The following is a 51,974-nucleotide window of genomic DNA, read 5'->3' on the forward strand; positions in this document are numbered from 1 at the left end:
TTCCAGCGTACAGTGGCTGGACGGGGAGAATGCATGACAGTGCGTAACCATCGCAGGCGGTGGATGGCCGGGGGCCTGGGGCTGCTCGTCGTGGGGGGAAGCCTGGCCTACATGGCGTCCGGTCGGTGTCTGTCCGCCTGGATCTTCCAGGGCGTGGAGGTCCCCCGGTGTCCGGACGGCGTGTTCCGCCAGACGGCCGGGGTGTCCGCGCACGGGCTGGCGCGAGGCGCTTCCAGCCGCGTGTCGGTCTGGGCGGACGCGCACGCGGTGGACGAACGCGGCCACGCGCTCAAGGCCCGCGTGGGCCGGGGCTCCACCGAGCTGTTCCTGGTGGATGCGGCCGGCAAGGAGACGCCCCTGCCGGTGGATGCGAAGTCCAACTGGAAGCGCGAGGGCGACGGTCCGCTGAACGCGCCGGTGACGCTGCCGCAGGTGCCGGACGGGGACTACCGGCTGCGCGCGCGCATCACCACGCCGCTGGGCACCGACACGGTGGATGCGCCCCTGCCGCTGTACGCGCCGGCGCGGGTGCGGGTGCTGACCGACCGGCCCCTCTACGAGCCCGGGCACCGGGTGCGCTTTCGCGCGGTGGCGCTCAGGGCGAAGGATTTGTCGCCACTCGACGGGCGGCCGGGAACGTGGAGCGTGAAGGACCCCACCGGGGAGGTGGTGCTGGAGGAGCGCGCGCCCGCGGGCCCCTGGGGCGTGGTGGCCGGGGATCTGCCGCTGGACCGGGGCGCGCCCACGGGTGACTGGACGGTGGCGTGGACGAGCGGCGGCGCTTCCGGCGAAGCCCACTTCACGGTGGAGCCCTTCACGCTGCCGCGCATGCGGCTGGAGGCCCGGAGTCCGAAGCCCTTCTGGCGGGCCAACGAAACACCGGAGGTGACGGGCGAGGTGGCGTACGCGTCCGGGGCGCCGGTGGCGAACACGGACGTGGCGCTGGAGTGGAGCCATGCCGGCGCGTGGCCGCCGCCTACGGAGTGGCTCAAGGGTGAGCTGCCGAAGACGGCGCGCACGGACGCCGCGGGCCGCTTCCGCGTGACGCTGCCGCGCGTGCCCGCGGACCTGCGCGGACAGTCCACGCTGAGCGCGCGCGTGGAGGCGCGGGACGCCACGGGGGAGCCGGTGCGCGGCGCGGTGTCGCTCCTCCTGTCCGAGGACGCGCTGGCCGTGTCGGCGGTGACGGAGCTGGAGGACGGGCTGGTCGCGGGCTTCAACAACCGTGTCTACCTGCGCGCCACCACCGCCTCGGGCCGGGTGCTGCCGGGCGCGGAGGTGACGGTGACGCGCGCGTGGGATCCCAAGGACCCGGGCGTGAGCGCGGTGGCGGACGAGGACGGCGTGGCCGCCTTCCAACTGGACCCGGGCCCCGCGGTGAACGTGGTGGTGCCGCCCCTGCCGGTCCGGCCCAAGCCGCGCCCGCCGCCGGTGTCGCTGGCGGCGTCGAGCGACCTGCTGAACGACCGGGGAGGTCAGCAGTTGGCGCTCGCGGATCAGCTCGCGCTGGAGCGCCTGCTGCCCGCCTTCCACCCCTGCGCCCGTTTCGTCTCCCCCAACACCGGGGCGGGCGGCCGGGTGCTGCTGTCGGCGCGGGTGGGCCCGTCGGGACAGGTGCTGGACGTGGCGGGCGCGGAGGAGGGCACGGGGACCTGCATGGCGTCGGTGCTGCGCTCGCGCGGCCTGACGTCCGGCGCGGAGCGGATGCTGGTGCTCCAGTTCCACGTCTCGGATCCGGGCCTGCCCACGTTGCAGTTCCAGGTCCAGGAGGCCTCTGGGGACACGAGCGCGATGGAAGCAGCCCTGGCCGGTCCCGCGCTGGATGCGCGCGCGTGCCTGCCCGCGGACCTGTCGTCCTCCTCCCTGCTGCCCGCCGTGCTGACGTGGCGGCAGGTGCGCGGGAAGCGGGACGTGGCGCTGTCCTGGCTGCCGCTGTCCTCGGGGAACTCCGGGGTCGCCGCGTCGGTGCTGCCGTGCCTGAAGGAGCGCATCTCCCGGCTGCGTCTGGCGGCGGAATCGGAGGAGCCGGTGGCGGACGGTTCGCCAGTCGGAGGCTCCATGGGGGTGGTGCGCTTCACCGCTCAGCCCGGATGGAGTGAAGGGCGCACCTTCCAGGCCCGGGCCACCACGTTCCTGGGTTACGAGCTGAAGGTGAAGGCGAAGTGGGACGGCCAGGACGTGGGCGACACGAAGCTGGTGCTGCGTCCCGCCAGGCTGCCCTCGCTGCGCCTGCGCGCGACGCCGGTGCTGGCGAAGGCGGGCGAGGCCGTGAAGGTGGAGCTGCTGCGCGGCCCGGGCTTCGTGGGCGAACTGCCCCGGACGCTGGAGCTGGTGGCGGGGGGGACGCGGCTGAAGGAGAAGGTGGACGCGCCCTCGCGTTCGGCGCGCTTCACGCTGCCCGCGGACTTCGAGGGATGGGCCCACGTGGAGGGCGTGGAAGCGCAGGCGCGCGTGTACGTGGCGCCGCGCGCGCAGCTTGCGGTGGAGGTGTCTCCGGACAAGCCCGCGTACGCGCCCGGGGAGCTGGCCCACCTCCAGGTGCACACGGTGGTCGACGGCAAGGAGGGGCCCGCGGCGGTGGGCCTCTTCGGCGTGGATGAGACGCTCTCGCAGCTCGCGCCGCTGCCGGGCGCGGATGCGCTGGAGGGCCTGCGGCCCGCGCCCACGGTGTCGGCGCCGGCCTTCGGGGTGCTGGACGGACAGGCGCTGGCGATGGGCCGCATCCGGGGCGCGAACGCGGCGGCGGCGGCGCTGCTGCGCGTGACGGAGGTGCCGAAGCCGGAGGAGTTGGAGGCGCGCGTGACGGCGAACGCGACCAGTCCCTTCTCGCCGGACGCGGAGCTGACGGAGCCCTTCTACGCGGTGCTGACGGAGCTGCACGCCCGCACGCGCAAGTGGGAGGAGACGGCGCCCAAGGGCGAGACGTTGGATCCGGAGGGACTCGCCCGGCTGTGGAAGGAGTCGCTCGCCGCGTGCGAGCAGCGCGGCGAGAAAGTGACGGACGCGTTTGGACGCAGACTGCGGCTGTCGCGCCTGCCCGAGGACCTGCTGTCGTTGACGGATCCGCGCGCGGTGGTGGTGAGTGGAACCCGGTTGCCGGAAGACGTCGTGAACTGGGGCGCGTGGGTCGCCCAGGAGTCGCCATGATTTCGCGCGGGATGAAGGGCGGAGCCGTGGGCTTCGTGTTGGGCGTGGGGGCCGTGGTGGTGCTGGGCATCGTGGGTGACAGCATGAGGGGACTCTTCGGGGCGTCCGCCGCCGCGCTCTCGGGAGATGCGGAGCCACCGATGATGGAGGTGGCTGCGCAGAGCCTCGCCAAGAAGAGCATGAAGTCCTTCGGCTCGGCGTCCTTCGACGAGGGCGGCCTGGGCTCGCGCGGAGCGGGACCGGGCGGCGGCGGCATGGCGCCGGCCCCGTCGGCCGCGGCCCCCGTCATGGCCGAGATGGACGACGCGGACGCGTTCGCCGAGCAGGAGAAGTCCGAACCCCCGGAGCCGGGGGCTGCCGCGCCCACCCGCGCGTGGTTCCCGGAGACGTTCCTCTTCGAGCCCCTGGTGGTGACGGACGCAAGCGGCCAGGCGACGGTGCCCGTGCGCGTGCCGGATCGGCTGACGCAGTGGCGGGTGCTGGCGCTCGCGCACTCGCGCTCCGGTGCCCAGGCCGGCGCGGTGACGTCCTTCGCGGGCACGCTGCCCACCTACGTGGATCCGGTGCTGCCGCCCTTCCTGCGCGCGGGCGACACGGTGCGCCTGCCGGTGCAGGTGGTGAACACCACCGACAAGGAGGTGGTGGCGGCGCTGAAGGTGGACGTGCGGGGCGCGCAGGTGGAGGCCGGCTCGCGCACGGTGAAGGTGCCCGCGCGGGGCAGCGCTGTGGAGCTGGTGACGGTGCGCGCCCAGGGCGCGGGGCCGGTGACGGTGCGGGCCTCGCTGGGTGACGCCGACGCGGTGGTGCGCGACTTCGACGTGTGGGCCACCGGGCAGCCCGTGGTCCAGACGCGGGGCGGCTCGCTGGCGGCGCCGCGCACGCTGTCGCTGAGCATGCCGACGGACGCGCAGGCCGGCAGCGAACGGGTGCGGCTCCAGGTGTACCCGGGCGCGCTGGGCGTGGTGCGCGCGGAGCTGGCGGCGGTGGAGCGCAGGCCCGGGGATGTGACCGCGGATGCGTACGCGCTGCTGCTCGCGGGGCAGGCGCCCACGCTGCTCCAGGCGCTGGGCGAGACGCCGGACGCGGCTGTGCTGAAGGCCCTGGCCCAGGTGGCGGGGCAGCGGGTGCTGCGGGCAGCACGTGCTCCGTCGGTGGACGTGGCGACGCGGCTCGCGGAAGGGGCGCTGGCCCACCCGGACAACCCGGTGCTCGCGCGGCTGGGTGAGCGGCTCGTGGACCAGGTGGCGAAGGCGCAGCGGCCGGACGGCACCTGCCAGGGCGGTGAGGGCTGGCCGCTCCAGCGCCTGCTGGTGGCGACGGCGGACTGCGCGCGCACGGTGCGCGCGGCGGTGGGGACGGACGCGGGCAAGCAGCGGGCCTCGGCCTTCACCGCGCGCTCCGCCGGTGTCTTCGAGCGCTACCTGCCGCAGGTAAAGGATGGCTACACGGCGGCGGTGCTGCTGGCGGAGGGCGCGGTGACGGGCGGCGTGGCGGACGCGCTGCGCACCCGCGTGCGCGAAGCGGTGAAGCAGGGAGCTGACGGCACCGCGTCCCTGTCGGTGGAGCCGGGCACGGTGCGCGCGGACGGCCAGGAGCCCTCCGTCGTGGAGGCCACGGCGATGGCGGTGCTCGCCCTGCAGGGCGATGCGAAGGCGCCGCTGGCGGACCTGGGCGCCTTCCTGCTGGCGCGCTACTCGCCCGGCCAGGGCTGGGGGGATGGGCAGGCGAACCGCGTGGGCCTGCGCGCGGCGCTGGTGCTCTTCCGGGAGCCGCTGCCAGCCCAGGTGCGCGTGACGCTGGAGCGCGACGGGAAGACTGTCACCGAGGGCACCTACGACGCCAAGGCGCTGCGCGAGGTGCTGGCGCTGGAGGCCGCGGCCCCGGGTTCGGCGGGGACGCACGCGTGGACGGTGCGCGCGGAGCCCGCGGTGCCGGGGCTGGGCTTCTCGCTGGCGCTGGCCGCGACGGTGCCCTGGAAGAACGAGGCGAAGGGCGGCCTGGAGCTGACGGTGGATGGGCCGAAGGACGCCCGGGTGGGCCAGCTCGCGGAGGTGCGCGTGGTGCTGGGCGCGCCCTCGTTCATGCCGCTCGTGTTCCAGCAGGAGCTGCCGGCCGGCGTGCAGGTGGACACCGCCAGCCTGGACGCCCTGGTGTCGTCGGGCCGGATTGCTTCCTGGGAGGTGCAGGACGGGCTGCTGTCGCTGCGCATCGCCCCGCGGACGCAGGGCGCGGCGCCGGTGCAGGTGGCCTTCCGCGTGTTGCCCACGCTCGCCGGGACGTTGCAGGCGGGCGCCTCGCGGCTGGATGTGCCGGGGCAGCCGGGCGCCACCTCGTTGTTGCCGCCCACCACCTGGGCGGTGCGCTGAACCGGAGCGGGGTGCTCGCACCCCTCCCCGAAGTCCCTGGGGCATCGGACCTGGGTCCAGCTCAGGGTCATTCCCCACTCCCGACCTGGGGGCCGCGCCGTCCGTCCGGCCGCGGGCGACGCGGGGTGGAGGGCGGAGGTGGCGCGGGGGCCCGGCCCGGCGAGCGCTCCGGTCGCAGTGCAATCGCGGCCCGCATGCGTACACTGCAAGTCACACGGCAGGCGTGAGCTGAGCGGCCGCGAGAGGACACGGATGGAGCTTGAAGGCTCCGAGCGGGAGGAACTCACCCACGCCCTCCTGGGCGCATTCGCCTCGGTGGAGGAGCTCCACCGGATGGTCACGGTGAAGTGCGGTCGGGAGCTCGCGCCCCTCGTGGAGCGCGAGAGCGCGGCCCGGGCCCGGACGCTCGTGCACACCGCGGAAGCGGAAGGGTGGACGGACGTGCTCGTGCGCGGCGCGCAGGCGGCGGCGCCGGGCCATCCGCGCATCCGCCGCTTCCTCCAGTCGTATTTCTCCTCCGTGCAGCGCAGCGTGTCCGGCAGTGCGTTGGCGCGCATCGTCCAGGCGGCGAAGCAGCCCATGACGCCGGAGGCCTGGAGGGACCGGCTGGCCCTCCTGTCGCGGCGGGTGTGCCGGGTGGAACTGGACGGAGGCCGCGCGCTGGGCACGGGCTTCCTGGTGGCGCCGGACGTGGTGCTCACCAATTCGCACGTCATCGAGCACCGGTTGGTGGAGGCGCTGCGCGTGCGCTTCGACCTGAAGGTGCTGCCGGACCGCATCGCGGTGCACCCCGGCCGCGTGTACGCGGTGACGGCGTGCCTGGCGCAGAGTCCGCACAGCCCGGCGGACCTGATGCACCCGCGTCCCCGGGAAGCCACGCGCGACGAACTGGACTACGCCTTCTTGCAGATTGAGGACGCCCCCGGTGATGACCGGCTGGGCGACCGTCCGCGCGGCTTCATCCCGCTGCCCCCGTCGCCCACGCCCTTCACCACCGGCTCGCTGGCGCTCGTCATGCAGCACCCCAAGGGCCGGCCGATGCAGGTGGCGCTGGACACGTTCCAGGCGCTCAACCGTTCGCGGACGCGCATCACGTACTGCACCAACACGCACCCGGGTTCGTCCGGTTCGCCGTGCTTCACGCAGGACCTGGAGCTGGTCGCGCTGCACCACAGCGGAGACCCGCGCCCCGGCCACGAAGCCGCCGAGGACGACGAGGGCATCCCCCTGGAGACCATCCGCGCCAGCCTGCCGCCCGGCGTGTTGCGCCGCCTGGGCTGGGACTGACGACACGCGCTGTTGGGATGCGGGGCCAGGGGAGGGGACTGCTATCGTCCACGCATGGGCCTTCCCGCTCGAAGTCGCACGACCGTGACCGTCTTCCCGCGCGCAGCAGCGGGCCTGACGTGGGCGGTGCTCTGCCTGCTTCCGACGCTCGCGCTCGCGGCGCCGCGCTTCAGCGTCGCGGGGGTGAACGCCAACAACGAGGTGCGGCTGCGCACGTCCACCGGGCACGTGGAGACGGTGCTGCGCGTGGACCTGCTGACCGCGTCCGCGGAAGCAGGAGGCGAAGCACCGGCGGACACGCGGTTGACGGTGCTGGTGGATCCGCTGCTGTCCACGGACGGCACGCAGGTGCCGGTGACGGTGCGTGTGGGGACGGCGGCGGACGGCGCGATGGAGGCGCCCATCTCCGTGCGGCAGCCGGTGACGGTGGCGCTGACCGCGGAGCTGCCCTCGCCCGGTGAGTACAAAGGCCGCGTGGTGCTGTTGGGGGACGGCGTGCGGGAGGTGGCCACGCTCGTCATCCAGCGCGTGGCGGTGGCCCCGACGGTGCAGTTCTACCCGGTGTCGCCCGCGCGTGGCTGGACGCTGGGCCCCTTCTCCGGGAAGGCCACGGTGCGGCTGACCTTCAAGGAGACGGCGGGCGTGGGTGGCGAGGTGGGGCCCGCGGCGGTGGTGCAGTTGGACCGCAAGGAGGGCGGGGCGGGCAACGGCGCCGCGCCCGTGCAGGCGCAGGACGCGCACTGGTCCTTCCGGGGACAGGCCGCCTCGGGCGACGACGCCAGCGCGGAAGGCGGCGCGGGCAAGGGGGGCGTGTTCCAGGTGCCCGCGAACGGCACGGGCCTCTTGAGCCTGGATGTGGACGGCCTGCCGGAGTCCGGCGAGTACACCGGCACGGTGCGGCTGCTCGTGCCCCAGGGCGCGCCGGTGGAGCAGACCTTCACCGTCTGGGTGAAGACGCCGGCCCTGTGGGGCGCGTTCCTCATCTTCCTGGGCGTGGTGACGTCCGCGGCGGTGCGCTTCTACGTGCAGCGCGTGCGCCCGCGCGTGACGCTGCGCGGCCGGGCGGAGGCGGCGCGCCACAAGTTGCAGGAGCTGGTGCCCGCCCGTCCGCTGGAGCGCGAGGCGGCGGTGGCCGCGTCGCTGCGGCGGCAGGTGGACGCGCTGTTGGAGAACATCCAGCGGCCCCTGAGCGGGCTGGTGGTGCAGGACTCGGTGCTGTCGCTCTTCGAAGCGCGTCTCCAGTTGTTCTCGCTCTGGTCCGTCCTCCTGCGCCAGTTGGAAGCGCTCAAGGGCATGGCCCTGCTGGACGCGGAGAAGAAGCTCAAGGCGGTGGAGACGCTGCTCCAGAACGACCAGGCCACGTCCGCGGACTTCACGGAGCAGGCGCAGTACCTGCGCACGCTGGACCTGGAGGGCGTGGCCCGCGCGGTGCTGGCGTCGCGGCTGGAGGAGCTGGAGCAGCAATCCCAGACACTGGTCTCCCAGCGCGGAGACGACGCGGTGAGCCGCCGGCTCCAGGGGGAGCTTCCCCTGTACCTGTTGCGAGCGCGGCAGCAGCTTCCCGGCACCGACCTGGACACGTCGCGCCGGCTGGTGGACACCGCGCGCGAGGCGTTCCTCGAAATCCTCCTGTCGGACCTGGAGGGCTCACTCTCCGGCCGGGAGTTGCCCGGGGGCTTCACGCCGGAGGAGTGGGCGGAGCTGCGCACGCGCGTGGCGGAGCAGCTTGCCCGGGCGCGGGCGCGCAAGTCGGCCAGCGTGGACGAGGCCTTCCTGTACTACCAGTCCGCGCAGGCGCTGTACCTGCGCGCGCTGGTGGACAACCTGGAGGAGGCGCTGACGGCCGCCCATGCGGAGGTGGGAGGCGACATGGGGGCCCTGTCGGAGTGGGAGTCGGAGGTGGATGAGCGGCTCAAGTCGGCGCGCGCGCACCTGGACCAGGGCGAGGCGAACCTGGCCACGCCCGACTACCGCGCCGCCCGCGAGTCCTTCGAGCGCCACGCGACGCTGCGACAGAAGGCGGCGTCCATCGGCGGCCGGCAGTCGGTGATGGAGCCGTACCCGGACGTGACGCTGGACCCCTTCTCGCAGAAGCCCGCGGAGGCCCCGCCGCCGCTGCCCGGCGCGCCCGCGGGCGGCAGCATCACGCCCCTGCCTCCGCCGGGAACCACGAAGACGGGCACCGACGCGCTGGTGAACCTGGACTGGATTCCCCTTCCGCGCTCCAGCGACCTGTGGAAGGTGGAGCTCGCGGTGCTGGGGATGATGTCCATCATCGCGGTGCTGCTGGGGCTCCAGTTGCTGGATGTCTTCTCCCCCACGTGGGGCGGCTCCGGCGCGTGGATGTCCGCCTTCCTCTGGGGCTTCGGCCTGCACCAGGTGGGCAACGCCACCTTCGACGGCCTGTGGGGCATGGTGTCGAAGCTGGAGAAGTAGCCCGTCCTGCTCAGGCCTTCCTGCCCCGGATGGCGCGCGCGGCCAGCGTGTCGAGCAGCCCCGGGGCGACGAGCTTGAGCACCAGTCCCACGCGGGCGGTGAGCGTCATCACCACCTCGCGGTCGCGCCGCTCCATGGCGCGCAGGATGAGGCCCACGCAGGTGTCCACGTCCATGGTGGCGCCCTCCTCGTCGCGGGGGCTCTGTCCCAGGGGCCGGCCTTCGGCGCCCAGCGCGTTCGCGCGGATGCCCGTGGCCACGAAGCCCGGCGACACCACGAGCACGTCGGTGCCGGTGCCCAGCAGCTCGATGCGCAGCGAATCGAAGAAGCCCTGCATGGCGTGCTTGCTGGCGGCGTAGCCGGTGCGCGTGGGCACGCCCGTCTTGCCCGTGAGCGAGGAGATGGCGACGAGCAATCCCTTGCGCGCCTTGATGTGCGGCAGCGCGTGGAAGGTGCAGTGCACCGCGCCCAGGTAGTTGATGCGCATCAGCCGTTCGAAGAGGCTCAGGTCCTTCACGTCCTCGAACCGCGCGTGCATGGTGATGCCCGCGTTGTTGACGAGCACGTCCACTCCGCCGAACTCAGCGACAGCGCGCTCCACGAGCCGCTGGCATGCCTCCGGCTCCCCCACGTCGGTGGGCACCGCGAGCGCCTTGCCACCGGCGGCCTCGCACCGGGCCTTCACCCGCTCCAGCGCGGCGCCATCGCGCGCGGCCAGCGTCACGTTTGCACCCCGGGCCGCCAGGGCCACCGCCAGCGCCTCTCCGATGCCCGACGAGGCACCGGTGACAATCACGGACTTTGCTTGCACTTGCATGGCTGCATCCTCGCTCAGTGGTGGGCGCCGAGGAACCGCTCCACGAAATGCAGGCCGCCAATGAGCAGCAGGCCGCACAGGAAGCCCACCACGCGCTGGCGCGAGTCTGGGCCCCGGCGCAGCTCCGGCAGCAGGTCCACCGCGCCGATGTAGAGGAACGAGCCCCCGGCGATGGCCAGCACGGTGCCCTGGAGCGAGGGCAGATACCGGGTGCCCACCAGCACGGCCCCGGCGCCCACCGCGGCGGTGAGCTGCACCGCGCCCAGCGCGACGAGCGATTTGGCCCGGGACCAGCCCGCGGCGCGCAACAGCGCGTAGTCGCCCACCTCCTGCGGCAGCTCGTGGATGATGACGGCGAACGCGGTGGCGAAGCCCGCGTTGGGGGACACGAGGAAGGCGGCCGCCACGGCCGCGCCATCGCCGATGTTGTGCAGCGCATCCGACGCCAGCAGCGCTGTCGGCAGGACGGGCGCGCCGTGCGCATGCGTGTGCCCATGGGCATGGCCATGCACGTGTCCCGCCGCGGCTTCGGCCTGATGGTGGTGATGGCCCAACGCCCACTCCAGGAGGGCCAGTGCGACGAAGCTGCCAAAGGCCCACGTGAAGGCGGAGTCCCCGAGCGCGGACACCGCCTCCGGCAGCACCTCCAGGAAGACGGCGCACAGCAGGGTGCCGGCGGCGAAGGCCACCAGCGCGGGCAGCCGGCGCTGCAACCAGCGCTCGGACAGCACCCCGCCCGCGAGTCCCGCGACACCGTCCAGCCCGACGGCGATGAAGACGAGCAGGACGGTCTGGGAATCCATCAGGCCATCAGCCAGGCCAGCAGGGCCTGGGCACTGTCCACGTGGACGAAGTGCCCTGCGTCCGGGAGCAGGGCCACGGGGCAGCCAGCGGCCTCCAGGCGTTCGGCGGCGGCGTCCGGCACGTACCGGCTGCGTCCGCCCCGGATGCAGCGCAGGGGCGGGTGGACGGGGCGCTCCACGGCGGGCCAGAGGTCCTCGACGTTGACGCGCTTGTGCAGGCGCAAGAGGGCGTCGCGGTCGAAGCGCCAGCGCACGCCGTCACCGTCGGGCACCAGGTTCATGAGGAGCCAGTCGGACAGGCCTTCGGACAGGCCGCGTCCGGTGAGGTCCGCGCGCAGGACCCGGCGGTTGTCCGCGCGGGGTGGCGCCTGGAGGAGGATGTCCAGCACGTAGCCGCTCTCCGACAGGTCCAGGGGGACGGGCCCGGGGGCGATGTCCAGCAGGGTGACGCTGCCCACGCGGTCGGAGGCGTGGAGGCTCGCGGCCAGGGACACGCGGCCACCCAGCGAGTGGCCCACCCAGTCGATGGCGCCCGTGAAGCCCTGGGCGTCCAACGTGTCCACGACATCGCGGGCCAGCGTGGACAGGTCCGCGTCCGGAGGCAGGGCGGGGGATGCGCCATGGCCGGTGAGGTCGGGCAGGAGGATGCGGCGGCGCGGGTCGGCCTGCGTCCACGCGACCGCGAGCGAGCGCAGGTTGCGACCGCTGCCGAGGAAGCCATGCAGCAACACCGTGGGCACATCGCCCGTGCCGACCTGAAAACTTTCGAGCACCACGCCACCACCACCTTGTCCCGTGCCTTGACCCCGGGGCACGTCGTGCCGCTTCATACCGCGAACCCCCCTTCCGTCGAGGTGAACCCGGTGCCTTCCGTCTCCTTGTTGTTGCTGACGCTCGCCGCCAACCCCGCCGCGCCCGTCACCCCGGCCCCCGCCGACCCGAAGGTGGCGGTGGCCACGGTGCTGGACGACTGGCACCGCGCGGCGGCGGCGGCGAACGAGGCGCGCTACTTCGCGCTCTTCACGCCGGACGCGGTCTTCATGGGCACGGACGGGACGGAGCGCTGGACGGTGGACCAGTTCCGCGTGTGGTCGAAGCCGTTCTTCTCCAAGGGCAAGGCCTGGAGCTTCAAGTCGGTGTCTCGCAATGTCTTCCTGTCGAAGGACGGGCAGACGGCCTGGTTCGACGAAGCGTTGGACACGCCCAACCTGGGCCCGGCGCGCGGCAGCGGCGTGCTGGTGAAGGAGCCCGTCGGGTGGCGCATTGCCCAGTACAACCTCTCCGTCCCCATTCCCAATGACTTGATGGGCGAAGTCACCAACCGCGTCGCCACGTACACCAAGGCGAAGGCAGCCCAGGGCACCACCCCGGCGACGCCGCCCGCGCCGAAGGCGGCGCCCGCGCCGAAGCCCTGAGGGCCGGGCATGGATGCCATTGAATCCGTCGCGCAGGTCCATGCCCTCATCGCGGAGCGTGAAATCGCCGCGTCGATGCGGGCCTGTGCGCTCGCGCGGGCCTCGCTGGAGGGGGCGCGGGGCAATGCATTGCTCGCGCTTCAGGAAGCCATCGCGGACTCGCTGGACGCGATGCTGACCGAACTGGGCGAGCACGGCCTCCAGAACCAGGCGCTGTGGGAAGAGGCCGTGCCGGGCAATGTCGGCAACCTCGACGTCGCCGGGATGACCCGGGACTGCGCTGCCGCATGGCAGGAGGTGAAGCGCCTGCGTGCGGCCGGCTGTGAAAGCCAGGCGCTGATTTCACCGCATGTCGGTGGGTGGATGGACCCCATCGGTTCGCGGGACTGGCAGAACAAGCTGCGGCTGGCGGTGGCGCATCGCGACGCGAAATGGATCGACCGGGTCACCCGAAGTCTTCGCGACGACGAAGCGCCGGAATGACAGCGCGTCTGTCTGTCTTCACGGCTCGGCGCCAGTGATACAGGAAGGACGCGTCGGGAACGAAGCTGGGCATGTCCTGTCTCTGCAATTGCGTTCCGGCGAGGACCCCCAGGACCACGGACCCCCGTGGACCCATGAACCGCGCGCCCGCCGTCGCGAAGGCGAACGCGTCGGCCCTGGCCCGCACCGGTGAGACGGCGACCTCTCCCGTGAGCCCCCAGTGCTCCCCCATGCGCAGGAAGCAGCACCATCACGCCCCCCCATCTTGGTCAGAAGCCCAGGCGTAGAGGGGCTGGATCGTGAGGGAGAGGTTCGCGTCGGCCGTCCCATGGGTGTGGGTGCTGTAGGCGGCGCTACGGGCTCCAGCCCCGTGAGCCGCTCAAGCGTCATCGCCCATGTGGATGGCGACGTGGCCCCGGCTGGCGATTTGATTTGCACGTAATTCTTGGAATGCATGTTCATGTTTCGCGGTGGGAGCGCTCCTGTAGCCACCCGACCCAGGGTGTGTCTGGACCCAAATCCTATCCTCTCGGTGTGTGTTTGACATTTATCGATTCATCCCCGTATACGCCGCTCCGCGTAAATAAACTCACTTCTATTGAAATCCAGGTGATCGGTGATTTTGAAACTCGGAAGACTTTCCGCGGCACTCCTATGTCTTGTGGGGCCCCTTGCCTGTGATGGTGACAGGGCTTTGGAAGCGGAGGCTGGCGACTTCCTCGCCCAGGCGGAGGCCGCCCTCGACGGGGGCGGCGCGGTGGAACTGGAGTCGAACGTGCTGAAGGGCACGGTGCGCCTCACCAACGCGAACCCGCAGGTGCTGGCGATGCTGGCGACGGACGCTTGGCGCAATGGCTCCGGCACTGTTTCCGCGACGAGCAGCACGCCCACGGGGTTCGGCGCGAGCACCGGCTCGCTCGTGTCCGTCAGTCCCTCGGAGTACCGCTTCGAGATGCTGGTCGAAGCAGGAGCCCGGGGCGACCTGGGCGTTGTCTACACCGTCAATGCCACTCGCGGAAACTACAGCTTTCCCGGCCTGTCCGGGGTGACGGTCCAGCCCGTGGCGGCGCAGCCCGCGCCCACGGAGGTCACCCTCCAGAGCTGCATTGGCGTGGTCGAGTACCAGCTCGGAACGGATGCGACCTGCCAGACCCCCGCGACGGTCGCCGGGGTCTCGGTCTCCAACCTGTCCCTCCACGTCCCTTCCACGGGCCTGTACAGAAGCTACATCACCCCCGTCGCCCGGAGCGCCACGCTCATCTACCGCATCAACACGCCCACGGGGCCGGTGTTGACCGAGATCCCCGTGCAGGTCGCGGCTGGCTGCGATGAGGTCGTCCGCACGTGCATCCCCGTGACGACCCCGGTTCCTCCCGTGGTCGGCCATGCGACCGGGGCATTCGAGATCCACGATGCACGGGTCCTCTACTCCAAGAGCATGTCCTTCTCCGGACCCGACAGTCGAAGCCTGTCCCTGCCCGGACCCTGGTCCCCGGTGAGCAGTCCGGCCACCTGGTGGACGGTGCCCAACCTGCCCGTGGGGGCCTATGCGGTGGATGCCGCAGCGTACCTGGGAACGGGCCGGAACTTCACCGTGTACAACGCGCCCAGCCTCCCCAGCACCCTGTCCATCACGGAGGGACAGACGAGCTTGCTGACGCGGCAGGTGGGCGGGGTGACACGTCACGCTTATGACATGCACCCCGCGTATTTCTATGGCTCCGTCCAACTGGCGGATCCCTACATGCGGCAGCATCCGGGCGCGTGGAGCTCCCTGCAGGCGCTCTTCTTCGAGGCGGACCAGGACACCAACGGTGATGGGGTGCCCAACAACATCAGCATTTCCGCGAAGGGGACCTACCTCTCGGCCGTCGCCAACGGGGGACTCAGCTACACCGCCTTTCCCGGCACCTTCAATCCGAGCCTTGGCGAGCTGGCTTCCACCACGCCCTATGAGCAGGTGTTGCCGAGCCCCTACGATCTACCCACCACCTGGTCCCAGAACGGGCTCGTCTTGAACTTCTGGTCCGAACCGCTGATCAACAACGCCTTCACCACCCGACCGGGCCTGTACGACCCGGCGCGCTTCCGCTATGGCCTGCTCACGACCCGCTCGTCGGCGGTCAGCGCCTACAGCGTCGTCCTGAATCCCGAGCAGCGTTTCCGCATCGACCACGAATACTGCTTCAACGAAGTGCAGGTGGCGTACTCCGCCACCCTGGGGCGCTTCTTCAATCCCAGGGCCGATGTGTCCGGGAGTTTCAGCGGCATGGACTGGCGCAATCAGTCGGTGTCGTACGTGACGAGCGCCTTCTTCTATGGCACGCCCGCGGTCTGGAACTTCCCGAACCCCGCCACGTATGCGGAGACCAGCGGGCAGATCTCCCTGTCGCTCCCCCAGGGCACCTTCACCCTCAGGCCCAGTGCCTCCATGGTGAGTGATTCGGGCACGGTGAATACCGCCAGCTTCGCACCCATTGGCGTGACGCTGGGCTGCGGGCAGCGCATCAAGCTGGTGCCCCCGTTGGCGGTGAGCCTGGCCTCACTGGAAGGCTGCGCCACCTCGGATTCCAAGCAGGTCTCCGGGCAGGTGAAGAGCCGGCCCGCGGAAGTGGATCGGATTTGGTACCGCCTCAACGACGGCCCGGAAGTCACGCTCTGCACCAACTGCGGCTTCGACCCGACCTTCGCCTTCACCGTGCCGTTGCAGACCTGCGACAACAGCATCCAGGTCTTCGCCTACACGGAAGGGATGAGCGAGCCGGCCAGCGCCGTCGAACAGCTCGTCTGGGACGATGCGGCGGACGGCCCGAGCTGCCCCGGCTCCTTCTGCGTCAACCGGCCGCCGGTGGCCCGCTGCCGCAACCTGACGGTGGCCGCGAATGGGACGTGCGGCGGGTGGGCGTCGGTGAATGACGGCTCCTACGACCCGGACACGGGCGACACCGTGGAGTGTGTGCAGACTCCGGCCCCGCAGTACCCGCTGGGCTCGCACCCGGCGACGCTGACGTGCACGGACAGCACGGGCCTGAGCTCCTCGTGTGAAGGCACGGTGACGGTCCGGGATGAAACGCCGCCGCAGCTTGCATGTGCACCCGTTCCGGAGCAGGAGTGCAGCGCGGGCGGTGCGACGGTCAACCTCGCGACGACGGCCACGGACACCTGCAGCACGGTGACGACCACCTGCACCCCGGTGTCCGGCGGCATCTTCCCTCCGGGGACCACCACCGCCACCTGCACCGCCACCGACGGCGCCGGCAATGGCGTCAGTTGCACCGTGCCGGTGACGGTGCGTGACACGCACCCGCCCACCATCACGTGCCCGGCGCCCATCCGCATTGAGCGCACGGGGCCGGATGGCGCCACGGTGACGCCGGGCGTGGCCACCGCGAGCGATACCTGTGCGCCGCCCCAGGTGACGGGCCCGGCCGCGGGCACGTACCCGGTGGGCACCACGACGGTGACGTACACGGCCACCGACGTCGGAGGACATCAGGCCAGCTGCACGTCCACCATCCAGGTGACGGACAGCCAGTTCACGGACCCGCCGAACGTGACGATGTGCAACCTGCCGCGCTACACGCGGGAGACGACGCTGATGGCGTGCGGCTGGACGACGCCCCAGCCCAATGCCGCGCCCGTCGCCTCCGCCTCCTTCCGGGTGGATGGAGGGGCGGCCATCCCGGTGACGCCGGACCTGAGCGGAGGCTTCGTCATCACCTGGCTGCCGCTGGCGGAAGGCACCCACGTCATCGAACTGACCGCCATCGACACGCGAGGGGCCACCACCCACAAGCAAATGACGGTGACGGTGGACCTCACGCCGCCCGTGCTCACCCTCCTCTCGCCGCTGCCGGATGTGTCGCTCGCGAGCCCGGTGGTGACCGTGACGTCCTCCGTCCAGGACGTCTCCCCCACGACGGTGACGACCCAGTGGCTCCAGACGAGCACGGTGGACAGTGGCACGGGGCAGGTCAACCACACGGTGGATCTGTTCAACCGGGGCTTCGTGCCACTGATGGTGACGGCCACGGACGCCGCAGGCAACACCACGCAGCTCCTGACGCAGGTCTTCATCGAGCCGGCTCCGCCTGCCGTGCTCGCGCAGGGGCCGTCCGCGAGCGCCCGGTAGTCTTCAGGGCAACCCCGGGCGGAGCAGGGTGCACGTCTGCTCCGTCCGGGCCTCCGGCTCAGCGCCAGTGAAACAGGAACGAGCCCCCGGGAAGCACGGAGGGCTTGTCCGTGTCCTTCCATTGCTGCTCGGCGAGGAGCCCCAGGTCCAGGGACCAATGCTGTCCCATGAACCGCGCCCCCGCCGTCGCGAAGCCGAACGCGCCGCTGATGCCATTGATTGGTGAGAGGGCGACCTCCCCCGCGAGGCCCCAGTGCTCCCCCAGCCGGACGAAGCCCCCCAGCATGGGCAGCACCATCACGCTCCCCGAGTGGAAGCTTCCCCAGGCGACGAAGGGTTGGACCGTGAGCGACACGTGGGCGTCGCCCGTCCCATAGGTGAGGATGCCGTAGGCCCCGACGGCATTGATGGTGTCCAACAGGTAGAGGTCGGTGTCGAAGCTGCCGCCCTGCACCCCGAACGCCAGATGCAGCTTGTCGCTCAAGGGCCGCGAGACCTTGAGACCCGCCATCAGGCTGAAGGGGATGTCGCTGAAGAGCCGGGCCATCGCGTAGACGGGGAAGGCCGACGCCACGCTCAAGGACACGCGCTCGCTCAGGCCCACCTCCGCGACGGTGGCGAACACCGCCTGCTGTCCGAAGAGGCCCTCTCCCGCATGCAGCGGGAGCGCGGTCGAACCCAGCAAGCCGCGCGTGCGGGTGGGGTTCTCGAACCAGCCCCTGTCCGACGAGGTCTGGGGTGCGTCTTCGACCGGCTCCCCGGCGCCGGCCGATGCGCCGGGAAGGACCAGCCACAACAGCATCAGCCAACTGAAACGCGGCATCGTCACTTCCCCCTCATGGTGGCGCGCTCCATAGGCAACACCCATGCCAGAAGGGGCTCTCCGAGCTGAAGACGGAGCCTTCGCTCCGCCGCGCTCCCATGGCTCCGGACACGTGCGTCATGGCACCACGAATTCACGAGTGCCCTGTCGTATCCCCCGAACGCACGGAGGCGCCGGGGAAACGCTCAGACCGCGGTCCAACCGCCGTCGATGTCGATGACCTGTCCGGTGGCGTAGGAGCACGTCGCGAGGAAGTAGGCCGCGTCCGCCATATCGCGCACGGTGCCCGGACGCTTGAGCGGGATGTTGCTCACGAGCGAGTCCATGAACGCGCCCAGTTGCTCGGGCGGAACGCCCCAGTCGATGGCCGTGTCGCGTGTCAGTCCCGGAGACAGGACGTTGACGCGGATGCCCTTGGGCGCGAGTTCGACCGAAAGCGAGCGGCCCATGGCGTTGACCGCGCCGCACAGGCCCGCGCCTCCGGAGTAGTTCACCAGGGCGGCGTGTCCGGCGATGCCGGAGCAGAGGATGATGGCGCTGCCCGCGGCCATCTTCGGCACCGCGTAATGGCAGGCGGAGAGCTGGCCGAAGAACCGGTCGCTGAAGAGGTCCCTCCACGCCTTCGAAGGCACGGTCTCCACCGCTCCGAACACGGCGCCCCCGGCGCACGTCACCAACAGGTCCACGCGCGGCACGGAATCAATGAGCCGCTTCACCTGCGCGTCGTCGCCCACGTCCGTGACCACCCCCCGGACGCCATGCCCCAACTGCGCCGCCGCGTCCTCCAGACGTTGCTGGCGGCGTCCGGCGATGACCACCTCCGCGCCTTCGTTCGCGAAGCGCTCCGCGATCGCCAGACCGATTCCCGTGCCACCGCCCGTGATGACCGCGATCTTCCCGTCCAATGCTCCCACCGCTGCCTCCTGTGAAAGGAAAACACTGACAGCAAAGCACGACAGTCCCAGCGGACACAGCGGGTTTGCCTTCACCCCGGCGCAATCCCAGGCGTCGCACGGCATGCGGGATGCAATCACTGTCCCATGCAGTGCCCCCCTCTCCACGGAGCAACGCTCATGGCCATGCGATGGAAGAACCGCGGTTCAATCGTTCGTAACGCACTCGGACTCGGACTGGGAGTCGGAATCCTGCTCGCCGCGACGCCGGGCATCGCCAGCGACGCGAAGGGCGAGGGCTGCGCGTGGTTCTCCGGCATCGAGCACTGCCCGCTGGAGGCCTCGGAGCTGTACGCCACGGACAAGGGGCTCGTGGTCAAGAGCACGGATGGCAAGCAGAGTGGCGTGAGCATCGACCTGAAGGACGCCTCGGGTTGGGATGCCTGGCTGAGCCCGCTGGAGCCGGACTGGGACAGCCAGATGGTGCTGACCTTCACCGGGACCCAGCCGGACGGGGCCCCGGAGCTGCTCGAGCGGGTGATCGTCGCGCGCTCCAAGGAGGAGGACCTGGGCGCCCTCTACGTGGACCCCTCGGTCCACGGTGCATCCACCTACACCGTGAGGGGCTACAACGGCGGGAAGCTGGCCTTCGAACGCTTCGGTGTGAAGCCCGTCCAGGAGAACCTCGCGGGTCCGGGCGGTAGCGCGCAGGCCTCCCGGCTGGTGGCCTTCCCCGGCAAGTTCAGCAGCGGCCACAGTGTCATCGAGGGCCCCAATGGGGAGACGTGCACGCCGGGCCTGGATTTTCCGAACCCCCGCCCCGTCCGCTTCCCCGACCGCACCTTCTCGGTCGCGGTGGACCTCGTCACCGTCCAGCCCGAGGGCGTCGCGCTCAAGTCCCGCACGCTGCGTGAAGTGACCCTCCAGGGTGTCGGCCTGGAGAGCTTCACCCTCCAGAAGGAAGTGCGCACGCCCTGATGTCTGTCATGGTGCCGGATTCAGGGCCTTCCGCATGTAGCGGGATGCGCTACGAATCCGGCGCTGTGTGTGGCCATTCCTGTCACAGCCTGCCGGCCCCGGAAGCGGCTTCGTCTGGGGCGGGCTCCTGAGCTGCGATTGGCACCTGGGATGCACCGGTCACGAAACGACGAGTGGCGTTCCCGTGTCCCCCACGGGAACGCCTTTCCCTCCTCGTCATTTCCCAGAAGGTGCCCCCATGACTCGAAAGTTCGTCCAGGCTTTCTCCCTTGTCGCGGCGCTGGTCCTGACCTCCACCACGGCGGTCGCGGGTGAGCGACTGGCGGCGTACCTGCCGCGCCTCGACGCCCCGAAGGCTCCCACGCTGGAGTGCACGGACCCCCGGGCCCAGTTGCATGAAGCGGCCAAGAAGGCCGGCGTGGACATCAACCCGGAAGAGACCGTCACCGTGTCGAAGGACGGCCTGACGTTCGCAGGCAGCAGCATCGCCGGCTTCGAGCAGGTCCCCGCCTCCGCGCTGCCCGAAGGCGTGGACTTCGGCTTCACCTTCCTGGACGCGCCGCAGGCGGGCATCCCCGCCGGCTACTACAAGCTGCGCGCGCGTGCGGCCGCCGAGGACATCCAGGTGGGCGAGTACCGCGGCGAGGTGGACGTCATCGACGCGTCCGGCAAGGCCGTGGCCCGTCTGCCCGCGACGATGCAGACCTCCTCCGTGGAAGTGCCGAAGCCGCTGCCCTTCGCGCGCACCACGGTGGACGCGCAGTTCCGGCAGACGAACTTCATCGGTGGGCGGCCTGATCAGCTCTCCCGCTACCACCACACGCTGATCATCATCTACCACTGCCCCAACGGCACGACGTTCATCATCTTCCTCGACTACTGGGATTGGTACTGAGCCGCCCGTCGTGGACCGTCTGAATGAGTGAACCCCGGCCCCGGAAGCGCGAATCCCACGCGCCTTCGGGGCCGAGGTGTTTCCAGTCCCGTCACATCACGGCTCCGGTTTCAACAGCTCGCGCAGGCGCGCGGACTTGTCCGCGCTCCATCCCTCCGGCCGCAGCAGCGCGACCCAGCCATCCACGTGCTCGCCGGTGTACACGTGGCCGTAGCCCGGAGGCACCTTCATGCCCAGGGGCAGGTCGGCCGTCACCTGCCAGAACGTGACGAAGGGGATCCACACCATCGCGCCCAGCACGTCCGGGCCCCGGGGCTCGCGCAGCCAGTCCGGCCGCTTCACCATGAGACCGGGGCTCCACCAGATGATGGGGTCGGAAGGGTGGAGGAGGTACAGCACCCGGGAGGGGCCCCACGGTGTGTCCGCCGGTGGGATGGCCTCGCCCGGCCGCCGGCTGAAGCGCACGGTGCGGCCGTCGCGGTAGACGGGCTCCACCTCCGGGCTGCCAGCGTCTCGGTGGTCGGTGAACTCGCGAAACAGCGTGTTGAAGTGGGGCGGTCCCACGAACAGCGCCCCGTCGGTGCGGTTGGCCAGGTCGCGCTCGCCGCTGAACGCCGTCTCCCCGCCGTAGGAGCCCAGGCTCTCGCCGAACACCCTCAGTTGTGGACGCTGGCCTTCGGGAAGCCTGGACCAGCGCTCGTACACCGCATCGAAGAGCGCGCGGCCCTCCTCGCGCGCCTTCTTCTGGTCCACCAGCACGGAGAGCCACGACCACAGGTGTGAGTACTGCGTGGCGACAATGGCGGAGTCACCCGCCGTCACATACTCGAAGGCGCTCGCGGCCTCGGGCACCACCCAACCGCTGCCCGTGGTGGTGACGACCAGCAGGTGCGCGCGCTGGAAGCCGCCGGTTCGTTCCAGCTCCCGTACCGCCAGCTCGGCGCGGCCCTCCGCATCCTCCGCGGACGCATGGCCCGCGTACACGCGGATGGGCTCCTTCGCATCCGCGCCGCTGAACGCGGAGAGCTCGTCCACGGTGGGGCCGCGTCCCACGAAGTTGCGTCCCTCCCGTCCCAATGACTCCCACTCCACCAGCGAACCAGGACCGCCGGAGCGCAGCGCGGTGCGGGGAACGACGACGCCCTCGTCGGTCGTCGTGTCCTGCAAGGCCAGGGTGCGGTCCGCCATGGAGATGAGGCCGTCCTTCATCAGGCCGCTGGCCACCAGGAACGTGAGGGCCACCACCGCCAGGACACTCATCGCCTGGGCAGCGCGAGGCCCGATGTGGCGCGACAGTCGCGTGGCCAGCCCGCGATACCCCGCGCGCAGGCCCCGACCCACGAAGAGCAGCAGGAAGAACACGACCGCCGCGATGAGGGGCGCGAACAGGTAGCCCACGCCGCCTGGATGGGACATCCCCATGAGCTCCCGGAGGTGCCTTTGCCATTGCCAGCCCAGCAACAGCGCGGCAACCAGCGCCACGCCGCCCGCCACGAAGAAGCCCTGCCACGCGCGACGGCGCGGTGTCCTCGCGGGACGATCGGCGAACTCGCGCCACAGCCAGGCGCCCATCACCCCCAGCCCGTAACCGATGGCCGCGCTGACACCGCTGACGAAGCCCTGGAAGGGCCCGGTGCGCGGCAGCAGGGAAGGGGTAAAGGACAGACATGCGAAGAGGAGCGCGACCCATGCGCCCGGTAGCGTGCCGTGGAGCCACCGGGGCGCGGCGCGAGTGCCCTGCCAGACACCCCGTGCCGGTGCCATCCGCGCATCGCGGGTGAGAAGGCGCTCCATGCGAACCCCCGAAGGAGAATCTCCGCGCCCGGGTGCCTGCTCCGCCCCCAAGGCGCACACCAGAGGGTAGGACCTCGGTCCACGCACGGCAGCGGACGCTCGGCACGCTCGCAGGCCGGTGCGGGCCTGGGTGCCCCGCGGGGCCGGGCAGGGAAGCCTCCTCCGGGCCGTCTCTTGAAGCCTCCTGAGCGCCTCCCAGATTCCCTTCATGGAACTCCTGGTGGTCCCCCTCCAACCCCGCTTCGAACAGCTCCTCAGGGAACAGTTGCGTCGGCTGGCGACGACGATGACGCGCGAGCAGTTGGTCCAGCTCCGGTTGGAGCAACTGTATGACTGGGAGAAGGTGGAGGACCCCGTCACGCGCCGCTTCTTCCGTGCTTCCACCCTGGTGTGGACCCCTGAGGAATTGAAGGCACTCGTCGAGGCCACCCTGAGTGCGTACCTGCCCGAAGACGGACGGGAGGGGGTCCACTGATGGGCTATCCCAACCTCGGCAACTACGCGGACATGCTCCACCTGGACCCGGAGTTCGACCCCAACGCCCTGCCAGGCGACGGCACGTCCATCGACCTGTTCGACTTCGGCGACCCCTACGCGCCCACCAGCCCGGAGGACCAGGCACGGCTGGATTTCGAACGGATGCTCCAACTGCTGCTCGATGAAGCAGGCAGCATGTAGCGAGGAAGTCCCCCATGCCCATGCCCCCTGCATACGAACGGCTGGAAGCCATCGAGGACCTGCTGGAGGAGCACCGCCTGCTCATCCACGAACAGCTCGCGACGCTCTCCTGGCAGGAGGTGGCGCTGGTCTTCCAGGCCGAACAGGCCGCGAAGGCGAAGACCCCGTCGGAGAAGGAGGCGGCGCCACGGGTCTCCCTGGCGCTGGCGGCGTACCAGGACTTCACGCGCCGGTTGCTCCTCACCTACCGCCACTATGAGCAGGGATTGCGGGAGCGGCTGGCGGCCCTGACCCCGGAGGCGCCATGAACTTCGAGGCCTTTCCCGTGTCTGAAGGCATGCTGCTCCACGACGGGGACTATGCGCCCTTCGCGGCGAGCTGGTTCGCGCTGGCGCGCAAGCGGCTCTGGGTGTCTGTCTTCATCATCGACACGCGGGTGTTGAAGGATCCGCTGCGGTCGGTGCGGGGCCTGGTGGAGCAACTGGCCCAGGCGCGGTGGCGCAACGTGGACGTGCGGGTGCTGGTGGGGGTGTCGGACACGCCGGAGGTCCACATCGCCAACACCACCTCCGCGCTCTACATGCGGGAGCTGGGCCTGCCGGTGCGGCTCTTCCACTCCGAACGTCACGTGAGCACCCACAGCAAGTTCGTCATCGTGGATGACCGGGTGTTGCTGGGCAGTCACAACTGGACGCACTCCGCCTTCCACGTGAGCCATGAGGATTCCCTGGCGGTGAACTCGCCGCAGCTCGCGATGGGGCTGGGGCGGGACTTCGATCGGCTCTGGGCCGAGGGCGCGCGGAAATCGGAGGCAGCCCATGCGTCCTGAGTGGTTCGTGCCAATGGTGCGTGGCTGGTCGGAGCAGGTGCGGTGGGAGCCGGGCGAGCTGGAGCGGGCCACCGGGCTGCTGGTGGAGCTCAGCCGCGCGCAGGGCGGGGAGCTTGTCTTGGATGAGGCGCCCGGCGAGGACGTCGCGCGCCAGTTCGCCCTGCGCCGCGCCCGGGAGGTGCTGCAACGGCGGATGAACCGTTACGTCCGTGCGCTGGAGGCAGGTGCCGCGTCCGCCCGCTACAGCAGGCCCGTGCGCGAGGAGGCCGACACGCCGGCGCTGCCCTTCGTGACTCCGCATGAGTGGGTGGACGTCCTGGAGGTGAACGCGGCCAGCGCGGAGGAACTGGAAGGACTGCCGGGGCTCGGGCGGGTGCTGGCGGAGCGCATCGTGCGCTACCGCCGAGCGCATGGCCCCTTCCTCACGCTGGAGTCCCTGCTGCGGGTGGAGGGCCTGGGCGTGAAGGGGCTGGAGCAGCTTCGCGGGCGGATCCTCCTGGAGGAGCGTCCGCCGGTGTTCCGGAGCGAGGCGCTGGAGGCGTTCATCCAGGAGCCCTCCTTCGCCCGGTACGTGCAATGGGTGGCCGCCAGCGGAGGCTCGTTCATGTGGCGCCACGCGCGGGGACAGGGCCCGGTGGCGCAGGTGCTGATGGAGCTGGAAGAGGCCCTGCGGGATGCGCGGGAGCATCCCTATGGAGTGGCAAGGCGTCTGGGGGCCACGCGGGCGAGCGTGGCGCGGACCGAACAGGAGCGGCTGGAGCAGGCCCGCGTCCACGCCGAGGAAGCCTCCGGCGCGGTCCGGACGGGTGTGCTGTTGAGGCACGGCCAGTACCCGGAGTTCGTGGAGCAACTGCTCTCAGGGGCGGCGCGCTCCGTGCGGGTCGTCCTCTTCTTCTTCCGGTACGTGGATGCGAAATACCCCACGCATGGCCTGTTGCAACAGCTCATCGCGGCGCATGAGCGCGGCGTGGACGTCAAGGTCATCCTGGACCAGGACGCGAAGGGGGATGTCTATCATTCCCGCATCATCAACCAGCCGGCCTTCCAGGCACTGACGGCCCGGAAGGTGCCGGTGCGCTACGATACTGTGAGCCGGCTCACGCACTCCAAGCTGGTGCTGGTGGATGACAGGCACCTGGTGATGGGCAGCCACAACTGGACGTTGAGCTCGTTCACCCGCTACGACGAGGCGAGCCTGTACCTGGACTCGGAGCCGCTGGGCGCGCGGCTCGAAGAGCGCTTCCGGGCGCTGTGGACGGAGAAGGCGGAGCGGGAAGCCGCTGTCTCCCCCATGGCCGCTGAGTCCGCGGTGGCTGAACCCTGAAGCCACTTCCGGCGCAAGGATGCCAGCGGTGTTTGAAATCGATTGCGTCCGCGTCTACGCGCTGCCCTGAGCGGCGGGTCGCCCACCCTTAGGCTCCGGCCGCCGCCGCGAGCGTTGGCAGGGCCCCTGGGATGCACGCAGGCCCTCCGCCGGAGTAGACACGGGGGATGTCCGCCCTGCTCGACAGCGGCGTGCGCCGGGGCGCCGAGGTGCGCTGCCCCGGATGCACCCGCTTCATCCCGACCGACGTCGCCTGCCCGCACTGCCTCTGTGGCCCTGTCCCGCCGGAGCGCTACGGCGCCGCGCGGGAGCTGTTGAAGTCCGGGGTGGACCGCTTCGCCCTGGCCTCCCGCACCGCCGCGCTGGAGCCTTCCCAGGTGGAGGTCCTGGCGGCCCGCTACGCGCGGCAGTGGGGCGTGGCGCTGTGGCTCATCGAGGACGCGCGGCGCATCGAGTCCCGGTTGCTGCAACGCGGCTTCGCGCGCGACATGGAGGACTCCTGGGCGGCCCAACTGCCCACGGACGAAGCCCTCCTCGCCGAACGCATCGCGCCCTTCAGCCCCCTGCCGGATTCGCTGGCGTACCTGTCGAGCAAGGCGCCGGACGCGGACCTGAGCAACATGGCGTCGCTCGCGTGGGTGCACGAAGGCACGTTCTCGGAGGACGCGCGCTCCACGGTGCGCTACCTGCTGCACCAGGACGGACGCGTGGCGGTGGAGGCGATGCTGGCCCTGACGCGCTGGCGCAACGCCTTCCCCCTCCGGCTGACCCCCGAGGAGCGCGAGCGGATCCGCGTGCTGGCCCTGGGCGTGCTGGACGTGCCCGACATCGGCGCGCGCGCCGCGGTCGCCTGGACGCGCGTGTCCCGGGACGCGCCCCCCGCCGCCGTGTTGGCCGCGCTGCACCAGGGCCTGTACGGCAGCGACCTGGACGTGCGCTTCGAATGCGCGCTGAGCCTGCGGGACGAGGTGGAGGTGGCGCAGGCGCTGGACTCGCCCGACGCGGACACCGTCACCTTCGTCCGGCGCATGCTGAGCGCGTGGGGCTCCGCGCTGCTCTTCCCCCGGCTGAAGCGCGAAGGCGATGAGCGCTTCGTGCAGGACGTGCTGAGAGACCTGCCCTTCCCTCCGCCCGAAGGGGCCCTGGAGGCGCTGCTCACCGTGTCCGTGCGCACCGTCGGCTCGCTCGCGGACGAGCTGCTGGGCTTCGCGAAGCGGCAGTCCTTCCACGCCTGGGGACTGGAGAACCAGCGGCGCTGGGCCCGCTGGGCGCGCTCGGTGCTGCGCGACCTGCCCGCGGAGACCGCGCTGCACTTCTTCGGCTGGGCCGCCACCCCGGGCGACAACGCCGAAGCTCCCGAGGAGGAGGAGACGGAGGCGATGTGGAGCTTCCTGGAGGAGACGGTGCATGCGATTGACCGGGGCATGGAGAAGGACCGCATCGCCTGCTTCAAGGACTTCCTCTTCGTGCACTTCCTCCACCACGCGGGGGTGGACGAACAGCGGCGGCTGAACGACTGGGCCCGCGACCCGCACAGCGGTGAGGCCCTGCTGGAAGCCCTGGTGATGTTCCCCTCGCGTCGCGAGCAGGCGCGCCTTCCCGCCTCCGGAGTCGAACACGCGGCCCGGCTGTTGATGGCGGTCTGGGAGGGCCCCGGCCAGCACCTGCTGGTGGCGCCCATGTCCCGTGTGGCGCGGCAGTGGAGCGCGTACTCCGGACGCGAGGTCCTGGTGGACGCCGTCTGGCAGCGCTTCCAATCCCATCCCTCCGAACGGAGCCTGCTGCTCGCCGCCTTCGCGAGCTGGCGCGACCGCCTGTGGGAGAAGCAGCGCGAGGCGGAGCCCGACGCCCTGGTGCGCTTCCAGATGTGGTGGCGCCTGGACCCCGTGGGCCTCTATCCCCACGCGGAGCCTCTGCTGGACGGTGCACCGCTGGAAGTCCTGCCCGCCAGGTTGCGAGCCCTCTGGGCGGCGGCGGAGGAGATCGTGGGCACGCGCCCGCGCACCGCGTCCCTCTCCGTCTCCAAGGGGGCCTGGGCGCTCTTGCGCGCGGTGGAGTCCGACGACCCCCGTTACATCCAGGAGATGGAGGCGGAACTGGCGTACTTCGAGTCGCGCCTGCCCGCCTTCGAGCAGCGCGTGCGCACCACGCCTTCGCCGCCGGAGGAGTCCAACATCCACCGCGACTTCCTGGACGACACGCTCAATGCGCTGCGGATGATGCGCGAGCGCCGGGACCGCCGCCGCGCGCACGAGGAGCGCGAGCGCGAGCGTGAAATCGAACGGCAGGTGGCGGAGTCCCGCCGCCGCGACCAGCAGCGTCGGGCCGAGGAAGCCCGCGTCGCCGCCGAAGCGCTGGAGGCCGCCCGGCTCGTCGAACACGCACAGCAGCAGGCCCGGGCCCTGTCGGACGCCCGGCGCCTCATGACGGACCTCCAGCCCCAGGTGCCCGCGCGTCCCCTGGACCGGGAGGTGCTCTTCCCGGGCTCGGCGCTGCCCACGCTCCTGCACTATGCGCGGATGCTCAAGGCGCTGCAGGGGGGCGCGGACGTGATGAAGCTCTTCGAGGTCGTGGGACTGACGCCCACCGCCTGGGCCACGCAGGCGAACGCGTGGGGCCAGATGATGGTGGGCCGGCCGGAGCTGGCCATCCGCTTCTCCGAACTGCTGCAGGCGCCCTGGGCGTGAGCCGGGCGCCCGTGGAAGTCCGTGCCCCGCGTTACTGCGCGGTGGCGCCGCCGTCGAGGATGACCTCGGCGCCGGTCATCAGCTTGGACTCATCCGACGCGAGGTAGAGCACCGCGTTCGCCACGTCGTCGGGCTCACCGAAGCTGCCCAGGGGGATGCCCTTGAGCATGCGCGCGCGCGTCTTCTCCGCCTGTCCTCCGGCCTGGGCCAGCGCCTCCACCATGGCGGTCTCCACATAGCCCGGGTGCACGGAGTTGCACCGGATGCCGTAGCCCTTGGCCGCGCAGTGCAGCGCCACGGACTTGGACAACAGGCGCACGCCGCCCTTGCTGGAGCTGTACGCGGGGAACTGCCCCACGCCCACGATGCCGGCGATGGAGGAGATGTTGATGATGGAGCCCTTCGCGTTGCTCTTGCGCATCGCGGCGATGCCGTGCTTGCAGCCCAGGAAGACGCCGTCCAGGTTGACCGCGTGCACCAGCCGCCACTCGTCCAGCGACATGGTCTCGATGTCCTTCACGATGCCCATGCCCGCGTTGTTCACCAGCACGTCCAGCCGGCCGAACTTCTCCAGCGTGCGCGCCATCGCGTTCTCCCACTGGGACTCCTGGGTGACGTCCAGCGCGACGAAGAATCCCGCGTCGCCCAGCTCCTGGGCCACCGCGCGCGCTTCGTCTTCGCGCCGGTCGGTCACCACCACCTTCGCGCCCTCGCGCGCGAGCATCCGCGCGGACGCGGCGCCCAGGCCTCCCGCGCCGCCGGTCACCAGTACCACCTTGCCTTCGACTCGCTTCATGGTCGTTGCTCCTTCAATGCCGTGGGGGCGGCCCTGCGAGACTTCAAGCCGCGGGGTTGGGGGTGAGGATGATCTTCCCGTTGCGGCCCGGCTCCTGGGCGCGCTTCACCGCGTCGTGGATGCGCTCCAGCGGGAAGGTGCCATCCACGGGCGCCTGCAACGTGCCCACGGACATCAGCTCCGCGAGCCGCGCGAAGGTGGCGTTCTGCTCCTCGCGCGGGGCGTTGCGCATCCAGCGCACCAGCCAGAAGCCGCGCAGGGTGACGTCCTTGAAGATGGTGGCCGCAGCGGACAGCTTGGGGCCCTTGCCGCTCATCGCGCCGTAGTTCACCAGCACGCCGCCGGTGGAAAGACAGTCGCCCAGCCGTCGGGACGACTCCCCACCCACCGCGTCGATGCCCAGTCGCACCTTCGCGCCGCCCGTCGCGTCGCGCACCTGCTTGGGCAGCTCATCCGTGTCCAGCAGCACCACGTCCGCGCCCTGGCCCTTGAGCTCGTCGGCCAGGTCCTGGCGGCGCACCACGTTGACGGTCTTCAATCCCATCACCTGCGCCAGGGTGATGAGGTAGCGGCCCACGGCGGAGTTGGCGGCGTTCTGCACCACCCACTCCCCGGGCTGGAGCGTCACGAACTGGCGCAGCATCAGGTACGCGGTGGGCGGATTGACCATCAGCATGCTCGCCTGGAGCAGGTCCAAACCCGGCGGCACGGGCAACAGTTGCGCTGCGGGCGCGGTGAGGTGGGTGCGCCAGGTGCCCGCGCCCAGCGGCAGGAACACCAGGTCCCCCACCGCCACGGCGTCGGAGCCCACCACCTCCACCACGCGGCCCACGCCTTCGTTGCCCGGGGTGGCGGGCAGCTTGGGCAGCACGCCGTATTCACCGGAGAGGGTGAGCAGGTCAGAGGGGTTGATGGGCGTGGCCAGGACGGCCAGCCGCGCCTCGCCGGGTTGGAGCGGCGCGGGGGATTCCTCCACCACCTGGGCGACGTCCGTGGGCGGACCGAAGGCCGAGAAGCGCACTGCTTTCATTGCATGCTCCCGCGTGAGGCCTGACTGAAGGCGGCGCCACCCTAACCGCCTTCGGTCCTGCTGCCGAGCGTGCAAAGCAGGCCCACTCGCGGTGCGCGCCGGCCGTTGCATTGATCCACCGAGGCTTCATTCCGGCCCCGCGGGGGCGCGGGTCTGTCTACCCCCGAACGCGGGCTGGGGGAGGCTGGCGACCGTCGACAGTTGGCCCTCGCCACGGCGGCAGGGGCTGCACAGCTTCAGAAATGGACCCCTCGGTGGGGCGCGTGGGGATGGGCGAGGAGGGCGAGTGTGAACAACGTGCACCACGAAGGGGCCCTGGCCGGGCCGTTGGCGGCGGTCCCCGGAGGGCGGGCAACCGAACCGGGCGTCTGGAAGCGCAGGCTGCTGACGGTGCTCAAGCCCGTCTTCGCGCTCGGCGGCCTGGGCATGCTGACGGCGATGGTGAACAAGGCGGGCGCCCACGAGCTGAAGGCGACGCTCCTGGCCGCGCTTCCGCTGCTCCCCTGGGTGGTGCTCATCGAACTGGGACGGCAGGGCTGTGACGCGACGGCGACGCGTCTGTCCTACGGTGCCCGCGCGGGCCAGGTGCCGCTGTCGGTGTTGGTGCGAGCGCAACTGATTGGCACGGCGGTGTCGAGCATGGCGCCCGCGGGCCGCGCGGCGGCGGAGGCGACGAAGGCGACGCTGCTCACGCCGTACGCGGGGGCGGCGGCGGCGACGGCGGCGGCGGCCACGTCCCAGTCCGCGTCGCTGGGGGCCGGAGGGCTCATCTCCTTTCCGTGCGCGGTGGCGTCCTACCTGATGACGGGCTGGTCCGCGTTCACGGTGGCGATGGTGGTGCACGGCTTCGTGCTGCTGCTGGCGTCCCTGGGTGTGCGTGCGGGCCTGCGCGCGAAGCGGCTGGGTGCGTGGATGCGGCGCCGGTGCGGGAAGTGGGGCGAGCACGCGGAGTCGTTCCAGGCGTCGCTGTGCGCCGGAGGGCTGTGCCCGTGGCGGCCGATGCTGGCGTTCCTGGGCAGCCGCGTGTTGCAGGTGATGCAGTACGCGGTGCTGGCGCACGCGGTGGGCATCGACGCGACGGTGTTGCAGGCGCTCTTCACCCAGGGGCTCTACCTGGTGGCGCTGGCGATGGGCTCGCTGGTGCCGGGGCAGGTGGGCGTGACGGACAGCGTGTTCTCACTGGCGGCGGGCGCGATGGGGACCTCCGCGGCGAAGGCGATGTCCATCGCGGTGCTCGCGCACACGGTGCAGGCGGTGTTCGTGCTGGTGGGGGCCCTCACGCCGCTGGTGTGGCGGACCCGCAAGGTGACGGCGGCGCAGGGGGTAGCGCCGGCCGTCCCCGCGCCGGCGTGACCCTTGGAGCCCCGCACCTCGTGCTTCGAATCCCAGGCTCCGTCAGGGACCCGTGAAGAGAGTCGAGCCGTGCATGAAGTTGAAACGTCTCTCGAAGTTCGCCGCGGCGTTCACCGTCCCAGGAGCGGAGTTCTCGTTGTAGACAATCGTGCCGGGGGAGCCGTCCGCCGGCCGCCTGACGATGACGTCGACGAACAGCTCATCCGTCAGGCTGGACCTGGCGTAGAGGTTTCCTGCCGCATCCAGGACACCTCCCCCATTCTGGCTGACGTTCTCCGGGTGCGCGCCGTAGGTCCCCACGCGCTCTGAAACGCCGGCATTGTCGACATGCCACAGCTCCTGGACGCCAGAGGTCGGGCGCATGGCCAACAGGAAGCCCGTCGGGTGTGCGCGCGTATCGATGGTGTCCAACTGGTTGCCCGGCAGCCCCGTGATGCGGATGGCTGTCTGATCGGGAGTGAGCACGATCAGGTCGTAGCCGCTTCCGACGGCGAGCATGTGGCCCGAGGCGTTCCACGAGAGCACCTGATGCCCGGTCGCCACGACCCCTCCCTCGAGTCTGTGATACGTGAGGCCGTCTCCGCTACACGAATAGGCAATGGCGCCGGTGCCCGCCTGCATGATGAAATTCCAGACGTCCTGGGTGGCGCCGCATTCCGGCGCCGGTAGCCGGGTATCGTTCTTGGGGCCGTCCGAGGGATACGAGCGGGTCTTGTCCTTGAGCGGGAAGGTGTCCGGAACGAAGATCTTCACCCGAGCCGGGTTTCCGTCCCCTTCGCGGTAGTAGACGCGCCCGCTGGGTGAGACGAACGCGTTGCTATCCCCGTGGGTGTAGCACCCGAAGCCTGCCTGCACGCGCGTGGGCGTCATGACGCTGGAGATCGCGTCAGCGCCACAGAAGCCCTCGTCGAGCGTGCCCCAGAGGAGCACGTCGTTCCCGCCCACCGACGTGCTGCCGCACCGGTTGTCCTGCCCGCACGTCGGTGTCCAGAGCTCCCCGTCGCCACAGTCGTCGGAGGTGGTGCACCGGCTCGCCTGGAGGACGCACTTCCTCGTCGCGCCATCGCAGTCCTCGTAGTCCTTGCAGTTCGCCGCCGACTGGCAGGAGCCCGCCGCGAGCTGGCAGGTGTGGCCGGCACCGCACTCCTCCCACGCCTTGCACTGCTTTTGCGTCGCGCACATCCCCGCGCGCAGCTCGCACCGCCGGTCCGCCGTGCAGTCCTCCCAGGCCTGGCACCCGTCATTGTCGGCGCACCCGATGCAGACGCCCTCTTCGCAGCGCAGGCCCGGCAGACAGCCCGAGTCATCGTCGCACAGCCCCTCGGAGGTGCTCGTGCACGCGAGGAACAGCACCGAAAAACAGACAGCGAACGAACGAATCACCAACGGCCTCTCAGGTAGATGTTTCCGCCGCCGTCGCCATCGGAGTCGAAGGACACGGCCGACAAGCCCCACAAGGTCAGCCCCGTGAGCGCGACGACGCCACCGCCGATCATCAGGGTGTTCGCGAGCATGCTGGACGTCTTCGCCTGGTCGTACTTCGCGCGGTCCGCAGGGACCAGCCGGCCCTCGTTGTAGCGTCGCGACAGGTCGTTGTTCAGGCTGCTGCTGCGCAGCCCGAAGACTCCTCCGGTGCCGACCAGGACCGCGCCGCCAATCGACGCGTAGATGCCCGTCTTGCGCATCCATCCGGACGACTTCGGACTGCTCTTATCCTGGAGCGACAGCGGGTCCCTCGCCTCCGGCGGATCGACTTCCACGGGGGCTGGCGGCGCGGACGCGACGGGCCGTGGCTCGGGCAGGACTTCGGGACGGACAACGGGGGCGGGCGCCGAGGAGGCAACCTCCGGCACCGGGACGTCCGCGAGCGACGGGAGGGTCAGGTGGGTGAGGGCCTTCTCGAGCTGCTCGACGGCATAGTGCGCCGGTCGCAGGTCCAGGAGGCCGGGGACGAAGCGGAACGTGACCGGAGCGGTCCGCTGTTGCTGGTCGGTGATGGCCGACATCGTGACGGAGGCCACCCCGTCCACCACCGTCGCTTCGGCGTAGATGATGGCGCCCTTGCGCGAAAGCCCTGCCAGGCACTCCGTCGTGGCCTTGGGCTCACACGTGGCCTTCAGGGGCACGGGGCCGCGCAGGACGAGCAGCCCCTGCCGCCGGTTGCTGGCGCGGACCCCCGAAGCGATGAGCCCTTCCGCATCCGTGCGGACCCCTGGCTCGATGTTTCCCTGGACTGGATAGAGGCCGACCACGATCTGCGCGCGGGCAATTCCAGGCAACGCGAGGATCGCCGCCAGCACGAACAAACGAACGACTCGCGCACGCAGCATTTCGCGGGAAGCTAAATCAGGTTCTGTTCCCTTGTAAACAGTCCGCCAGGGCATTGGGTTCGGGTGAACCCTCTCAGGGAGCACCGCCATGCTCCGGGATGTCTGCCGACGAGTCGCGGCGTACCCCAGGCTGCGGGAATCCCGGTGGGACGCCGAGTGCGGCCAGTCTCCAGGAAAATCCTGATGACAATGATTTGTAGGCTTTGTCCTGGAGCAATGGACATGCTTCAGGGTTCAACGAGATGCGTCAGCAACCCATGAAGCGGGGCCCGTTGGGAGTGATTACACCGCCGGTGTGGCGGAGTCGGACGGTAGGGGTAGTGCCGGAGTGACGCGCACCGGTGTGCCGCTGAAGGCGGCGTTGCCGCTGACGGCGTCCAGGGCCTGCTCATCCGTGAGGTCGTTGATGCTGGCGCCCGCGTGCGCGCCCGCCACCTGCATGCGGATGCCCGAGCGCTGATGGCCGTAGCCATGCGGCAGGCTGACGACGCCGGGCATGACATCCGCGGTGATGGCCACGGGGACGGTGACTTCACCCACGCGTGAGCGGATGGTGGCCTCCACGCCGTCGGTGAGGCCCAGGCGCGAAGCATCGTCCGGATGCACCATCAGGGTGCAGCGGGGGCGGCCCTTCACGAGTCCCGGCACGTTGTGCATCCAGGAATTGTTGTCGCGAAGGTGTCGCCGGCCAATGAGCAGCAATTCGTCTCCGCGAGGCGCCGCGTCGTCGGGGAAGGCCGCACGGAGCCGGGCCACATCCGCGACGAGCAGCTCCGGAGCCAGTTGGATGCGTTTGGAGCGGTTGCGGAGGCGGCCAGGGAGGGAGGGCTTCAAGGGGCCCAGGTCGATGCCATGGGGCGAGGCGCGAAGCTTCGCGAGCGACAGGCCGTCCTTCTTGAGCGGATGGAAGCGCGAGCCATACGGTCCCATGCGCAGGCCCAGGTCGAGCAGGCGCTCCGGCCCCAGGCGCTTGAGTGCCTGGTATTGGAGGGTGGCGCGCGCGGTGCGGCCGTGGCGCAGGGTCTCCAGGCGGTGCTGGAGCTCCAGGAGGATCTCCCAGTCCTGGCGGGAGTCGGGGGCCGGAGCGAACACGGGCGGTGAGTACTTGGCCGTGTTGCGCACGGCGAGCACATGGAAGACGAGGTCGTAGTGCCCGCGCTCCAGCAGGGACGCGGGAGGCAGGATGTAGTGGGCGTGCCGGGTGGTCTCGTTGAGGTACGGATCCACGCTCACCATGAGGTCCAACCGTGACAGCGCGGTGTCCAGTTGGGTGCCATTGGGCGTGGACAGCACGGGGTTGCCGGCCACGGTGAAGAGGGCGCGGATGCGACCGTCGCCGGGGGTGAGGATCTCCTCCGCGAGCACGGCCACGGGCAGCTCCCCGGAGGACTCTGGCAGCCCTCGCACGCGGCTCTTCCAGCGGCCGTGGCTGCCAGGGCTGACGCCCAGCGCGCGAGGCCCCCCGATGAGGTCGAACGCGGGCTGCGTGAAGAGCGCGCCGCCTTCGCGATCCAGGTTGCCGGTGACGATGTTGAGGACGTTGATGAGCCATTGGCAGAGCGAGCCAAAGGGCTGCGTGGACACACCGACGCGGCCGTAGCAGACAGCGCCCTCCGCCGCGAGGAAGTCCCGGGCGATGCCGCGCAGCACCTCCGGAGCGATGCCGGTATGTGGGGCCGTGCGTTCCGCGGGGAAGTCGCGGACGAGGGGCGCGATGGTGTCCAGGCCGTCCACGAACGCGGCGAGCCGCCCCATGCGGTGGGCATTGCCTTCCAGCACGACGTTCAGCAGGGAGAAGAGGGCGAGCGCATCGGTGCCCGGGCGGACGAAGACATGCTGGTCGGCGATGCCAGCGGTCTCCGTGCGGCGCGGGTCGATGACGACGACCTTGCCGCCGCGCTCCTGGATGGAGCGGAGGCGGGCTCGGACATCGGGCGTGGTCATCAGGCTGCCATTGGACGCGAGAGGATTGGCGCCCAGCATGAGCATGTACCGGGTGCGGTCGATGTCTGGGATGGGGACGAGCAACTGGTGGCCGAACATGAAGTGGGCCACGAGCTGGTGGGGGAGCTGGTCGACGGAGGTGGCGGAGAACCGGTTGCGCGAGCGCAGCGCGCGAAGCAGGCCGGGGCCGAACATCATCGCGCCCAGGTTGTGGACGTTGGGGTTGCCCAGGTAGGCGCCCACGGTGTGGGGGCCGTGCTCCTGCTGGAGGGCATGGAGGCGCCGGGTGATGTCGCTGAATGCGTCCTCCCAGGACACGCGCTCCCAGCCGGAAGCGGTGCGCTTCATGGGGTGGCGCAGGCGGTCCGGATCCTCGTGCAGGTCGCGCAGCGCCACGGCCTTGGGACAGATGTGGCCCCGGCTGAACGGGTCCGCGTCATCGCCCTTGATGGACGTGATGCGTCCGTCGGCCACTTCGATGCGCACCCCGCACATCGCTTCGCAGAGGTTGCAGGTGCGGAAGTGGACCTGGGGCGGGGCGGAGGCGCTCATGGGCGGAGAGTCTACGCCTCCTCTCGCGGACCTCTCGGAGTTGAATTCCGCACCTGGAATCGATGTTCAGGTCGTCATCTTCAAGGCAACCCGTGCCGGAAGTGCGGGTGGGTTACCGGAGTGCCTGGCTGGCTTCCTGACGGCCTGATGGCGCCATGCTCCTCCTCGAAGGTACGAGGGTTTACTGGGCGACAGCGCAAGCTCGTGCCGTTGCGTCGTCAGCCTTGTTGGCGCGCACCCGGGTACGTATACATTTCCCTCAATGAGCACGCCTCCCAGGATGCTCGAGTGGCTTGCCGGTGGGGGCGAGATGGCCGCGCTCATCTCATCACTCGACTGGTCGAAATCCCCGCTGGGCCCCATCGAGTCGTGGCCGCAGAGCCTGCGCACGACCGTGAGCCTCTGCCTCGCGTCGAACTTCCCCATCAACATCATCTGGGGGGATGGCCACAATCAGATCTACAACGATGGCTACCGGCTGGTCTGCGGCGCCGTGCACCCTCGCGCCATGGGGGAGAACTACCGCGTGACGTGGGCCTCCGCGTGGCCCGCCATTGGTGAACCCTTCGAGCGAGCGCTCGCGGGTGAGACGTCCTACCTCGAGAACCAGCGGATGTTCCTCGAGCGCAATGGCTACCCCGAGGAGACGTTCTTCACCTTCTCCTCCAGCCCCATCCGCGACGAGCGCGGCAAGGTGGTGGGCATCTTCCACCCGGTGACGGAGACCACCGCAACGATGCTCGCCCAGCGGCGGACGCGGGCGCTGCGCGACGTGGCCGACCGCGCGGGGCAGGCCCTGGTGTTCGACGAGGCGTGCGACCTGCTCCTCAAGACGCTGGGTGATTACGCCTTCGACCTGCCCCTGACGCTCCTCTATGTGACGACGCCCGACGGGACCCAGGCACGGCTGCGCGGAAGGTGTGGAACCGAGGCGGGAGGGCCGCTCGCACCCGAAGTCCTCTCCCTCGCGGAAGAGGCCACGGAGGGAGGCTGGCCGCTCGCACATGCTGCTCGCAGCGGACGGGTGGAGCAGGTGACGGACCTGGAGGCGCGGTTTGGTCGCGTCTCCGCGGGCCCGTACCCTGAACCGCTGGGGACGGCGTTCGTGCTGCCGGTCCGCGTGGCCGGTGTCGCCGCGCCGCTGGGCTTCGTCGTCGTCGGGGCGAGCCAGCGGCTTCCGCTGGATGAGGCCTACCGGACCTTCGTGGAGATGCTGGGCGGGGCCGCGAGCGCGGCCCTCGGCAACGCGCGAGCCTACGAGGCGGAGCGACGCCGGGCCGAGGCCCTGGCCGAAATCGATCTGGCGAAGACCGCCTTCTTCAGCAACGTGAGCCACGAGTTCCGCACGCCGCTCACGCTGTTGCTCGGGCCTGTGGAGGACCTGTTGGCCGGGCGTCAGGGTGCGCTGCCGGAGGAGGTGCGGGGTGAGCTGGCGGTGGTGCACCGCAACGCGCTGCGGCTGCTCAAGCTGGTGAATGCGCTGCTGGATTTCTCCCGCATCGAAGCCGGCCGCGCCCAGGCCACCGTGGAGCCCACCGACCTGTCCTCGCTCACCCGCGACATCGCGAGCGCGTACCGGTCCGCCGTGGAGCGCGCGGGCATGCGCCTGGTGGTGGACGCGGAGCCGCTCGGGGAGCCGGTGCTCGTCGACCGTGAGATGTGGGAGAAGATCGTCCTCAACCTCGTGTCGAATGCCTTCAAGTTCACCCATGCGGGGGAGATCCGCGTGGAGCTGAAGCGCGAGGGCGGCTTCGCGCGGCTGTCGGTGCAGGACACGGGCATTGGCATCCCGAAGAGCGAGCTGGGCCGCGTGTTCCAGCGCTTCCACCGGGTCCACGAGGCGAAGGGGCGCACCCACGAGGGCAGCGGCATCGGGCTCGCGCTCGTGCAGGACCTGGCGAAGCTGCATGGCGGTTCGGTGGAGGTGCGCAGCGTCGTTGGAGGGGGCTCCACCTTCTTCGTGCGCGTGCCGCTCGGGAACGCCTTCTGGAGGGGGAAGCAGACGCCGACCGAGGGCGAACAGCCCCCCGCGAACCCGATGCGCGCGGAGGCGTTCGTGGAGGAGTCGCTCCGGTGGCTGGTGGACCCCGCCCCGGAAACCCTCCCCCTGGACGACGGGGGACCGCGGTCTCCTGCCTCGGCGCCATCGCGACAGCCGGAGGAACCGGTTGCCCGTCCGCGCGTCCTGCTCGCCGACGACAACGCCGACATGCGCGACTATGTCCGCCGCCTCCTGGAGCGGCGCTATCAGGTGACGGCGGTCCCGAATGGGGCGGAGGCGCTGCGTTCGGCGCGCGAGTCGAGGCCGGACCTCGTGCTCTCCGACGTGATGATGCCGGTGATGGACGGCATCGAGCTGGTGCGCCAGCTCCGGGCGGACGAAGACCTGCACACGCTGCCCATCATCCTGCTGTCCGCTCGCGCGGGGGAGGAGGCCACGGCGAGCGGGCTGGAGTTGGGGGCGGACGACTACCTGACGAAGCCGTTCGCGGCGAGGGAGCTGCTGGCCCGGGTGCAGGCGCAGCTCACCATGGCGGCCATGCGGCTGCGCGCGGCGGAGCAGGAGGCGCACGCGGAGCAGCTCGAACAACAACAGCACTGGCTGGAGGCGGTGTTGGATCGCCTTCCTACGCCCACGCTGCTCGTCGATCCGGACTCACGCCGGTTCACCTTCGCGAACCGCGCCGCCCAGCGGCTCGCGGACGGGCGCTTTCCCACCGACCTCCAGTCCGCGGAGCATGGCCGCGCCTTCCGCCTCGTCAATGAGGACGGAGGACCGCTGGAGTTGGAGCGCGCGCTGGACACCCCGGTCCGAGACCTGGAGGCCATCGGGCATTCCGCGTCGGGACGGGTGCACCTGGTGGTCGACTCCGACGTCGTCCCGGCCATCGGGCCGCAGCCGGCACAGAGCATCCTCACGCTTCGGGACATCTCGCGCATCAAGCAGGCGGAGCGGGAGCTGAAGATGCTGCTGGGTGCGCGCGATGAATTCCTCTCCATCGCCTCGCATGAGCTGAAGACACCCATCACCTCCCTTCGCATGCAATTGCAGATGACCGAGCGGAACGTGAAGCCTGAAGAGGGCCGCAGCCCGAGCCCGGAGAAGCTGGCGAAGGTGCTGCGCGTCTCGTTGATCCAGGTGGATCGGCTGACGAGCCTCGTCGACGACCTGCTCGACGTGGCGCGCATCCGGACGGGGACGCTCGACCTTGGCTTCCGGGAGATGGACCTGGCGGAGCTCACCTCCGACCTCCTGGAGCGGCTTGCCGAGCAACTGGCGCAGGCCGGCAGTCAGGTGCGGCTGGATGCTCCGCCCGTGCTCGTGGGGGTCTGGGATGGGCGCCGCCTGGAGCAGGTGCTGACGAACCTCCTCACCAACGCGCTGAAGTACGCGCCCGGTACGCTGCTGGAAGTGCGTCTGGAAGAGCAGGGGGACCACGTCCGCCTGGAGGTGCGCGACCAGGGGCCCGGGGTTCCGGAGGCGCAGCGCGCGAGCATCTTCGACCGCTTCGACCGGGGAATCGCGTCGCGCAACGCGGGAGGGCTGGGGCTGGGGCTCTTCATCTCCAAGCAGATCGTCGCGGCGCACGGCGGGACGATTTCGGTGGAGGGCGGCCCTGACGGGGGCGCGTGTTTCGTGGTCCTGTTGCCTCGGGACGCAGCGCGGACGCGAGCCCATGAGCAGATCACCACGCGGGAAGAGGGGCGGGCATGAAGCATTGCATCCTGGTGGTGGAGGATGACTTCTACATCCGCGAGTCCCTGCGTGAGCTGTTGGAAGACGAAGGGCACACGGTGGTGTGCGCGGAGCATGGGGCGCAGGCGCTCGCCCTGCTGGAGACGCTGCGGCCTTCGCCCGACCTCATCCTCCTGGACCTGATGATGCCGGTGAAGGATGGCTTCCAGTTTCGCGCCGAGCAGCGCGCCGACACACGCTTCGCCCACATCCCAGTGGTGGTGATGAGCGCCGACCCGCAGCTCGACAGCCGTCGGGAGGTTCTCGCGGCCCGCTCCTACCTGCGCAAGCCCGTGGACATCGACCAGTTGCTCGCCGCCGCCGCGTAGCAGTCTTGCTTCACCGAGTTTAAATTGTAAAACAGGTAATACATGATGGGGCTTTCGTTTTCTTCAGGGAGGCACCATGCAACGGCTTCAATCGCTCCTGGGCGCACTGGTGACGGTGGCGCTCGTCGGATGTGGCGCGCCAGACGGCACTGAGTTCACGGGGCAGCACGCGGGCCTCGACACCGCGCCGTTCAACGTCACGCTCAACAAGCCGGCCACGGCCAGCGCCTCCCAGTCTCCGTTCCAGCCCGCGTACGCGGTGGATGGGAACATCACCGACGATGCTTCGCGCTGGTGCCCGGGCATCTACAACTCGACGCGGCAGCTTGACATCGACCTCCAGGGCACGTTCGACCTGATCCGGATGGAGCTCTACACCGGCTTCCGGGACACCAAACCCATCCAGCACTACGAGGTCTCCTACGACGATGGAACAGGATGGAAGCTCATCCCTGGCGCCAGCCAGAGCGCCAACACGAGCATCGCGGTGTCCACGACCTTCACCCAGACGGTGACGGCGAAGAAGGTGCGGCTCACCTGTCTGGATCCGCTGGCGGACAACTGCCGGGTGAAGGAGTTCTGGGTTTTCGGCTCGCCTAGTGGTGGCACCGCGAACCTTCCTCCGGTGGCCAACGCCGGACCGGATGCGTCGCTCACCCTGCCCGCGAACAGCCTCACCTTGAGCGGGAGCGCGACCGACGCGGACGGGACCATCGCCTCGCTGGCCTGGACGCAGGTGAGCGGCCCCACGGCGACGCTGAGCGGCGCGAACACCGCGACGCTGAGCGTGAGCGGTCTGTCCGCCGGGGTCTCCACCTTCCGGCTCACCGCCACCGACAACACCGGGGCCACGGCTTCCGACACCGTGAGCGTGACGGTGACGGCCCCGGCCGTGGTGACCAACATCGCGCTCAACAAGCCCGTCTCCGCCGGCAGCAGCAGCACCACCTACGTGCCGGCGTTCGCGGTGGATGGCTCACTGACCACCCGCTGGGAGTCGGCCTACAGCTTCCTGACGCACAACTATTTCGACGTGGACCTCCAGGGGCCGCACACGGTGCAGAGCGCGGAGCTGCACCTGTCCACCAGCACGACCGCGTCGTACGCGATGACGGCCTTCGAGCTGCAAGCGTGGGACGGGGGCTGCTGGAAGACCCTCCCTGGCACGGTGGTGGAGGGCAATCCGCTCAACAGCACGTTGAAGACGCTGACGTTCACCACCCCGGTCATCACCACGAAGGTCCGGCTGGTGTGCAAGGACGCGCCGTACTGCCGGCTGCGGGAGCTCAAGCTGATGGGGACGCCGAACGCCGTGCTGCCCACGGGCCCCACCACCTGCGCCGCCGGACAGCAGACCGTGGCGCGCGGCCCCCGCTATGACGCCGCCGTGTTCCTCCCCGAGGCCTACAACGACGACCGCACCACGCAGTGGCCGCTCATCATCGCGCTCCACGGCATTGGCGGCTCGACGCTCACCGTGGACCACACCGCGGTGCTGGCCAATCCGGAGGGGCTGGCGAAGCAGTTCAATTCCGCCAGCTTCCGCGCGCAGATGCAGGCCATCGTCATCTCCCCCAACCAGCGCATGCCGGTGACCAACAGCGGCAATGGTTGGTTCAACATCCCCACGTTGATGGGGATGCTGGAGGACGTGAAGAAGAACTACCGCGTGGACGCGGACCGCATCTACTTCACGGGCCTGAGCGGCGGGGCCAATACCAGCATCGACCTGGCCATGCTCCACACGGACACGCTGGCGGCCATCGTCCCCATCGCGCTGACCTCCACGCCCACCAACAGCCCGGACGTCTGTGACCTGAAGCCGCAGCCCATCTGGGCCTTCCATGGCGCGCTGGACACGCCGTCGCGCTCCACCAGCATCAAGGTCTGGCTGGACACGAAGTGCGGCGCGGGCTTGAGCGCGATGCGCGCGGTCACCGTCTATCCCAACGGCGGACACAACGGCGCGACGTGGGACACCGCCTACGCGGACCTGGCCCTCTACGACTGGCTGTTGCAGCAGCGGCTCAGCGACCGGCAGTAGCCGGGCCCCAGCCACGCAGCGGGAAACATCGAGGCGGGGCGACCGGATGTAGGACGCCCCGTGCCACCACCCCGTTTACCTCCCAACCAGGGAGTCACTTGCGCCCCCAACGTCCTTGCCAGAAGGTCCGGCTTGCCGTCCAATGGTGCACAAACCAATGATCGGCGCGGGTAGCGGTTTCTTGGAGAGTGCACACCGTTGCGATCACCGGCTCGGTAGAGGGTGAAGGGGAAGGCGATGAAGGGGACGGCGTTGAAAATGGGGGCGCGAGGGTTCGCGCTGGGGATGCTCCTGCTGGTGGGCGGTGTCGCCCATGCGGGACAGGCGGGCGGGGTCAACATGCCGGATTCCCTCCAGGTGGAAGGGCGCACACTCGCGCTCACCCACATGGAGCTGAAGAAGAAGCTCTTCTTCAACATCTACGTGTGGAGCCTCTACATGGAGGAGGAGCCCACCTGCTTCAAGCAGGCCGTGGCCTCCAACAGCCTGAAACGACTGCACTTCCGGTTCCTGCGCACCATCACCAAGGACCAGCTCGTGGGCAGCTTCCGCGAAGGCCTGCGCCAGAACCCCGCCATGCGCGAGGACGCCCTCAACCAGTCCCTGGAGAAGCTCCTCTCGTCGCTCCACGATGTGCGCAAGGGGGATGACCTCGTCCTCACCTACCTGCCCGGCTCCGGACTCCACGTCTCCGGCGGCGCGTCCGGCGGCGTCCACATCCCCGGCAAGCCCTTCGCGGATGCCCTCTTCAGCTCCTGGCTGAACACCCACCCCATCTTCCCCCAGTAGGCCTCCAGGCCAGGAAGTTGGTTCCCAAAGTAGATGCGCGTTTCTCCTAGGTTCTGGGCCCGAGAGCGGTAGTCTCGGACCCACCAACATCTTGTCAGGAGGAATCGCACATATGCGGACACGTCTGGTTCTGGCTGCCCTGGTTGCCCTTTCCACGGGTTGCGTCTCGCAGGGCAAGTTCAACGAGAAGGCCCTGGAAGCCGAAGGGCTGACGAAGAACCTCACGGACGAGAAGGCGGCGCGCACGGCCGCCGAGGCGAAGATCAAGGCGCTGGAGGAGCAGCAGGCCGCCCTGAACCAGGAGAAGGTCGCGCTGGAGACGCGCCTCAACGCCTCCGAGAACCGCCTCACCAGCGCCGCGGCCGAGCGCCGCGCCCTGGAGGAGAAGAACGCGCAGTTGGCCGCGCTCAACGACGAGCTGGCGCGCAACACGAAGAAGCTGGCGCAGGCCAAGGAGGAGCTGGAGAAGAAGAGCTCCGAGTACGAGAACCTGGCCCAGAGCCTCAAGCAGGAGATCTCCGACGGGAAGATTGAGCTGTCGGAGATGAAGGGCCGGATGACGGTGCAGTTGAAGGACAAGATCCTCTTCGCGTCCGGCTCCGCGCGCGTGGGCAAGGAAGGGCAGGAGGCGCTGGTGAAGATCGCCGACGCGCTCAAGACGGTGCGGGGCCGCATCATCCGCGTGGAAGGCCACACGGACGACGTGCCCACCGGCGGCGGTCAGTTCGCCTCCAACTGGGAGCTGAGCCTGGCGCGCGCGATGGCGGTGGTGCACTCGCTGCAGGATTCGGGTGTGGACCCGACGTCGCTGTCGGCGGCGGGCTACGGGCAGTACCAGCCCATCGTGGCCAACGACACGCCGGAGCATAAGAGCCAGAACCGGCGCATCGAAATCGTGCTCGCCCCCAGCCTCGGAGGGCGCTAGGAGGGTGCGCGGGAGACCCGCGCACCCTTCATGAAAACGCTCGCTTGCGTCGTCTGTCTATTGCTTGCGACCGGGGCTGCCGCACAGGCCCCGGACGCAGGTATTCCCGCTGGCGATGCTGGCGCTCCCACCGGCGTGCTGACGAAGCCGCCCGCGCTCTTGCGCCAGGTCGAAGCGACCTACCCGCCGGAGGCCGCCGCCCAGCAGTTGGAGGGCACGGTGGTGATGTTCATCGACATCTCGGAGACGGGCACCGTCACGAATGTCGAAATCACCCAGCCCGCTGGCAACGGCTTCGACGAAGCGGCCACCGCCGCGGTGAAGCAGTTCCAGTTCGAGCCCGCGGAGGTGGACAACGTCCCTTCTCCGGTGCGCATCCAGTACGCCTACCAGTTCGTCTTCCGCGCGCCGGAGCCGCCTCCGGAGGCCACCACCGACGGCGGCATCGCGGAGCCGCAGGGTCCGGTGAACTTCAGCGGCAAGGCGCTGGAGCGCGGCACGCGCAAGCCGCTGGTCGGCGCGGAGGTGGTGCTGACGGAGTTGGATCGCGCCACCGTGACGGACAGCGAGGGCCGCTTCTCCTTCCGGGGCGTCCCGGTGGGCACGCACCCGGTGGTGGTGGTGATGGGCAGCTACGACCGCTTCCGCACGCAGGAGACCATCGCGCAAGGGCAGGAGACGCAGGCCACCTACTACGTGCAGCGGCGCATCTTCAGCGCGTACGAGACGGTGGTGAGAAGCGACCGTGAGCGCAAGGAGGTGACGCGCACCACCATCCAGGTGGCGGAGGTGCAGCGCATCCCGGGCACGCAGGGTGACACGCTCAAGGTGGTGCAGAACCTGCCGGGCGTCGCGCGGCCCGCGTTCAACGGCGGCGCGCTGGTCATCCGTGGCACCAGCCCCCAGGAGTCCGGCGTCTTCCTGGACGGCCTGCGCATCCCCATCCTGTATCACTTTGGTGGACTCACCTCCGTGTACAACTCGGAGCTGCTGGAGGCGGTGGACTACCTGCCCGGCAACTTCTCCGCGTACTACGGCGACATCACCGGCGGCGTCATCAACGTGCGCAGCCGCGATCCGCGCACGGACCGGCTGCACGCCACGGTGGGCATCAGCCTGATTGAATCCAATGCGGTGGTGGAGGGCCCCATCACGGACACGCTGAGCTTCGCGATTGGCGGCCGGCGTTCGTACATCGACGTGGTGCTCAAGGCGGTGCCGTTCGACGACGACAGCCTCCAGGTGGCGCCGCGCTACTACGACGCGCAGGCGAAGCTGGTGTGGAAGCCGAACAAGCGCCACACCTTCACGTTGCAGGGGCTCACGTCGCGCGACCGGCTGGCGCTGCTCCTGGACCAGCCGGCGGATGGGGACCCTTCCGTCAACGGCGGCCTGGACGTGACGACGGGGTTCAACCAGTTGCGCCTGCGGCACCAGTACCGCGAGGGCAAGCTGACGTTGGACACGCACGCGCTCATCGGCAACACGCTCTTGGACTTCGCCATTGGCGAGCGCGGCCTGCGCATCGCGTCCACGGACCTGTTCCTGCGGCCCACGATTGAGTACGCGTTCAACGACGCGGTGTCGGTGGCCGGCGGTCTGGACGTGGTGACGAACCTGGCGAAGGTGCGCGCGAGCATCCAGCAGCCGCCGCGCGAGGGCGAGCCGCCGACTCCGCTGGTGGCGGAGGAGCTCATCAACATCGACGGCAACTTCACCCAGTACTACCCGTCCGCGTGGGCGGAGGTGCGGTGGCGGCCGGTGAAGGAGCTGCTGGTGGTGCCGGGCATCCGCACGGAGAGCTACATCTTCACGGATCAGCAGGAGGTGAAGCGCACGGTGAACCCTCGGCTGGCGGTGCGCTACGCGCTCACGGAGACGCTGACGTTGAAGGGCGGCGCGGGCGTCTACCACAGCCCGCCGGTGCAGGATGAGCCGTCGCCGGGGTTCGGCAATCCGGACCTGGGGGCGAAGCGGTCGCTCCAGTACAGCGTGGGCGCGGAGTGGCAGGCGCGGCCCGAGTGGTTCGTGGGCAGCGAGGTCTTCTACAACGACCTGGACGACCTCATCGTGCGCTCCAACGCGCGCATCATCCGCGACGGCGAATCGGTGCCGGAGGTGCTGAAGAACGGCGGCGTGGGGCGCATCTATGGCTTCGAATTGCTGATCCGCCGGGCGCTGACGGACCGGCTGTTCGGCTGGATTTCGTACACGCTCAGCCGCAGCGAGCGCCGGGACGCGCCGGATGCGCGCTGGCGCCTGTTCGACAACGACCAGACGCACGTGCTGACGGCCATCGCCAGCTACAAGCTGCCGAAGGGCTGGGAGGTGGGCGCGCGCTTCCGCCTGGCGTCTGGCAACCCGACGACGCCGGTGGAGGGGGCGCGGCGTGACGACACGACGGACGTGTTCATCCCGTACTACGGCGCGGTCAATTCGCAGCGGCTGCCGTCGTTCAACCAGTTGGACATCCGCGTGGACAAGAACATCATCTTCGACACGTGGAACCTGGACATCTACCTGGACCTGACGAACGCCTACAACAACCAGTCCGTCGAAGGCGTGGCCTACAACTACAATTACTCTCAGCGCGAGTTCTTCAAGGGCCTGCCCATCCTGCCCATCCTCGGCGCCAAGGGGAGCTTCTGACGCCATGCGCACTCCCGTCCTGTTGTGTGCCGCCCTGCTGGTGTTGAGCGCGTGCGGTCCCGACTTCGAATTGCAGAGTGAGATTCGCCGCGTGCGCGTGCTGGCCATCAAGGCGGAGCCCGCGGAGCTGGCGTTGGATCCGAACGCGTCCACCCTGCCGCCGCCGGTGACGTTCAACGCGCTGGCGGTGACGCCGGACGGACGTCCGGTGACGGTGACGTACGCGCTGTGCCGGCCGGATGTGAATCCCTACGGGGACACGGGCTGTCCGGGCGCGAACGGTGTCGCGTTGCAGGACGGGGTGTTGTCATTGAGCGACCCGGCGGTGCAGGCGCTGCTCATCGCGGCGTTCCAGGCGGCGACGGGCAGCACGGGCGGAGGGAGCGGGGGCGGGTTCGACTTCAACGACCCGACGGTGCGCGCGGTGCTGGAGACGGGGTTGCCGCTGTTCGTGGGGTACGAGGCGACGGACGGCAGCGGGACGCCGGAGGGCGTGGAGCGAGGGGTGCGGCGCATCACGCTGCGCTCGACCGGGACGCCGAACCTGAACCCGGTGATGCAGGACGTGCTGTGGGCCGAGGAGCCGCTGGTGGGGCCGCTGCCGCTGGACTCGGAGGTGACGTTCAGGCCGGTGTTGGCGGAGGGCAGCGAGGAGGCCTACTCCACGGCGGACGGGACGAAGACGGAGCAGGTCTTCTACAGTTGGTTCGCGACGGGGGATGGCGAGGTGAACTCGTTCCGTTCGTTGGAGCCGGTGGATGGCAAGCCCGGCGACCCGACGACGACCTACCAGACGTCCATGACGCCGGAGCGAATCACCCTCTGGGTGGTGGCGCGAGACGGACGGGGCGGCGTGGACTGGGCCATCCGCACGGTGGATGTGGGGCCCTGAGGTCCGAAGGTCCCCCCCGTCACAGGACGTTGTCGGGCTCGCTGGTGAAGAGCGCGTCGAACAAAGTCGTATGGGGCGGCTTCTTCCCCTCCACGACGACGGGCGCGGGGGTTGCCGCCACTTCCTCGGGCAGAGCGCGAACCTTGAAGCGTGCTTCCAGTTCCTGGGCGACACGGGCTGCTGTTTCGGCCATCGCATCAGGCATGGGACCCACGTGGATTCGCGCTTCGCTGCGCTTGCTACCCTCATATGCGAACGTGATGCCGTACACGGTGAAGACAGGCGCCAGGATGCTCATGCTTCCCACGACAGCCCAGGGCACGGGCGGGATGGGATATCCCTTCGCGGGAAAGAGGACGCACGTGAAGCACGCCTGTGACGTCGAGGTGCCGTCTCCCACGCTGAAGCCTGGGAACAAGCCTCGGAGGTCCTTGAGGAAGTCGTTCCACCGTTCGTTGTCGCGGAGGGCCTCGTTCCAGCGCAGGGCACGACGTGCGTGTTCAGGGCCGTTCTCCTCGGAGGCTTCTGTTCCTGGCGCCGGCCAATACTGTCTGGCGATGACCAGCAGTTCTTCCGGACTGAGGGACATGGCTTGAAGGCTCCGGCGTCAGAGGGTGTAGTCGCCAAATTGCACGGGAGTGGTCTTCTCGTGACACTGGCTCGTGAACAATGCTCCCGCGATGGACGCCTTGAACGTAGGTCGCAGGGCTGCCTTCAATGACTCGCAAAGCATTCCGAGCGGGGACTCCATCGTGGCGACGCCGAAGATGGAATACGTAGCCTCGTTGATGCGCTCCGCCGTGATGCGTTGGGCCAGCGCGGTGGAGACGGGGCCCTCGTGGTTGTGAAGAGGCGTCTCGACCCCGAACCTGCACAGGATGGCTTCGCCGGTGTTCTCGCGCGAAATCCGGATGTGGATGCAGGCCGCTCGCCGGCCTCCTGCTTCACCCGGGGTCGTCTCGCGGATCGTCACGAAGCGGATCTGCCGGGGCCTGATCTGCCCCGTGACGAAGGTCCTGCTCGCAGGCCCGACACACGCTGTCATCAACGTCAGCGCGGCGCCCGCCGCGAGCCAGCGCCGCCGTGCTGTGAGCCCACCCATGCTTCACCCCGCGAGCCACGAGGACGCGCGTCCCAGACCCTCCGCCACGGAGGTGAATGCATCCGCGGTGCGCACGCGCTCCTCACCGAAGCGCTTCACGTACAGCTCCCGCACCGCGGGAATCTGGGACGAACCGCCCGTCAGGAACACGGCGTCAATGTCCCTGGCCTCCGAATGCTTCGCCAACAGCCCTTCGGTGCACTGCGAGAGTTCATCCAGCAACGTGGCGCTCGCCGTGTCGAACTCGGCGCGGGTGATGGGCTCGTGCAGGCGGATGCGCGCCTCGTCGAAGTCGATGGTCGCCACGTCCTCGCTGGACAGCCGCACCTTCGCCGCTTCAATCGACCGGAACAGCCGGTAGCCCAGGTTGTCCATCACCAGGTCGTAGAGCGCTTCGATCTCCGCCGGCCGGTCGCTCGTGTCGAGCATCACCTCCAGCAGCTCCTGCGTGGACTTCTCCCGGATGAACGACATCTCATGCCAGTTCAGCAGCTTCGCCATCACGTGCTGCGGAATGGGCATCCGCTTCTCGCTGAAGCCCTTCACCTTGTACGTGGACCCCGCCCCGAAGCGCGGCAACAGCTTGTGTCGCATGATCTCCGCGTCGAACCGGTCACCACCGATGCGCACACCCGTGGACCCCACCACGTCCGGCCTGCGGTCCAGGTTCCCTCGGCGTGACGGCCCCAGCTTCATCAGCGTCAGGTCCGTGGTGCCGGCGCCGAAGTCCGCCACCAACACCAGCTCGTCGCGCGTCAGCCGCGCCTCGTATGCGAGCGCCGCCGCGATGGGCTCGATGAGGAACTGCACGTGCGTGAAGCCCGCAAGCTCCGCCGCCTTGCGCAGCCGCTTCTCCGCCAGTGCGTCCGCGTCCGGATCCGGCGTGAACACCGCGGGCCGCCCCATCACCACCGCGTCCGGCAGCTCGCCCAGGTGCGCCCCGGCCGACTCGCGCACGCGGCGCAGCAGGATGGCCACCAGGTCCTCGATGGTGAACGTGCGCCCCTTCACCTGCGTCGCCCGGAAGGACGAGCTGTGCAGGAAGGACTTCACGGACTGGATGAACCGCCCGTTGTTGTCCTCCAGGTAGCGCTGGATGGCGTCCGCGCCCGCGAAGATCTCCTTCTCTTCCTCCGCGAAGAACAACACGGAGCGGAACAGACGCGGCTCCGGCGTGTGGGGTTGCAGGGGCAACACGGTGCCATCCGGCAGGGCCAGGGCGGTGTTGCTGGTTCCGAAGTCGAGTCCGCAGGCGCGCATGGGGGGGCGCCCCTTATCGCCATTCCTCCGGTCGCGGTAGCCCCAAAGTGAGTGCCTGCCGTGGAGCGGGCAGGGCATCGGGCGCTCGCGGACCCATGGCTTGGTTCCCCGCGCGCCCTCGCCATCTTTGCCCTGTCATCCCTTCGACAGGAGAACCCCATGAAATCGCGCACGACATGGCTCACGGCGGGAGTCGCGGCACTGGTGGTGGGCACCGCCTGCCAGGACGGCGATCGCACCCGACAGGAAGGCACCCGGGCCGCGCCAGGGCAGGAGGTCGAGCAGGCCCAGGCCCGCTCGGAGGAGGCCTTCGACAGCGCCCGGGACGCGCAGAAGGAGGCCTCCCGGCAACAGCGCGAGGCCGCTCGGGCCCAGGAGGACCTCCAGCACAAGCAGCAGGAGCTCCAGGAGGCCCAGGCCACCGCCCAGAAGGAATCGCAGGAGGCCCAGGCCAGCCAGCAGCAGGCGCAGGCGCGCACCCAGCAGGCCCAGTCCGAGGCCCAGCAGGCCCAGGCGAGCGCCCTGGACGCCCAACGCCGGCTCCAGCAGGGGCTGACGCCGTCACGCGAGGTCGTGGGCCAGAACGCCCCCGTGGCGGCCCCGGTGGCCAACGCGCAGCCGTCCGCGCAGGACCAGCAGATCTCCGGCGAGGTGCTGAGCGCGAGCTCCCGCGAGGTGCTGCTCAGCCAGGGCGGAGAGCCCCAACTGCGGCTCCAGGTGGGGCCCACCACGCAGGTGCGGGTGGATGGCCGGGCCGCGAGCGCCGCGGACATCCAGGAAGGCGCGCAGGTGCGGGCCTCGTACCGCACGGATGCGAACAGCGGTGAGCCGCGGGCGCTGCGCATCGACGCCACGTCTCGCACGCAGCCAGCGGCGCCCGCCGCTCCGGAGAGTGGCGAGTCCTCGCCGGGTGTCGTACCCCGGTAGCCCGGACTGACTCGGCCCCGTTCCCTCGTGCCTTCCGCGAGGGTCCGGGGCCGGAGTGCCGCCGCACGAGCACCGGACATGACTCGGCCCCGTTCCTTCGCGCTTCCCACGCGAGGGTCCGGGGCCGAATCGCTGTCGCAGGTGTTGCGCCTCGCGCGTTACGCGGCGAGTTCCGCCTGGTCCAGGCCGGCCTCGGCCATCAGGTTCGCCAGCTCCGCCTTCAGCTTGTCCTTGGCGCGGATCTCCAACTGACGGGCGCGCTCGCGGGAGAACCCGAAGTGCTCGCCCAGCTCGCTCAACGTCATCTCCGAATCGCTCATCACGCGCTGCTCGATGATGAAGCGCTCGCGCGGGTCCAGGCGCGTCAGGGCGCGCTGCACCAGCGTGCGGGTGAGGCCCGCCTGCTGCCGGTCCGCGACTTCATCCGCGTGGGAGGCCGCCTCGGACTCCACGAAGTCCAGGTGCGTGGCGTCCCCGTCCTCACCCACCGGCGCGTCCAGGGACAGGTCCCGGCCGCCCATGCGCTGCTCCATCTCACGCACTTCCGTGGGCTTCACGTTCAGCTTGCGGGCGATCTCCTCCGCGTTGACGATGTGGCCGTCGCCGGCGCCCTGCTTCTCCAGCTCGCGGCGGGTGCGGGCCAGGCTGAAGAACAACCGGCGCTGCGCCTGCGTCGTGCCCAGCTTCACCAGGCTCCAGTTGCGCAGCACGTAGTTCTGGATGTACGCGCGGATCCACCACACCGCGTAGGAGATGAGGCGGATGCCCTTCTCCGGGTCGAACTTCTGCACGGCCTTCATCAGGCCGATGTTCGCCTCCTGGATGAGGTCCGACATCTTCAGGCCGTAGGAGCGGTACTCGTACGCCACCTTCACCACGAAGCGCAGGTTGCTCGTCACCAGGTGGTGGCCCGCGGACAGGTCACCGGCGCGGAAGCTGCGGGAGAGCGCCTGCTCCTCCTGCGGGCTCAGCAGCGGGTACTGGTTGATCTCCGAGAGGTACGTGGAGAGCGAGTCAGCAGAAGAGAAGGAGTTGGAAGCCTGCATGGGGGTCTCTCGGGGAAGAGGGCGGGATGTGTTCCGCTCGTTTGCTGCGACGGGAGAACCTTTAGCAATGCAGGTGCCAATGCCAGGTAACGACCAACCTCAATGATTCTGGTGGGTTGCGCGAAGGCGCTTCGATGCTTAGGGCGGAAACCGGCAGTTTTTACCGGGCCCTGATCCGAAGGTTCTTCCGGATGCCCCCCAGGGAGGGTTGCCTGCCCTCCGACCTGTGCGCAGGGGAGATCACATCCCACAGGGATGTAGGGACGGCTCGACTCCCCCACCAGGGGCCCGGTGGGGCGAGTGTCCTCCATGCGGCGTGCCTGCTTGCCCTCAGGGCCCGAAGGGGGCGAATTCGTAGCCCACGTCCACGCTCCCGATGCTGGGGGTGCAGCGACCACTCACGCCAGGAAGCTCCGCCTTCCAGCAGAGGTGGGTGCCGGGCGTGTCGGAGACGTCCACGAGGGTTTCGGCGGGGCCCGGGGG

General features: G+C 69.9%; 39 protein-coding genes. 24 read left to right on the plus strand and 15 right to left on the minus strand.

Annotated elements, in window-relative coordinates:
* Window positions 1-33 precede the first annotated feature (33 nt).
* The 4 genes from D7V88_RS04545 (at window position 34) to D7V88_RS04560 (ending at window position 9,236) form a co-directional block, all read left to right on the plus strand.
* Entirely contained in the window at window positions 34-3,147 is a 3,114-nt protein-coding gene (locus tag D7V88_RS04545; protein WP_208726106.1) for an MG2 domain-containing protein, read from the plus strand.
* Complete coding sequence (locus tag D7V88_RS04550; protein ID WP_120539357.1) at window positions 3,144-5,513, plus strand: alpha-2-macroglobulin family protein; 2,370 nt, start codon at window positions 3,144-3,146, stop codon at window positions 5,511-5,513. The genes D7V88_RS04545 and D7V88_RS04550 overlap by 4 nt, the downstream gene beginning before the upstream one ends.
* Window positions 5,514-5,765: 252 nt before the next feature.
* Window positions 5,766-6,800, plus strand: coding sequence for a trypsin-like peptidase domain-containing protein (locus tag D7V88_RS04555; protein ID WP_120539358.1), 1,035 nt, complete (start codon window positions 5,766-5,768; stop codon window positions 6,798-6,800).
* An 84-nt stretch (window positions 6,801-6,884) separates the two neighbouring features.
* The gene (locus tag D7V88_RS04560; RefSeq protein ID WP_120539359.1) at window positions 6,885-9,236 is read left to right on the plus strand and encodes a C14orf119 family protein; all 2,352 of its coding nucleotides are present in this window, start codon (window positions 6,885-6,887) and stop codon (window positions 9,234-9,236) included.
* Window positions 9,237-9,246: 10 nt separating this feature from the next.
* Here D7V88_RS04560 and D7V88_RS04565 read toward each other — a convergent pair whose 3' ends face one another.
* Genes D7V88_RS04565 through D7V88_RS04575 form a run of 3 tightly spaced genes read right to left on the minus strand, consistent with a single transcriptional unit; the run spans window position 9,247 to window position 11,632 of the window.
* Entirely contained in the window at window positions 9,247-10,053 is an 807-nt protein-coding gene (locus tag D7V88_RS04565) for an SDR family oxidoreductase (protein ID WP_120539360.1), read from the minus strand.
* Window positions 10,054-10,067: 14 nt separating this feature from the next.
* Window positions 10,068-10,856, minus strand: a complete 789-nt coding sequence (locus tag D7V88_RS04570) for a ZIP family metal transporter (protein WP_120539361.1) — start codon at window positions 10,854-10,856, stop codon at window positions 10,068-10,070.
* Window positions 10,856-11,632 (minus strand): alpha/beta fold hydrolase, encoded by a 777-nt coding sequence (locus D7V88_RS04575; RefSeq protein WP_120539392.1) that lies wholly within the window; start codon window positions 11,630-11,632, stop codon window positions 10,856-10,858. The genes D7V88_RS04570 and D7V88_RS04575 overlap by 1 nt, the downstream gene beginning before the upstream one ends.
* Before the next feature lie 87 nt (window positions 11,633-11,719).
* On the opposite strand from D7V88_RS04575, the gene D7V88_RS04580 reads away from it, so the two are divergent.
* From D7V88_RS04580 to D7V88_RS04590, 3 genes are all read left to right on the plus strand, one after another.
* Complete coding sequence (locus D7V88_RS04580; protein ID WP_120539393.1) at window positions 11,720-12,271, plus strand: nuclear transport factor 2 family protein; 552 nt, start codon at window positions 11,720-11,722, stop codon at window positions 12,269-12,271.
* A 9-nt stretch (window positions 12,272-12,280) separates the two neighbouring features.
* Window positions 12,281-12,754 carry a hypothetical protein gene (locus D7V88_RS04585; protein ID WP_120539362.1) on the plus strand — a complete coding sequence of 158 codons (474 nt, stop codon included), beginning with the start codon at window positions 12,281-12,283 and terminating at the stop codon, window positions 12,752-12,754.
* Window positions 12,755-13,448: 694 nt separating this feature from the next.
* Entirely contained in the window at window positions 13,449-16,886 is a 3,438-nt protein-coding gene (locus tag D7V88_RS04590) for an HYR domain-containing protein (RefSeq protein ID WP_120539363.1), read from the plus strand.
* Window positions 16,887-16,944: 58 nt separating this feature from the next.
* Here D7V88_RS04590 and D7V88_RS04595 read toward each other — a convergent pair whose 3' ends face one another.
* Together D7V88_RS04595 and D7V88_RS04600 are read right to left on the minus strand one after the other, a co-directional pair.
* Complete coding sequence (locus tag D7V88_RS04595; RefSeq protein WP_244237983.1) at window positions 16,945-17,709, minus strand: hypothetical protein; 765 nt, start codon at window positions 17,707-17,709, stop codon at window positions 16,945-16,947.
* Between the two features lie 185 nt (window positions 17,710-17,894).
* Complete coding sequence (locus tag D7V88_RS04600; protein WP_120539365.1) at window positions 17,895-18,623, minus strand: SDR family NAD(P)-dependent oxidoreductase; 729 nt, start codon at window positions 18,621-18,623, stop codon at window positions 17,895-17,897.
* A 159-nt stretch (window positions 18,624-18,782) separates the two neighbouring features.
* On the opposite strand from D7V88_RS04600, the gene D7V88_RS04605 reads away from it, so the two are divergent.
* Complete coding sequence (locus D7V88_RS04605) at window positions 18,783-19,580, plus strand: hypothetical protein (protein ID WP_120539366.1); 798 nt, start codon at window positions 18,783-18,785, stop codon at window positions 19,578-19,580.
* A 238-nt stretch (window positions 19,581-19,818) separates the two neighbouring features.
* Window positions 19,819-20,475 carry a hypothetical protein gene (locus D7V88_RS04610; RefSeq protein WP_120539367.1) on the plus strand — a complete coding sequence of 219 codons (657 nt, stop codon included), beginning with the start codon at window positions 19,819-19,821 and terminating at the stop codon, window positions 20,473-20,475.
* 96 nt (window positions 20,476-20,571) lie between these two features.
* Here D7V88_RS04610 and D7V88_RS04615 read toward each other — a convergent pair whose 3' ends face one another.
* Window positions 20,572-22,269, minus strand: a complete 1,698-nt coding sequence (locus tag D7V88_RS04615) for an alpha/beta hydrolase (protein ID WP_120539368.1) — start codon at window positions 22,267-22,269, stop codon at window positions 20,572-20,574.
* A 208-nt stretch (window positions 22,270-22,477) separates the two neighbouring features.
* Here D7V88_RS04615 and D7V88_RS04620 point away from each other — a divergent pair, with 208 nt between their 5' ends.
* From D7V88_RS04620 to D7V88_RS04645, 6 genes are all read left to right on the plus strand, one after another.
* Window positions 22,478-22,744: a hypothetical protein gene (locus D7V88_RS04620; RefSeq protein ID WP_120539369.1), complete on the plus strand. Its 267-nt coding sequence runs from the start codon at window positions 22,478-22,480 to the stop codon at window positions 22,742-22,744.
* Window positions 22,744-22,947 (plus strand): hypothetical protein, encoded by a 204-nt coding sequence (locus D7V88_RS04625; protein WP_120539370.1) that lies wholly within the window; start codon window positions 22,744-22,746, stop codon window positions 22,945-22,947. The genes D7V88_RS04620 and D7V88_RS04625 overlap by 1 nt, the downstream gene beginning before the upstream one ends.
* Before the next feature lie 14 nt (window positions 22,948-22,961).
* Window positions 22,962-23,255 (plus strand): hypothetical protein, encoded by a 294-nt coding sequence (locus tag D7V88_RS45070; protein WP_120539371.1) that lies wholly within the window; start codon window positions 22,962-22,964, stop codon window positions 23,253-23,255.
* Entirely contained in the window at window positions 23,252-23,776 is a 525-nt protein-coding gene (locus D7V88_RS04635; protein WP_120539372.1) for a phospholipase D-like domain-containing protein, read from the plus strand. The genes D7V88_RS45070 and D7V88_RS04635 overlap by 4 nt, the downstream gene beginning before the upstream one ends.
* Window positions 23,766-25,100: a phospholipase D-like domain-containing protein gene (locus tag D7V88_RS04640; protein ID WP_120539373.1), complete on the plus strand. Its 1,335-nt coding sequence runs from the start codon at window positions 23,766-23,768 to the stop codon at window positions 25,098-25,100. The genes D7V88_RS04635 and D7V88_RS04640 overlap by 11 nt, the downstream gene beginning before the upstream one ends.
* A gap of 167 nt (window positions 25,101-25,267) precedes the next feature.
* Entirely contained in the window at window positions 25,268-27,787 is a 2,520-nt protein-coding gene (locus D7V88_RS04645) for a hypothetical protein (protein ID WP_120539374.1), read from the plus strand.
* Window positions 27,788-27,818: 31 nt separating this feature from the next.
* Here the strand turns inward: D7V88_RS04645 and D7V88_RS04650 are convergent, their stop codons facing one another.
* Window positions 27,819-28,583 carry a glucose 1-dehydrogenase gene (locus D7V88_RS04650; protein WP_120539375.1) on the minus strand — a complete coding sequence of 255 codons (765 nt, stop codon included), beginning with the start codon at window positions 28,581-28,583 and terminating at the stop codon, window positions 27,819-27,821.
* Between the two features lie 43 nt (window positions 28,584-28,626).
* Window positions 28,627-29,613: a zinc-dependent alcohol dehydrogenase family protein gene (locus D7V88_RS04655; RefSeq protein WP_120539376.1), complete on the minus strand. Its 987-nt coding sequence runs from the start codon at window positions 29,611-29,613 to the stop codon at window positions 28,627-28,629.
* A gap of 288 nt (window positions 29,614-29,901) precedes the next feature.
* Between D7V88_RS04655 and D7V88_RS04660 the strand changes: the two genes are divergently transcribed.
* Window positions 29,902-30,966, plus strand: coding sequence for a lysylphosphatidylglycerol synthase domain-containing protein (locus D7V88_RS04660; protein ID WP_208726108.1), 1,065 nt, complete (start codon window positions 29,902-29,904; stop codon window positions 30,964-30,966).
* 42 nt (window positions 30,967-31,008) lie between these two features.
* Here D7V88_RS04660 and D7V88_RS04665 read toward each other — a convergent pair whose 3' ends face one another.
* The 3 genes from D7V88_RS04665 to D7V88_RS04675 form a co-directional block, all read right to left on the minus strand.
* Window positions 31,009-32,349, minus strand: a complete 1,341-nt coding sequence (locus tag D7V88_RS04665; protein WP_147448609.1) for a hypothetical protein — start codon at window positions 32,347-32,349, stop codon at window positions 31,009-31,011.
* Window positions 32,346-33,296 carry a hypothetical protein gene (locus tag D7V88_RS04670; RefSeq protein WP_147448610.1) on the minus strand — a complete coding sequence of 317 codons (951 nt, stop codon included), beginning with the start codon at window positions 33,294-33,296 and terminating at the stop codon, window positions 32,346-32,348. Before D7V88_RS04670 ends, D7V88_RS04665 begins: the two co-directional genes overlap by 4 nt.
* 282 nt (window positions 33,297-33,578) lie before the next feature.
* Entirely contained in the window at window positions 33,579-35,792 is a 2,214-nt protein-coding gene (locus D7V88_RS04675; protein WP_120539379.1) for a molybdopterin oxidoreductase family protein, read from the minus strand.
* A gap of 280 nt (window positions 35,793-36,072) precedes the next feature.
* On the opposite strand from D7V88_RS04675, the gene D7V88_RS04680 reads away from it, so the two are divergent.
* The 7 genes from D7V88_RS04680 (at window position 36,073) to D7V88_RS04710 (ending at window position 47,156) form a co-directional block, all read left to right on the plus strand.
* Window positions 36,073-39,507, plus strand: a complete 3,435-nt coding sequence (locus D7V88_RS04680; protein WP_158624994.1) for an ATP-binding protein — start codon at window positions 36,073-36,075, stop codon at window positions 39,505-39,507.
* Complete coding sequence (locus D7V88_RS04685; RefSeq protein ID WP_120539381.1) at window positions 39,504-39,857, plus strand: response regulator; 354 nt, start codon at window positions 39,504-39,506, stop codon at window positions 39,855-39,857. Before D7V88_RS04680 ends, D7V88_RS04685 begins: the two co-directional genes overlap by 4 nt.
* A 76-nt stretch (window positions 39,858-39,933) precedes the next feature.
* Window positions 39,934-41,901, plus strand: a complete 1,968-nt coding sequence (locus tag D7V88_RS04690; RefSeq protein ID WP_120539382.1) for a discoidin domain-containing protein — start codon at window positions 39,934-39,936, stop codon at window positions 41,899-41,901.
* Window positions 41,902-42,138: 237 nt separating this feature from the next.
* Window positions 42,139-42,690: a chalcone isomerase family protein gene (locus tag D7V88_RS04695; RefSeq protein WP_120539383.1), complete on the plus strand. Its 552-nt coding sequence runs from the start codon at window positions 42,139-42,141 to the stop codon at window positions 42,688-42,690.
* Window positions 42,691-42,802: 112 nt separating this feature from the next.
* Window positions 42,803-43,615, plus strand: coding sequence for an OmpA/MotB family protein (locus D7V88_RS04700; RefSeq protein ID WP_120539384.1), 813 nt, complete (start codon window positions 42,803-42,805; stop codon window positions 43,613-43,615).
* Window positions 43,616-43,645: 30 nt separating this feature from the next.
* A complete protein-coding gene (locus D7V88_RS04705) occupies window positions 43,646-46,264 on the plus strand; it encodes a TonB-dependent receptor domain-containing protein (protein WP_120539385.1) in 2,619 nt (872 codons plus the stop codon).
* 4 nt (window positions 46,265-46,268) lie between these two features.
* Window positions 46,269-47,156: a hypothetical protein gene (locus D7V88_RS04710; protein ID WP_120539386.1), complete on the plus strand. Its 888-nt coding sequence runs from the start codon at window positions 46,269-46,271 to the stop codon at window positions 47,154-47,156.
* Between the two features lie 19 nt (window positions 47,157-47,175).
* Here D7V88_RS04710 and D7V88_RS04715 read toward each other — a convergent pair whose 3' ends face one another.
* The 3 genes from D7V88_RS04715 to D7V88_RS04725 are packed head-to-tail and all read right to left on the minus strand — an operon-like array spanning window position 47,176 to window position 49,518.
* Window positions 47,176-47,745 carry a hypothetical protein gene (locus D7V88_RS04715; protein WP_120539387.1) on the minus strand — a complete coding sequence of 190 codons (570 nt, stop codon included), beginning with the start codon at window positions 47,743-47,745 and terminating at the stop codon, window positions 47,176-47,178.
* Between the two features lie 18 nt (window positions 47,746-47,763).
* Window positions 47,764-48,258 (minus strand): hypothetical protein, encoded by a 495-nt coding sequence (locus D7V88_RS04720; protein ID WP_244237982.1) that lies wholly within the window; start codon window positions 48,256-48,258, stop codon window positions 47,764-47,766.
* Between the two features lie 3 nt (window positions 48,259-48,261).
* Window positions 48,262-49,518: an Hsp70 family protein gene (locus D7V88_RS04725; RefSeq protein ID WP_120539388.1), complete on the minus strand. Its 1,257-nt coding sequence runs from the start codon at window positions 49,516-49,518 to the stop codon at window positions 48,262-48,264.
* Between the two features lie 159 nt (window positions 49,519-49,677).
* Here D7V88_RS04725 and D7V88_RS04730 point away from each other — a divergent pair, with 159 nt between their 5' ends.
* A complete protein-coding gene (locus D7V88_RS04730) occupies window positions 49,678-50,445 on the plus strand; it encodes a hypothetical protein (RefSeq protein ID WP_120539389.1) in 768 nt (255 codons plus the stop codon).
* Between the two features lie 158 nt (window positions 50,446-50,603).
* On the opposite strand, the gene D7V88_RS04735 is transcribed toward D7V88_RS04730, so the two are convergent.
* Window positions 50,604-51,491 carry an RNA polymerase factor sigma-32 gene (locus tag D7V88_RS04735; RefSeq protein WP_120539390.1) on the minus strand — a complete coding sequence of 296 codons (888 nt, stop codon included), beginning with the start codon at window positions 51,489-51,491 and terminating at the stop codon, window positions 50,604-50,606.
* Window positions 51,492-51,974 lie beyond the last annotated feature (483 nt).

Source organism: Corallococcus terminator (assembly GCF_003611635.1).
Classification (GTDB): Bacteria; Myxococcota; Myxococcia; order Myxococcales; family Myxococcaceae; genus Corallococcus; species Corallococcus terminator.

Bases quoted from the DNA above. Each gene is read 5' to 3' on its own strand.
- D7V88_RS04700 (WP_120539384.1), top strand. From the start codon at position 42,803: ATGCGGACACGTCTGGTTCTGGCTGCCCTGGTTGCCCTTTCCACGGGT.
- D7V88_RS04545 (WP_208726106.1), top strand. From the start codon at position 34: ATGACAGTGCGTAACCATCGCAGGCGGTGGATGGCCGGGGGCCTGGGG.
- D7V88_RS04640 (WP_120539373.1), top strand. From the start codon at position 23,766: ATGCGTCCTGAGTGGTTCGTGCCAATGGTGCGTGGCTGGTCGGAGCAG.
- D7V88_RS04645 (WP_120539374.1), top strand. From the start codon at position 25,268: ATGTCCGCCCTGCTCGACAGCGGCGTGCGCCGGGGCGCCGAGGTGCGC.
- D7V88_RS04625 (WP_120539370.1), top strand. From the start codon at position 22,744: ATGGGCTATCCCAACCTCGGCAACTACGCGGACATGCTCCACCTGGAC.
- D7V88_RS04620 (WP_120539369.1), top strand. From the start codon at position 22,478: ATGGAACTCCTGGTGGTCCCCCTCCAACCCCGCTTCGAACAGCTCCTC.
- D7V88_RS04675 (WP_120539379.1), bottom strand. From the start codon at position 35,792: ATGAGCGCCTCCGCCCCGCCCCAGGTCCACTTCCGCACCTGCAACCTC.
- D7V88_RS04710 (WP_120539386.1), top strand. From the start codon at position 46,269: ATGCGCACTCCCGTCCTGTTGTGTGCCGCCCTGCTGGTGTTGAGCGCG.
- D7V88_RS04595 (WP_244237983.1), bottom strand. From the start codon at position 17,709: ATGCCGCGTTTCAGTTGGCTGATGCTGTTGTGGCTGGTCCTTCCCGGC.
- D7V88_RS04725 (WP_120539388.1), bottom strand. From the start codon at position 49,518: ATGCGCGCCTGCGGACTCGACTTCGGAACCAGCAACACCGCCCTGGCC.
- D7V88_RS04555 (WP_120539358.1), top strand. From the start codon at position 5,766: ATGGAGCTTGAAGGCTCCGAGCGGGAGGAACTCACCCACGCCCTCCTG.
- D7V88_RS04605 (WP_120539366.1), top strand. From the start codon at position 18,783: ATGGCCATGCGATGGAAGAACCGCGGTTCAATCGTTCGTAACGCACTC.
- D7V88_RS04585 (WP_120539362.1), top strand. From the start codon at position 12,281: ATGGATGCCATTGAATCCGTCGCGCAGGTCCATGCCCTCATCGCGGAG.
- D7V88_RS04565 (WP_120539360.1), bottom strand. From the start codon at position 10,053: ATGCAAGTGCAAGCAAAGTCCGTGATTGTCACCGGTGCCTCGTCGGGC.
- D7V88_RS04650 (WP_120539375.1), bottom strand. From the start codon at position 28,583: ATGAAGCGAGTCGAAGGCAAGGTGGTACTGGTGACCGGCGGCGCGGGA.
- D7V88_RS04705 (WP_120539385.1), top strand. From the start codon at position 43,646: ATGAAAACGCTCGCTTGCGTCGTCTGTCTATTGCTTGCGACCGGGGCT.
- D7V88_RS04735 (WP_120539390.1), bottom strand. From the start codon at position 51,491: ATGCAGGCTTCCAACTCCTTCTCTTCTGCTGACTCGCTCTCCACGTAC.
- D7V88_RS04695 (WP_120539383.1), top strand. From the start codon at position 42,139: ATGAAGGGGACGGCGTTGAAAATGGGGGCGCGAGGGTTCGCGCTGGGG.
- D7V88_RS04610 (WP_120539367.1), top strand. From the start codon at position 19,819: ATGACTCGAAAGTTCGTCCAGGCTTTCTCCCTTGTCGCGGCGCTGGTC.
- D7V88_RS04730 (WP_120539389.1), top strand. From the start codon at position 49,678: ATGAAATCGCGCACGACATGGCTCACGGCGGGAGTCGCGGCACTGGTG.
- D7V88_RS04655 (WP_120539376.1), bottom strand. From the start codon at position 29,613: ATGAAAGCAGTGCGCTTCTCGGCCTTCGGTCCGCCCACGGACGTCGCC.
- D7V88_RS04690 (WP_120539382.1), top strand. From the start codon at position 39,934: ATGCAACGGCTTCAATCGCTCCTGGGCGCACTGGTGACGGTGGCGCTC.
- D7V88_RS04635 (WP_120539372.1), top strand. From the start codon at position 23,252: ATGAACTTCGAGGCCTTTCCCGTGTCTGAAGGCATGCTGCTCCACGAC.
- D7V88_RS45070 (WP_120539371.1), top strand. From the start codon at position 22,962: ATGCCCATGCCCCCTGCATACGAACGGCTGGAAGCCATCGAGGACCTG.
- D7V88_RS04720 (WP_244237982.1), bottom strand. From the start codon at position 48,258: ATGGGTGGGCTCACAGCACGGCGGCGCTGGCTCGCGGCGGGCGCCGCG.
- D7V88_RS04615 (WP_120539368.1), bottom strand. From the start codon at position 22,269: ATGGAGCGCCTTCTCACCCGCGATGCGCGGATGGCACCGGCACGGGGT.
- D7V88_RS04550 (WP_120539357.1), top strand. From the start codon at position 3,144: ATGATTTCGCGCGGGATGAAGGGCGGAGCCGTGGGCTTCGTGTTGGGC.
- D7V88_RS04570 (WP_120539361.1), bottom strand. From the start codon at position 10,856: ATGGATTCCCAGACCGTCCTGCTCGTCTTCATCGCCGTCGGGCTGGAC.
- D7V88_RS04680 (WP_158624994.1), top strand. From the start codon at position 36,073: ATGCTCGAGTGGCTTGCCGGTGGGGGCGAGATGGCCGCGCTCATCTCA.
- D7V88_RS04670 (WP_147448610.1), bottom strand. From the start codon at position 33,296: ATGCTGCGTGCGCGAGTCGTTCGTTTGTTCGTGCTGGCGGCGATCCTC.
- D7V88_RS04715 (WP_120539387.1), bottom strand. From the start codon at position 47,745: ATGTCCCTCAGTCCGGAAGAACTGCTGGTCATCGCCAGACAGTATTGG.
- D7V88_RS04685 (WP_120539381.1), top strand. From the start codon at position 39,504: ATGAAGCATTGCATCCTGGTGGTGGAGGATGACTTCTACATCCGCGAG.